The 57,184-nt window shown below is 71.4% G+C and carries 46 protein-coding genes and 1 pseudogene (1 of these 47 running past the window's edge); 17 read left to right on the forward strand and 30 right to left on the reverse strand.

Features of this window, described 5'->3' with window-relative positions:
* Positions 1 to 130: 130 nt before the first annotated feature.
* The 3 genes from ACGFZK_RS20935 to ACGFZK_RS20945 are packed head-to-tail and all read left to right on the forward strand — an operon-like array spanning position 131 to position 2,081.
* Positions 131 to 604 carry an SRPBCC family protein gene (locus ACGFZK_RS20935; RefSeq protein WP_393850378.1) on the forward strand — a complete coding sequence of 158 codons (474 nt, stop codon included), beginning with the start codon at positions 131 to 133 and terminating at the stop codon, positions 602 to 604.
* The gene (locus ACGFZK_RS20940; RefSeq protein ID WP_393850379.1) at positions 601 to 1,437 is read left to right on the forward strand and encodes an alpha/beta fold hydrolase; all 837 of its coding nucleotides are present in this window, start codon (positions 601 to 603) and stop codon (positions 1,435 to 1,437) included. Before ACGFZK_RS20935 ends, ACGFZK_RS20940 begins: the two co-directional genes overlap by 4 nt.
* Complete coding sequence (locus ACGFZK_RS20945) at positions 1,434 to 2,081, forward strand: 4'-phosphopantetheinyl transferase (RefSeq protein ID WP_393850380.1); 648 nt, start codon at positions 1,434 to 1,436, stop codon at positions 2,079 to 2,081. The genes ACGFZK_RS20940 and ACGFZK_RS20945 overlap by 4 nt, the downstream gene beginning before the upstream one ends.
* Here the strand turns inward: ACGFZK_RS20945 and ACGFZK_RS20950 are convergent.
* The 4 genes from ACGFZK_RS20950 to ACGFZK_RS20965 all read right to left on the reverse strand — a co-directional run bounded on the left by ACGFZK_RS20950 (position 2,078) and on the right by ACGFZK_RS20965 (position 5,252).
* Positions 2,078 to 3,091, reverse strand: coding sequence for an AraC family transcriptional regulator (locus tag ACGFZK_RS20950; protein ID WP_393850381.1), 1,014 nt, complete (start codon positions 3,089 to 3,091; stop codon positions 2,078 to 2,080). The two genes, ACGFZK_RS20945 and ACGFZK_RS20950, sit on opposite strands and share 4 nt — an antisense overlap.
* 99 nt (positions 3,092 to 3,190) lie before the next feature.
* Positions 3,191 to 3,685, reverse strand: coding sequence for a DUF1772 domain-containing protein (locus tag ACGFZK_RS20955; protein WP_393850382.1), 495 nt, complete (start codon positions 3,683 to 3,685; stop codon positions 3,191 to 3,193).
* Entirely contained in the window at positions 3,682 to 4,317 is a 636-nt protein-coding gene (locus ACGFZK_RS20960; RefSeq protein ID WP_393850383.1) for a hemerythrin domain-containing protein, read from the reverse strand. The genes ACGFZK_RS20955 and ACGFZK_RS20960 overlap by 4 nt, the downstream gene beginning before the upstream one ends.
* A 107-nt stretch (positions 4,318 to 4,424) precedes the next feature.
* Positions 4,425 to 5,252, reverse strand: a complete 828-nt coding sequence (locus ACGFZK_RS20965) for an NmrA family NAD(P)-binding protein (RefSeq protein ID WP_393850384.1) — start codon at positions 5,250 to 5,252, stop codon at positions 4,425 to 4,427.
* A gap of 310 nt (positions 5,253 to 5,562) precedes the next feature.
* Here ACGFZK_RS20965 and ACGFZK_RS20970 point away from each other — a divergent pair, with 310 nt between their 5' ends.
* Positions 5,563 to 6,555, forward strand: coding sequence for an AMP-binding protein (locus tag ACGFZK_RS20970; RefSeq protein WP_393850385.1), 993 nt, complete (start codon positions 5,563 to 5,565; stop codon positions 6,553 to 6,555).
* A 142-nt stretch (positions 6,556 to 6,697) separates the two neighbouring features.
* Here the strand turns inward: ACGFZK_RS20970 and ACGFZK_RS20975 are convergent, their stop codons facing one another.
* The 4 genes from ACGFZK_RS20975 to ACGFZK_RS20990 all read right to left on the reverse strand — a co-directional run bounded on the left by ACGFZK_RS20975 (position 6,698) and on the right by ACGFZK_RS20990 (position 10,708).
* Positions 6,698 to 7,504 (reverse strand): SDR family NAD(P)-dependent oxidoreductase, encoded by an 807-nt coding sequence (locus ACGFZK_RS20975; RefSeq protein ID WP_393850386.1) that lies wholly within the window; start codon positions 7,502 to 7,504, stop codon positions 6,698 to 6,700.
* A 96-nt stretch (positions 7,505 to 7,600) separates the two neighbouring features.
* Complete coding sequence (locus tag ACGFZK_RS20980; protein ID WP_393850387.1) at positions 7,601 to 7,819, reverse strand: acyl-CoA carboxylase epsilon subunit; 219 nt, start codon at positions 7,817 to 7,819, stop codon at positions 7,601 to 7,603.
* Complete coding sequence (locus ACGFZK_RS20985; RefSeq protein ID WP_393850388.1) at positions 7,816 to 9,390, reverse strand: acyl-CoA carboxylase subunit beta; 1,575 nt, start codon at positions 9,388 to 9,390, stop codon at positions 7,816 to 7,818. The genes ACGFZK_RS20980 and ACGFZK_RS20985 overlap by 4 nt, the downstream gene beginning before the upstream one ends.
* Positions 9,391 to 9,421: 31 nt before the next feature.
* Positions 9,422 to 10,708, reverse strand: a complete 1,287-nt coding sequence (locus ACGFZK_RS20990; protein WP_393850389.1) for an aminotransferase class V-fold PLP-dependent enzyme — start codon at positions 10,706 to 10,708, stop codon at positions 9,422 to 9,424.
* Between the two features lie 352 nt (positions 10,709 to 11,060).
* On the opposite strand from ACGFZK_RS20990, the gene ACGFZK_RS20995 reads away from it, so the two are divergent.
* Both ACGFZK_RS20995 and ACGFZK_RS21000 read left to right on the forward strand, forming a co-directional pair.
* Complete coding sequence (locus tag ACGFZK_RS20995) at positions 11,061 to 11,255, forward strand: hypothetical protein (RefSeq protein WP_393850390.1); 195 nt, start codon at positions 11,061 to 11,063, stop codon at positions 11,253 to 11,255.
* 141 nt (positions 11,256 to 11,396) lie between these two features.
* Complete coding sequence (locus ACGFZK_RS21000) at positions 11,397 to 12,218, forward strand: BTAD domain-containing putative transcriptional regulator (protein WP_393850391.1); 822 nt, start codon at positions 11,397 to 11,399, stop codon at positions 12,216 to 12,218.
* Between the two features lie 436 nt (positions 12,219 to 12,654).
* On the opposite strand, the gene ACGFZK_RS21005 is transcribed toward ACGFZK_RS21000, so the two are convergent.
* The 9 genes from ACGFZK_RS21005 to ACGFZK_RS21045 form a co-directional block, all read right to left on the reverse strand.
* Entirely contained in the window at positions 12,655 to 13,413 is a 759-nt protein-coding gene (locus ACGFZK_RS21005) for a 4'-phosphopantetheinyl transferase family protein (protein WP_393850392.1), read from the reverse strand.
* 20 nt (positions 13,414 to 13,433) lie between these two features.
* On the reverse strand, positions 13,434 to 14,402 hold the full coding sequence (locus ACGFZK_RS21010) for an SRPBCC family protein (protein WP_393850393.1): 969 nt from the start codon (positions 14,400 to 14,402) through the stop codon (positions 13,434 to 13,436).
* 36 nt (positions 14,403 to 14,438) lie between these two features.
* Positions 14,439 to 15,716, reverse strand: coding sequence for a helix-turn-helix domain-containing protein (locus ACGFZK_RS21015; RefSeq protein WP_393850394.1), 1,278 nt, complete (start codon positions 15,714 to 15,716; stop codon positions 14,439 to 14,441).
* Positions 15,717 to 16,697: 981 nt separating this feature from the next.
* Positions 16,698 to 17,519: a BTAD domain-containing putative transcriptional regulator gene (locus ACGFZK_RS21020; protein ID WP_393850395.1), complete on the reverse strand. Its 822-nt coding sequence runs from the start codon at positions 17,517 to 17,519 to the stop codon at positions 16,698 to 16,700.
* A gap of 52 nt (positions 17,520 to 17,571) precedes the next feature.
* The gene (locus ACGFZK_RS21025; RefSeq protein ID WP_393850396.1) at positions 17,572 to 18,246 is read right to left on the reverse strand and encodes a ScbR family autoregulator-binding transcription factor; all 675 of its coding nucleotides are present in this window, start codon (positions 18,244 to 18,246) and stop codon (positions 17,572 to 17,574) included.
* Positions 18,247 to 18,362: 116 nt separating this feature from the next.
* Positions 18,363 to 19,208 carry a BTAD domain-containing putative transcriptional regulator gene (locus ACGFZK_RS21030; protein ID WP_393850397.1) on the reverse strand — a complete coding sequence of 282 codons (846 nt, stop codon included), beginning with the start codon at positions 19,206 to 19,208 and terminating at the stop codon, positions 18,363 to 18,365.
* A gap of 239 nt (positions 19,209 to 19,447) precedes the next feature.
* Positions 19,448 to 20,125, reverse strand: coding sequence for a ScbR family autoregulator-binding transcription factor (locus tag ACGFZK_RS21035; protein ID WP_393850398.1), 678 nt, complete (start codon positions 20,123 to 20,125; stop codon positions 19,448 to 19,450).
* A 211-nt stretch (positions 20,126 to 20,336) separates the two neighbouring features.
* Positions 20,337 to 21,023 (reverse strand): ScbR family autoregulator-binding transcription factor, encoded by a 687-nt coding sequence (locus ACGFZK_RS21040; RefSeq protein WP_393850399.1) that lies wholly within the window; start codon positions 21,021 to 21,023, stop codon positions 20,337 to 20,339.
* Between the two features lie 133 nt (positions 21,024 to 21,156).
* On the reverse strand, positions 21,157 to 22,458 hold the full coding sequence (locus ACGFZK_RS21045; RefSeq protein ID WP_393850400.1) for a cytochrome P450: 1,302 nt from the start codon (positions 22,456 to 22,458) through the stop codon (positions 21,157 to 21,159).
* A gap of 489 nt (positions 22,459 to 22,947) precedes the next feature.
* On the opposite strand from ACGFZK_RS21045, the gene ACGFZK_RS21050 reads away from it, so the two are divergent.
* Positions 22,948 to 23,904 carry a ScbA/BarX family gamma-butyrolactone biosynthesis protein gene (locus ACGFZK_RS21050; RefSeq protein ID WP_393850401.1) on the forward strand — a complete coding sequence of 319 codons (957 nt, stop codon included), beginning with the start codon at positions 22,948 to 22,950 and terminating at the stop codon, positions 23,902 to 23,904.
* Between the two features lie 2,573 nt (positions 23,905 to 26,477).
* Here the strand turns inward: ACGFZK_RS21050 and ACGFZK_RS21055 are convergent.
* Positions 26,478 to 27,413, reverse strand: coding sequence for an NAD-dependent epimerase/dehydratase family protein (locus tag ACGFZK_RS21055; protein ID WP_393850513.1), 936 nt, complete (start codon positions 27,411 to 27,413; stop codon positions 26,478 to 26,480).
* Between the two features lie 34 nt (positions 27,414 to 27,447).
* Here ACGFZK_RS21055 and ACGFZK_RS21060 point away from each other — a divergent pair, with 34 nt between their 5' ends.
* A complete protein-coding gene (locus ACGFZK_RS21060) occupies positions 27,448 to 28,224 on the forward strand; it encodes an SDR family NAD(P)-dependent oxidoreductase (RefSeq protein ID WP_393850402.1) in 777 nt (258 codons plus the stop codon).
* Positions 28,225 to 28,296: 72 nt separating this feature from the next.
* Entirely contained in the window at positions 28,297 to 28,536 is a 240-nt protein-coding gene (locus tag ACGFZK_RS21065) for a hypothetical protein (RefSeq protein WP_393850403.1), read from the forward strand.
* A 53-nt stretch (positions 28,537 to 28,589) separates the two neighbouring features.
* On the opposite strand, the gene ACGFZK_RS21070 is transcribed toward ACGFZK_RS21065, so the two are convergent.
* Entirely contained in the window at positions 28,590 to 28,961 is a 372-nt protein-coding gene (locus ACGFZK_RS21070; protein WP_393850514.1) for a winged helix-turn-helix transcriptional regulator, read from the reverse strand.
* Positions 28,962 to 29,044: 83 nt separating this feature from the next.
* On the opposite strand from ACGFZK_RS21070, the gene ACGFZK_RS21075 reads away from it, so the two are divergent.
* Entirely contained in the window at positions 29,045 to 29,953 is a 909-nt protein-coding gene (locus tag ACGFZK_RS21075; RefSeq protein WP_393850404.1) for an NAD(P)-dependent oxidoreductase, read from the forward strand.
* Between the two features lie 1,154 nt (positions 29,954 to 31,107).
* Here the strand turns inward: ACGFZK_RS21075 and ACGFZK_RS21080 are convergent.
* The 3 genes from ACGFZK_RS21080 to ACGFZK_RS21090 form a co-directional block, all read right to left on the reverse strand.
* The gene (locus ACGFZK_RS21080; RefSeq protein WP_393850405.1) at positions 31,108 to 33,441 is read right to left on the reverse strand and encodes an Orn/Lys/Arg decarboxylase N-terminal domain-containing protein; all 2,334 of its coding nucleotides are present in this window, start codon (positions 33,439 to 33,441) and stop codon (positions 31,108 to 31,110) included.
* A gap of 229 nt (positions 33,442 to 33,670) precedes the next feature.
* Positions 33,671 to 35,134: an MFS transporter gene (locus ACGFZK_RS21085; RefSeq protein ID WP_393850406.1), complete on the reverse strand. Its 1,464-nt coding sequence runs from the start codon at positions 35,132 to 35,134 to the stop codon at positions 33,671 to 33,673.
* A gap of 414 nt (positions 35,135 to 35,548) precedes the next feature.
* Positions 35,549 to 36,655 (reverse strand): heparin lyase I family protein, encoded by a 1,107-nt coding sequence (locus ACGFZK_RS21090; protein WP_393850407.1) that lies wholly within the window; start codon positions 36,653 to 36,655, stop codon positions 35,549 to 35,551.
* 1,719 nt (positions 36,656 to 38,374) lie between these two features.
* On the opposite strand from ACGFZK_RS21090, the gene ACGFZK_RS21095 reads away from it, so the two are divergent.
* Positions 38,375 to 39,490 (forward strand): PucR family transcriptional regulator, encoded by a 1,116-nt coding sequence (locus ACGFZK_RS21095; RefSeq protein WP_393850408.1) that lies wholly within the window; start codon positions 38,375 to 38,377, stop codon positions 39,488 to 39,490.
* 157 nt (positions 39,491 to 39,647) lie between these two features.
* On the opposite strand, the gene ACGFZK_RS21100 is transcribed toward ACGFZK_RS21095, so the two are convergent.
* The 4 genes and pseudogenes from ACGFZK_RS21100 to ACGFZK_RS21115 all read right to left on the reverse strand — a co-directional run bounded on the left by ACGFZK_RS21100 (position 39,648) and on the right by ACGFZK_RS21115 (position 43,557).
* Entirely contained in the window at positions 39,648 to 40,484 is an 837-nt protein-coding gene (locus tag ACGFZK_RS21100; RefSeq protein WP_393850409.1) for a ketose-bisphosphate aldolase, read from the reverse strand.
* Positions 40,485 to 40,594: 110 nt separating this feature from the next.
* Positions 40,595 to 41,542: an SIS domain-containing protein gene (locus ACGFZK_RS21105; RefSeq protein WP_393850410.1), complete on the reverse strand. Its 948-nt coding sequence runs from the start codon at positions 41,540 to 41,542 to the stop codon at positions 40,595 to 40,597.
* A gap of 166 nt (positions 41,543 to 41,708) precedes the next feature.
* Positions 41,709 to 42,700: pseudogene (locus ACGFZK_RS21110) on the reverse strand (1-phosphofructokinase family hexose kinase).
* On the reverse strand, positions 42,637 to 43,557 hold the full coding sequence (locus ACGFZK_RS21115) for an ROK family protein (RefSeq protein ID WP_393850411.1): 921 nt from the start codon (positions 43,555 to 43,557) through the stop codon (positions 42,637 to 42,639). The pseudogene ACGFZK_RS21110 and the gene ACGFZK_RS21115 overlap by 64 nt, the downstream one beginning before the upstream one ends.
* Positions 43,558 to 44,022: 465 nt before the next feature.
* On the opposite strand from ACGFZK_RS21115, the gene ACGFZK_RS21120 reads away from it, so the two are divergent.
* The 6 genes from ACGFZK_RS21120 (at position 44,023) to ACGFZK_RS21145 (ending at position 52,193) form a co-directional block, all read left to right on the forward strand.
* Positions 44,023 to 44,823 (forward strand): DeoR/GlpR family DNA-binding transcription regulator, encoded by an 801-nt coding sequence (locus tag ACGFZK_RS21120; protein ID WP_393850412.1) that lies wholly within the window; start codon positions 44,023 to 44,025, stop codon positions 44,821 to 44,823.
* A 574-nt stretch (positions 44,824 to 45,397) separates the two neighbouring features.
* The gene (locus tag ACGFZK_RS21125) at positions 45,398 to 46,663 is read left to right on the forward strand and encodes an extracellular solute-binding protein (protein ID WP_393850413.1); all 1,266 of its coding nucleotides are present in this window, start codon (positions 45,398 to 45,400) and stop codon (positions 46,661 to 46,663) included.
* A 35-nt stretch (positions 46,664 to 46,698) separates the two neighbouring features.
* The gene (locus tag ACGFZK_RS21130) at positions 46,699 to 47,613 is read left to right on the forward strand and encodes a carbohydrate ABC transporter permease (protein WP_393850414.1); all 915 of its coding nucleotides are present in this window, start codon (positions 46,699 to 46,701) and stop codon (positions 47,611 to 47,613) included.
* On the forward strand, positions 47,613 to 48,530 hold the full coding sequence (locus ACGFZK_RS21135; protein ID WP_393850415.1) for a carbohydrate ABC transporter permease: 918 nt from the start codon (positions 47,613 to 47,615) through the stop codon (positions 48,528 to 48,530). The genes ACGFZK_RS21130 and ACGFZK_RS21135 overlap by 1 nt, the downstream gene beginning before the upstream one ends.
* A gap of 188 nt (positions 48,531 to 48,718) precedes the next feature.
* Complete coding sequence (locus ACGFZK_RS21140; protein ID WP_393850416.1) at positions 48,719 to 49,618, forward strand: ROK family protein; 900 nt, start codon at positions 48,719 to 48,721, stop codon at positions 49,616 to 49,618.
* 448 nt (positions 49,619 to 50,066) lie between these two features.
* A complete protein-coding gene (locus ACGFZK_RS21145; RefSeq protein ID WP_393850417.1) occupies positions 50,067 to 52,193 on the forward strand; it encodes a family 20 glycosylhydrolase in 2,127 nt (708 codons plus the stop codon).
* A gap of 856 nt (positions 52,194 to 53,049) precedes the next feature.
* On the opposite strand, the gene ACGFZK_RS21150 is transcribed toward ACGFZK_RS21145, so the two are convergent.
* From ACGFZK_RS21150 to ACGFZK_RS21165, 4 genes are all read right to left on the reverse strand, one after another.
* Positions 53,050 to 53,370: a peptidase inhibitor family I36 protein gene (locus ACGFZK_RS21150; RefSeq protein ID WP_393850418.1), complete on the reverse strand. Its 321-nt coding sequence runs from the start codon at positions 53,368 to 53,370 to the stop codon at positions 53,050 to 53,052.
* A gap of 412 nt (positions 53,371 to 53,782) precedes the next feature.
* Positions 53,783 to 54,253, reverse strand: coding sequence for a hypothetical protein (locus ACGFZK_RS21155; protein ID WP_393850419.1), 471 nt, complete (start codon positions 54,251 to 54,253; stop codon positions 53,783 to 53,785).
* 811 nt (positions 54,254 to 55,064) lie between these two features.
* Entirely contained in the window at positions 55,065 to 56,282 is a 1,218-nt protein-coding gene (locus ACGFZK_RS21160; protein WP_393850420.1) for a hypothetical protein, read from the reverse strand.
* A gap of 608 nt (positions 56,283 to 56,890) precedes the next feature.
* Positions 56,891 to 57,184: the 3' portion of a hypothetical protein gene (locus ACGFZK_RS21165; protein ID WP_393850421.1), read on the reverse strand. It continues 288 nt past the right edge of the window; only the last 294 of its 582 coding nucleotides appear in the window; its start codon lies beyond the right edge, outside the window; the stop codon is at positions 56,891 to 56,893.

The following is a 57,184-nucleotide window of genomic DNA, read 5'->3' on the forward strand; positions in this document are numbered from 1 at the left end:
CCCGGGCGTGCGTTCGGCCCCGCGCGCCCCCCCGCGGGGGGGGGGGGGCCGCGCGGGGGGGGGGGGGGGCCCCCCCCCCCCCCCCCCCCCCGCTTCCCCTTTTTTTCCGTGAGGTACTGGAGGCTTGGGCATGACGACGTACGACCTGATCGACGAGGCGGTGATCGACGCCCCGGCGGATGCCGTGTGGGACGCGCTCGTCGCGGAGTTCCGCGGGGCCCGCAAGTGGTGGGTGCCGGCCAACACGTTCACCGCGGTCTCCGGCGCCCCCGACGAGGTCGGCGGCATGGTGGGCGTGACGGTGCACACCAAGGGATCCGACAAGGGCGGGCTGAAGCTGCGCTTCACCTCGCGCACGGTGGCGGTGGAGCCGGGCCGCCGCCTGGACATCGAGTACGTGGACGGTGTCTTCCGGGGTCCGAGCACCTTCCGTCTGGAACCGCTGGCGGACGGCCGCACCCGTATCTCCATGCATTTCACCGGCAGCCCGCACGGCTGGCTGAAGGTGCTGTCCAAGGTCGCGGACCTGGGTGCGGAGCACTCCAAGGGGACCCTGGCCGCGTTCGAAGCCCTGGACCGGCAGCTGTCGGCGGTGTCGCGGTGACGAGGGCGGCGGACACCAGCCGTGAGCTGACGGTCCGCACGGACGACGGCGCCGCGCTGGAGGTCACCGTGCTGGCCCCGCTGGCGGGCACGCCGTCGGCGGGTGATGTGGTGCTGGTGCACGGCTGGGCGCACACCCGCCGGGTGTGGGGCACGGTCGCGGACCGGCTGATCCGGGCCGGCCACCGGGTGGTGTCGTACGACCAGCGCGGTCACGGCGCGTCCACGCTGGGCCGCACCCCGGTGTCGGTGGAGCGGCTGGGCGCGGACCTGGCGGCGGTCCTGGGGGAGACGGACGCGCGTGAGGCGGTGATCGTCGGCCACTCGGGCGGCGGGTTCGCTGCCCTGTCCTACGCCACGTCGTCCCCGTCGGCGGGCCGGCTGCGCGGGCTGGTGCTGCTGGGCACGGCGGCGCACGGCCAGGACACCCCGGACAGTGAGGTGAAGATGATGGGCAGTGCCGTCTTCTCCAGGGCGCTGCGCCGTCCGTGGCTGGGCCGCAGGCTGCTCGGCTCCACGATGGGCAAGCAGGTGGATCCCGTGGTGCGGGACGTGAACCGGCAGCTGTTCGCGGCGGCGCTGCCGCGGGTGCGGGCGGAGTTCTTCCGCTGTACCCGCGGCTGGGACGTCCGTGAGGCGCTGAAGGCGGTCACGGTCCCGGCGGTGGTCCTGCACGGCGAGGCCGACAAGGTGATCGACATCGCGCTGGCGCGCACCCTCGCGGAGGTCATCCCCGGTGCCCGTTTCGAACGTGTCCCGGACGCGGGGCACATGCTGCCGCTGGAGCGGCCGCTGCTGACGGTCTCCGCGGCGATGGAGCTCGCCTCGCGATGATCGAGGAACTGCTGCCTGCGGGCGTCACGTCATCGGAAGCCTTCGACGACGCGGCGCCCGCTCCTCTTTTCCCCGCGGAGGCGGCCCTGATGGAGGGCCGGCGGGAGCGGCGGCGCCGCCAGTTCGCGACCGCGCGTGCCTGTGCCCGCCGGTGCCTGGCCGAGCTCGGGCGCCCGCCGGTGGCGCTGTTGCCGGGTCCGGGCGGGGCGCCGCGGTGGCCGTCGGGGGTGGTCGGCAGCATCACCCACTGCCAGGGGTACCGGGCGGCGGTGGCCGCGCCGGCGTCGGCGGTGGCGGCGCTGGGCATCGATGCGGAGCCGGCCGGGCCGCTCCCGCGGGGGGTGCTCGATCTGATCACCTGTGCCGAGGAGCGCGTCCACCTGGCCCGCCTCGCCGCGGCCGATGACCGTGTGCCGTGGGAGCGGGTCTTCTTCTCGGCGAAGGAGGCGGCGTACAAGGCCTGGTATCCGGCCACCGGTATCTGGCTGGGCTTTCGGGACGCCACCCTTGCCCTGTCCCCCGCGGGCACCTTCACGGCGACCCTGCGCCCGCCGGTCCCGGCGCCGGTGGACCCGGTGTACGAGGGCCGGTGGCTGGCGGGCGGGGGCCTGGTGCTGACGGCGGTGGCGCGCGCGGGCGTTTAGGGCCGGTCGGGCCCGGGGGGTGACAGGACGACGGTGCGGGGCGGCTCGGCGGATGGGGGTGCGGTGGCTTGGGTTGCGCCGGCGCGGAACTCCTGGGGGCTGATGCCCCGTACCCGTTTGAAGGCCGTCGACAGGGCGAAGGCGGAGCTGTAGCCGACGCGGCGGGCGACGGTGGTGACGGTGGCGTCGGGTTCGCGCAGCAGGTCGGCGGCGAGTGCCAGGCGCCAGCCGGTGAGGTAGGCCACCGGGGGTTCGCCGACGACGTCGGTGAACCGGCGGGCCAGGCAGGCACGGGAGACGCCGACCTTCAGGGCGAGTTCCTCCACGGTCCAGCCGTGGAAGGGGTTTTCGTGCAGGAGGCGCAGGGCGGGGCCGACCACGGGGTCGCCCTGTGCGCGGTACCAGGAGGGGGCGCCGCTGCCGGGTGCTGCCAGCCAGGTGCGCAGGACGCCGATGAGCAGCAGGTCCAGGAGCCGGTCCAGGACGATCTCCTGGCCGGGTTCGTCCTTGGAGATCTCCGAGGTGAGGAGGGTGACCAGGGTGTTGTCGGCGGCTTCGGCGGGGCGGACCAGGAGGGTGGGCAGTGCGCTCAGCAGCCGGCGGCCGATCTCGCTGGGTGCCTGGTAGGTGCCGCTGAGCATGACCGAGGAGCCGGCGTCCTGGAAGGCGTCGCCCCAGGTGCGTACGCCCAGGGCCATGGTGTCGGTGACGTCCTCGCCTTCCTGGGTGCTGCACCGTTGTTCGGGGCCGACGGTGATCTGGACGGGGGTGTCGGGGGTGTCGGCGACGGTGTAGGGGTCGGGGCCGCGTACGACGGCCACGTCGCCGGGCCGGATCAGGACGGGGGTGGCGTGGTCGGGGAGCAGCCAGGCGTCGCCGTGCACCATGGTGACGACGGAGAGGGGGGCCCGGTCCTCGACGCGCAGCGACCAGGGCGGGTTGAAGACGGATTTGAGGAGGAAGGCTCCGCGGGCTTTGGGACCTTCCAGCAGACCGGTCAGGGTGTCCATGGGTTGATCCTCTCGCGGGCTGCGCGGCGAAGCGCCCGCTCTCCCGCGGGGGACGGAAAGAGAGCGGGCGCCGTTCGCGGGGTGGGGGGTGGTGGCGGGTCAGGCGGTGGAGGCGCGGCCGTGGAGGGTGAGGGCGCGGCCGAGGGCGGCGAGGGCTGCGGTGCAGGCGGCGGTGCGGACGATGTTGCCGCAGGTCCAGCGGCCGCCGAAGCGGGAGCGGGCTGCGGCGGCGTCGGCGCCGGCCTGTGCGAGCTGGTGGTTGAGGGGGATGTTGACGATTGCGGTGACGGCCAGGGACAGGCCGTAGAGGGCGAAGGCGAGCCAGCCCCAGCGTGCCGCGTCGGGGCGGCCGCCGCGCTGCTGTTGTGCGGCGGCGACTCCGGTGGCCAGGAACGCGCCGAGGAACAGGAGGCCGAACAGGCCGTTGTCGATGGCGTCGTTGATGTTGCGCATGGCGGTGACGTAGGTCTGGTCGTCGCTGCGGCCGAGGCCGGGCATCACCGAGATGTCGAAGGCGAAGTAGAGGCCGGCCATGAGGCCGGTGCCCACCGTTGCGGCCACCAGGGTCACGGATTGTGTGGTCGTGCCGGTCACTTCAGGATTCCCTTCAGTGTGCGGGTGTAGCGCCGGTGCAGGAGGGTGGCACCGATCAGCCGGACCGGTGGCGGGATGGTGGCGCTGACGTGGGCGATCGACTGGCGGGGGGCGCCGTCGAACATCCATGGCTGGAGGTGGGTCATGACGCGCATCGGTGCGCTGGAGATGACCTTGCGTTCCTCGGCCAGGTAGGCGTGTTCGCCGAGTCGGTCGAAGACGGGGAAGACGATGGCTTCCTCGTCGCGCAGGTGGTCGCGCAGGACGCCTTCGAAGGTCTGTGCCGCGGCGGGGAGGCCGTCGCCGTGGTGGGCGATGGCCGTGTGGACGGCGGTCATCGCGGCGTCGAGTTCCTCGTGGTCCTCGTGGAGTTCACGGGCCTGGGCGTCGAAGTCGGCGTCGCGGCGGCGCAGTGCGGGCCACAGTACGTCGTCCTCGCTGGTGTGGTGCCATTCGATGACCTCGCGCAGCCGCTGCCACCATGGGGTTCCGGCGCCGTTCCACATCGGGGCGGCGGCGCGCAGGCGGGCTGCGTCGCGTCGCATCGCGATGTGCATGAGGGCGAATCCGTGGAAGTACGGGGGCAGCGTGGAGAGTCCGTGTTCGCTGGAGTACGTCCGGGGCGTGGGCATGGGAACCTCCTGTGCCCCGAGTACCGGGCGGCGGCCGTACCAGAGTCGCCGCCCGGTCAAGGAGCGAAAGGGATGGAGCGGGTGGTGAGGAAGAAGGTGGTGCGGGGTCAGACGTTCCAGACTCCGGTGGCCGCGGCGTCGCGGGCGAAGTCGGCGAAGTCCTTGGGCTTGCGGCCCAGGGCTTCCTCGACGCCGTGCACGAGGTGTGCGTTGCGGCCGTCGAGGATCATGGTGAAGAGGTCGGCGAACTCCTCGGGGAGGCCGTTCTCGCGCAGGACCGCGCGGTACTCCTCGTTGGTGACGGAGATGTACTTGATCTCGCGGCCGGTGGCCTTGGTCAGTTCGGCGGCGACGTCGCTGTAGCTGAGCAGGCGGGGGCCGGACAGTTCGTAGGTCTTGCCGATGTGCTTGTCGTCGGTCAGGGCGGCGACGACGACGTCGGCGATGTCGTCGGCGTCGACGAAGGCCTCGACGGCGTCGCCGGTGGGCAGGGCGATCTCGCCGTGCAGTACGGGCTCCAGGAAGAAGCTCTCGTTGAAGTTCTGGTTGAACCAGCTGGAGCGGACGATCGTCCAGTCGGCGCCGGAGGCCTTGAGGTTGTTCTCGCTGATCTCCGCGGCTTCCTCGCCGCGGCCGGAGAGCAGGACCAGGCGGCGGGCGCCGTGGGCGACGGCGACCTTGGAGAATTCGGCGACCTGTTCGGCGGCGCCGGGGAAGGCGAGGTCGGGGTAGTAGGTGACGTATACCCGGTCGACGCCTTCGAGGGCGGGTACCCAGGTGGAGGTTTCGTTCCAGTCGAAGGCGGGCTGCCCGGTGCGGGAGCCGATGCGGACCTGGCGGCCCTGGGCGGAGAGCTTCTCGGCGACGCGTCGGCCGGTCTTGCCGTGTCCGCCGATGACGAGGGTGATCTGCGTGTTCTGCGCGTTCTGAGTCATGAGTACAGTCAAGTCCAGTCTCGCGAGACGGGCCATAGCCACAAAGCTCAGTTCCATATGCGTGCGTCTACCGGTGGTGGCCCGGAGCGCGGCGGTGAGCGGGTGGCTTCGGCGTGAGCCAGGGAATCGTAGGCATGCCGGCGGGGGGTGGGCCAGGGTGTCTGGAGCGGTCCTCGACCGGTCGTGGAGTCGTCTTCGAGCGGGCGTCGAGCGGGGTGCGAGCGGTGGTGTGCGGTTGAGACTTGAGTGCTTCTCATGTCTGTCGCGGCAGCATCGGCGGTGGAGTTACGACCCGCCGCTGGGAGGCCGCATGAACGCCACTCCGGAGCATCCGGAGCATGACCAGTTGTCCGCCGATCTGGCGGGCCTGCTCGGACGGATCGGGCTTGATCCGTCCGGCGGGCGGCCGGTGCGCCGGGACCGCATCGACATCCGTTTCGCGGCTTCGGCCGCCCGCCATCCGGGCCGGGTCGCCGCCCGGGAGGCGGAGGCAGAGGCGACCTATCTGGAACTGGAGTGGCTGGCGGACGAGATCGCGCGGCGTCTGTCGGGGCGGGCGGGTCCCGGCTCGGCGGTGGCCGTGCGCGCCGAGCGCTCCTGTATGGCGGCCGGCGCCGTGGTCGGTGTGCTGCGGGCGGGGGCGGCGGTGCTGCCGCTGGAGCCGGGGCACAGTGCGGGGCTGCAGGAGTTCCTGATGCGTGATGCGGGCGCCGGGGTGGTCGTCTCGGATGCGGGGCTGCTGCACGGTGAGAGTCCGGTGGTCAAGGTGGGCCGGTTCGTGATCGCGGTCCGCCGGCGGCCGGCGGTGCGCCGTGAGGTGCCGCCGGGGACGGCGTTCCTGGCGCTGCCTTCGGGCGGTGAGCCGGGGCGGGCGCTGGCGGTGCGGCCGGTGGCGCACCTGGACGTGCTGTCGTGGGTGGACGGTTGTGTGCCGATGCTGGGGGCGGGGCTGGACGACGTGTGGACGTACTTCCACTCCCTGAGCGTGGATCTGGGGATGCGGGAGTTGTGGGGTCCGCTGCTGTCGGGCGGGCTGGCCGTCGTGGTGGACCGGGACACGGCGGGTGACGCGCGGGCGTTCGCCCGGCTGTTGGCGCGGGCGGAGGTGACGGTGGTGACGCAGTTGCCGTCGGCGTTCGCGCGGCTGGGTGCGGCGGTGCGCGGGAGCGGCCTGCCGTCGCTGCGGCACGTGCTGCTGTCGGACGAGCCGGTGGACGCTGCGGTGCTGGCCGGCTGGCGCTCGGCGGGGATCGCCCCGCAGGCCCTGGTCTGGGACGTGTCGGGGTCGCCGTCGGTGCTGTGAGCCGCAGGGTGCGGACAGCCGGAGGGGCCCTGGACGGTGTGAGCCGTCCGGGGCCCCTTTTATTTCGGTGGTGCGTCCGCGGCCGGGGGCGGCCGGCCCGCCTTGGGCGGCGGGCGGCGGGCGGCGGGCGGCGGGCGGCGGGTCAGTAGTTGCCCAGTCCGCCGCACACGTTGAGGGCCTGGGCGGTGATGGAGGCGGCGAGGTCGGTGGTCAGGTAGCCGACGAGGCCGGCGACCTCCTGGGGGGTGGAGTAGCGGCCGAGCGGGATCTTGGATTCGAGCTGTTCCTGGACGTAGTCCTCGGTGGTGTCCCACACCTGCGCGTAGCCGCTGCGTACGCGTGCGGCCATGGGTGTCTCCACGTAGCCGGGGCAGACCGCGTTGACGGTGGTGCCGGTGGGGGCGAGTTCCTTGCCGAGGGCTTTGGTGAAGCCGACGACGGCGTGTTTGGAGGCCGAGTAGGGGGCGCCGAGGAGGACTCCCTGTTTGCCCGCGGTGGAGGCGATGTTGATGATGCGGCCCCAGGGTTCGGCGGCCAGGCCGCCGCTGTTGAGGACCTCGCGGGTCAGCAGGAAGACGCTGTTGAGGTTGGTGTCGATGACGTCGTGCCACAGTTCGTCGGTGATGCCGGCGGTGGCGCCGCCGCCGCTGCGGCCCGCGTTGTTGACCAGGATGCTGACGGGGGCGCCGTAGGCGGCGACGGCGGCGGCGACCAGGTTTTCCACGGCGGTCCGGTCGCGTACGTCGGCGGCGGCGCCCTGGACGGTGAGTCCTTCGGCCTGGAGGTCGGCGACGGTCTCCTTGACCTTGGCCTCGGTGCGGGCGCAGAGGAACACCCGGTGTCCGCGGGCGCCCAGGTCGCGGGCGACGGCCAGTCCGATGCCGCTGGTGGCCCCGGTGACCAGGGCCACGGGCCGCTCGGGGGCCTTGTCCATCGCCTTCACCGTCATCCTGGTCCCTCCGTCGCTCGCCTGTGCTGTGTGCAGCGTGTCGCAGACAACTCGTGGCGCGGCGGAAGGGGGATGGAGGCGGCCCCCGCGGTGCGTTCAGTGCCGGCGCCAGCTGCCGGGGCGCAGGGTCCGGCCGGCCGGGGGGCGGTCCCAGCCGGCGGCCGTGGTGCGGGGCGGTGGCGGCGGTGGGGTGGTGGCCCGGTTCAGGAGCAGGGCGGTCAGGACCGCGAGGACGGCGGCCGTCTCGTCCGTGTCGGGCCGGCCGCGGACGATCCGCCAGGTGTGCGGCGTCTGGGCCGCTTCGGGGGCGGTCATACCGGCGGGTTGCCGTGCTTGCGCGAGGGCAGGTCGGCGTACTTGGGGCGGAGCATGGCCAGGGCTTTGGCGAGGACCGTGCGGGTCTCGCCGGGATCGATGACGTCGTCGACGAGTCCGCGTTCGGCGGCGTAGTAGGGGTGCATGAGTTCGGTGGTGTACTCCTTGATCTTGTGTGCGCGCATCGCGTCGGGGTCGGCCGCGGCGGCGATCTCCCGGCGGAAGATGACGTTGGCCGCGCCTTCGGCTCCCATGACGGCGATCTCGTTGGTCGGCCAGGCCAGTGCGAGGTCGGCGCCGATGGAGCGGGAGTCCATGACGATGTAGGCGCCGCCGTAGGCCTTGCGCAGGACCAGTGAGATCCGCGGGACGGTGGCGTTGCAGTAGGCGTACAGCAGTTTGGCGCCGTGGCGGATGATGCCGCCGTGTTCCTGGTCGACGCCGGGCAGGAAGCCGGGGACGTCGACGAGGGTGACGAGCGCAATGTTGAAGGCGTCGCAGAACTGGACGAAGCGGGCGGCTTTTTCGCTGGCGTGGATGTCGAGGACTCCGGCGAGGCTGGCGGGCTGGTTGGCGACGAAGCCGGTGACGTGGCCGTCCATGCGGGCGAGCGCGCACACGATGTTGGTGGCCCAGGCCGGCTGGATCTCGAAGTACTCGCCGTCGTCGACGACTTCCTCGATGACGGTGCGGATGTCGTAGGCCTGCTGGGGGTTGGCGGGGACCAGGCGCAGGAGGCGGTCGGTGCGGCGTGCGGTGGGGTCGCCGGTGTCCTGGCGCGGTGGTGTCTCGCGGTTGTTGGAGGGCAGCAGCGACAGCAGGTGCCGTACGTCCTCCAGGCAGGTGGGTTCGTCCTCGTAGGCGAAGGCGGCGACGCCGGAGACGGCGGCGTGCACGTCGGCGCCGCCGAGGCCGTTTTGGGTGATCTCCTCGCCGGTGACCGCGCGGACCACGTCCGGGCCGGTGATGAACATCTGCGAGGTGTCGCGGACCATGAACACGAAGTCGGTCAGGGCCGGGGAGTAGGCGGCGCCGCCCGCGCAGGGGCCCAGCATCACGCTGATCTGCGGGATGACGCCGGAGGCGCGGGTGTTGCGCTGGAAGATGCCGCCGTAGCCGGCCAGCGCCGAGACGCCTTCCTGGATGCGGGCGCCCGCGCCGTCGTTGAGGGAGACCAGGGGTGCGCCGGCGGCGAGGGCCAGGTCCATCACCTTGTGGATCTTCTCGGCGTGGGCTTCGCCGAGTGCGCCGCCGAAGATGCGGAAGTCGTGGGCGAACACGAAGACGGTGCGGCCGTCCACGGTTCCCCAGCCGGTGACCACGCCGTCGGTGTAGGGCTTCTTGCCTTCCAGGCCGAATCCGGTGGCGCGGTGCCTTCTGAGGGCTTCGATCTCGTGGAACGATCCCTCGTCGAGCAGCAGGCCGATGCGTTCGCGGGCGGTGAGTTTGCCCTTGGCGTGCTGGCGTTCGGTGGCGCGTTCGTCCGGGCCGGCCACTGCGCAGGCCTTGATGGCGGCCAGTTCCGCGGTGCGGTCGGGCGCCGGTGCGGGTGGCGCGTCGATGATGGTCATGTGGCTCCTCCAGGTCTGAAGATGGCGGGTCTCAGGTCGCCCGGTGCAGCGTGAGGTGGCCGCGCCGCCTGACGGGGCGCGCGTGGTACGGGGACGGCCGGCCGGGCTCGGCTCCCGCGCCGGCCGCCGCAGCTGCGGGAGCTGCTGTGGCGGCGGGGGCGAGGACTCCTGCGGCGGTCCCTGCGGCGGTTGCTGCGGCGGTTCCTGCGGCGGTTCCTGCGGCGGCGAGGGCGGGGATGGCGGGCCGTTCCTCGAGCAGGACCTCCGCGAGGGCCTGCTGGAGGCGGTCGATGTCGCGGGCGGTGTTGTGGTGGTGGACGCTGGCGCGCAGCGCGGGCTCCCCGTCCCGGCCGGCGGGGTGCAGCGGGTGCTGGTGCGCGACGGTCTTGCCCAGGACGACCCCGCGCCGGGCCAGGCCCCGGCGGATGGCCGCGGCGGGGATCTCGGCGTGCCGGAAGGCGAGGACGGCCGCCTGTTCGGTTCCGGCCGCGAGCAGGTGCATGCCGGGCGTGCGGGCGACCGCGTCGCGCAGCCGGGGCAGGAGGTCCTCGTGCGGGAGGCGGGCGGCGTTGTGGTGGTGGGCGAGGGCGGCGTCCAGGGCGGCGGCTGTGGCCGGGGCGGGGGGCTGCGGGGGGCTGCCGTGCGGCCGGCCGGGGGCGAGGTAGGCGAAGCCGATGTCCTGCGGGCCGCGCAGGAACCTCCAGCCGTCCGCGGTGAGCAGGTCGCAGCCGATGCGCGGGGCGTCGAGGGGGAGCAGGCCGGCGGAGTGGGAGGCGTCGAGGGTGTAGCGGGCCCGGTGGGCGGCGAGGAGGCGGCCGATCTCCACGACCGGGTTGACGGTTCCGCAGGCCGGGGAGAGGTGGACGGCGGAGACCAGGGCGACGTCCTCGTCGAGGTGGGTGCGCATCCAGTCCAGGTCGAGGTCCCCGTCCGGGCGCAGCGGGACGACCTCCAGCCGGCAGCGGGTGCGCCCGCGCAGGGCGTGCAGGGCGCTCAGGTGGGCCACGCCCTCGTGGGGGGTGGTCCAGATCCGGTCGCGCGGGCCGAGGTCCATGCCCTGGAGGTAGGCCTCGAAGGCCTGGGCCGCGCCGGTCGCCAGGGCCGTGTCGGCGGCGGGGACGCCCAGGAGGGCGCCGAGGCGTTCGCGGACGCGGGTGTGCAGGGCGTCACCGGGGCCGGCCCCCGGTGCGGCCGGCCCGAAGCGGTCGTCGAGGGCCGTGCAGTGGGCGAGCACGGCGCGGACGGCGTCGGGCATCCGGCCGGCGGCGGCGGTGTCCAGGTGGGCCGTTCGTTCCCCGTGGTACGTCGGCGCGTTCATTTCAGGGGCCTCCCCCCGCTGTCGGGGCCGCAGGAGGTACGCGGCCCTCATGTACCAGGCATTGCCAATGGACTTGGCAATACATTGCCCAGCGGCTGGCAGTTTTGGCAATGCCGGAATGTGTCCGCTCCGGCGAGGCTCTAGTTCCCGGCCCGTTGGCAACCCTTGGCAATGGCGGGTCCTCCCGATTCCGGGTCCTGTCGTATCAATTTGTGTGCAGGTCAGAGGAGTTGCGGTGGGTTTCTCCAGCCCGTCTCAAGTGTGTTCCGAGCGAATCCCGAGCGGGTGTTGCCAGTCTTTTTGGCAGAAGACTTGCCAGGAAGAATCAAAGAGTTGCCATGGAGGAGTCACCATGAGGAACATCGCCCGCGTCGCCGCCACCGCCGCTCTGGTCTGCGCCGCCGTCCTCACCGCGGGCGGCGCCGCCCAGGCCGCCGGCCCCATCGACTGGCCCGTCGCCCCGGCTTCGGCCGCCGGCCCCATCGACTGGCCCGTCGCCCCGGGCTCGGCTCCCGCCGCGGCCACCGCGCTGATCGACTGGCCGTAACCGAAGACGGCTCGAAGTTGGGTGGAGGAAAGAGAGGGAGAACATCCACCGCGGCTAGCGTGCGCGACACGGGGGCAGTTCCTCCGCCACCGGTGGCAGAAAAGTGCCGGGGGGAGCTCGAAGAGTTACGGAGGGGAGACCGTGAGGATTCAGGTTCTGGGTCCGTTGAGCGCCGAGGTCAACGGGGGATCCATCGTTCCGTCCGCGGGAAAGCCGAGACAGGTCCTGTCGCTTCTCTCGCTGTATCCCGGACGCGTGATACCGGTGCCCACCCTCATGGAGGAGATCTGGGGGACCCAGCCGCCGCAGAGCGCGCTGACCACCCTGCAGACGTACATCCTCCAGCTGCGCCGGCGTCTGGGCACGGCGATGGGCCCCGACGCGCCGGGCGGCGCCAAGGACGTACTGTCCACCCGGCACGGCGGCTACCTGCTGCAGGTGCCCGAGGAGAGCGTCGACGTCCACGACTACGAACGTCTCGCCCGCGAGGGCCAGAGCGCCTTCGAGTCGGGTGAGGACCGGGTCTGCGCCGACCGGCTGCGGGCCGCGCTGGACCTGTGGCGGGGCCCTGCCCTGGTCGACGTACGGGTCGGGCCGATCCTCGACATCGAGGTGCTGCGCCTGGAGGAGAGCCGCCTGGTCACCGTGGAGCGGCGCATCGACGCCGATCTGAGGCTCGGCCGGCACTCCGAACTGATCGCCGAACTCACCGACCTGACTGCCCGTCATCCCCAGCACGAGGGGCTCCACTCGCAGGTCATGGTCGCGCTGTACCGGTCGGGCCGGCAGGCCACCGCCCTGGACGTCTACCGCAGGCTGCGGGGCCGCCTGATCGAGGACCTCGGGGTGGAGCCGTCACCCCAGCTGCAGCGCCTGCACCAGGCCATGCTGGCCGTCGACCCGCAGCTCGACGTGCCCGCCGGCCCGCGGCACACCTCGACGTTCGACCTCTTCGCCGCCTGAGCCCTGTCCGGGCGGTCTTCGCGGGCCCGCTCTGCCCGGCACCGTGCCTGGCCGCGTGGTCGTATCCGCGCGAGTACGGCCACGTACGAGCGGCGATCCTCCGCGGTGCGATGCACCGCGCCCGACAATGCGGGCCGACCCACGAAGACCGCCCGGGCAACAGGCCGTCCGGGGGCCCTGCCGGGCGGTGTCGGGCCGGTCGGGCCGGATCAGGGAGCGCCGGGCGGTGCGATGACAGGGGGCGCGCGTGCGGTCTGGTCGCCGCGCCGCCCTGCGAGGGCTGTCCCGTCTTCCCGGGTGGATCAGCGCGCGGCGTCGGATGCGGTGCATCGCACGGCGCAGGCACGTCCTCATACTGGGCGCATCAGGGTGCTGCCGACAGCGGCGAGGTGCCGTAGCCGGTGTCGCGCGCCCGCCCGGGACTGCGGGACAGCCCTCAGGGCGTGCGGTGGGCTTCGCCGATCAGGTAGCGGCCTTGGACGAGGTGGGTGGCCAGAGTCCACTCCCCCGCCGGTGCTCGTGTGCGCCCGGTCCCGGTCAGGGTGGTCCGGCCCTGGTCGTCCCGGCCGAGGCCGTAGGTGGAGCGGGCGGGCCGCCCGGCGTCCTGGAGGATCCCGGCGCAGGCCTCTTTCAGGGTCCACAGCCGCAGCAGGTGCGCCCGGTGTTCGCCCTCGGGGAGCGCGTCGAGGGCGGCGGCCTCCTGCGGGGTGCACACCTGCTCGCGCAGCGGCCCGACGCGCAGGTCGCGGTCGGCGGGCTCCGCGTGCACGCCGACCGGCCCGGTGCGGCTGACGCCGACCACGATCAGCTCGCCGCAGTGCGCCAGGGCGACCTCCGCCGCGGCGCCGGGCCCCCGTAGTACGGGGCGTCCGTGCGGCCCGTGGCCCGCCTCCAGGGCGTGCACGGGCACGTCCAGGGCGGTGGCGGCGGCGTACTTCATGACGAAGTGCGACACGGCGAACCGGATCCGCCCGGCGGCGGCCGGCGTCTGGCGAAAGCGCGGCCAGTGGTTGCCGAGCAGCGGGCGCAGCGCCGGGTCGAGGAGCACGGCGGTCAGCCACTGGCCCCAGGTGGTGCACAGGACTGCGTGGCCCTGCTCCTCGAGCCGGTCGCCGGTCTCCTCCCAGGGGCCGTCGGGGCCCTGGAGGAACAGCGGTGCTCCGGGGGCTCCCCCGGCCGGCCGGGTGGGTGCCATCGTCGCTCTCCTTGCGGTGGTCATCGCAGCCGGCGCACGGCGGTCTGTGCCCGCCAGCCGGCCAGGCGCAGCGTCTCGGTGGTCGCCTGTGCCAGCCAGCTGCGGACGTGGCGGCGGGTGTCGGCGAGGCCGGGCCCGCTGCCGGGGAGGTGGTGGGCGGCGGGCTCGCGCAGCATCACCTGCTGGGCGCAGACGGCCCGTACGCCGTGCCCGTCCGGGGTCAGGGACCATTCGCCGGTGTGTGCGGCGATCGGGTCGGGTGGGGCGAGTTCCTTGAAGACGATGCGGGCGGCGGCGGGGAAGCACAGGCGCGCGGCCCGGGTGTGGCGGGTGCGGCCGTCGGGGGTGGCGCAGGTGTCCAGGGTGGCGAGCTGTACGCCGGGGGTGTCTTCGATGACGTCGGCGGCCTCCACGTGCGGGAGCCGTTGGGGCCAGTCCTGGATGCGGTGGAGGAAGTCGTAGACCAGTTCGGCGGGGCCGTCGAGGTGGATGCTGTCCTCGAAGGACAGCAGCAGTTCGTCCAGGCGTTCCCAGCGTTCGGCGATCTCGGTGAGGTGGGTGAGGTGGGCGGCCGGTTCGGCCTCCTGTTCCCGGCGGGTGCGTGGGGTGCCGGCGGCGGGCAGGGCCTCTGCGGTGTGGTCCTGGCGCAGCGTCACGCGGCTGTGGGTGTCGCCGTGTGCCTGGACCGTCCAGGTGCCGGTGGTGGGTGCGCCGGGGCGGGCGGTGTCCTCCTGCTCGAATGCGATGGTCCTGGAGTGCGGGTGGAGTTCGCGGCGCAGGTGCAAGGAGCGGACCCGCTCGCCTGCGTCGGGGAGGTCCCACAGGCGCAGGCGTTCGCTGACGCCGTCGAAGTCGATGCGTTCGACGTGGACGGGGGTGGGCAGCAGGAGGGGCCAGCGCACGGCGTCGGCGAGCAGTCCGTAGACCACACCGGGCGGGGCGGCGATGTGTGCCGTGTGCTCGCTCGTGTGGACGCGCTGCGAGGGCATGAGTGGCACCTCCCCTGGTCGTGTGTGCGGGTGGGGTCAGCCTGCACCAGGGGACTTGAGGCTTCCTCGACCCCCGGTGGCCGGGGCCGCGGCGGTGAGGGGGTCACCGGGGTGGGTCTGGGTCAGTGCGTCGGCCAGGACCCGCCAGATTTCGGCGGCGAGGTCGATGTTGGCGTCCTGCTGGGCCTGTTGGGCCAGAGCGCGCAGGCCCTGGGCGCCGGCGGGGTCCCCGTCGAGGATCAGGAGCTGGTGGCGCAGGATTTCCTGGCGGACCTGGCCGCGGTAGGTCATCCTGGGCGGGTCGGCGGCCAGTTCGCCCAGCAGGGTGCGTGCGTCGTCGTAGCGGCCGGTGGCGAAGGCGAGGTCGGCTTTCAGGGCGGTGAGGTCCTGGCGCAGGGCGGGTGTGCCGACCAGGGCGAGGGCGGCTTCGGCCTCTTCGGCGCGGTGCTGTGCCCGGGCGGGGTCGGCGGGCATCTTCTGCAGGTGCAGGCGTCCGGCGGCCAGGCGCAGCCGGATCCACAGGATCAGGTCCTCCTGGCTGCTGAAGCGCTCCAGGGCCTGGTCCAGGCAGGTCTGGGCGCCGGGGTAGTCGCCCTGGCGCATGCGGACGGCTGCGGCGGTCCACATGGCCTCGGCCCACAGGGCGTCGGAGCGGCCCTGGACGAGGGCGGTGAGTTCGTCGGCGTGCGCGCGGGCCTCGCCGGTGCGGCCGGCTTCGGCCTGTACGGAGACGAGGGCGAGCAGGGCGGTGGCGCGGTCCTGGACGCCGAGTCCTTCGCCGAGTGCGATGCGGTGGGCTTGGACGGCTGCGTCCAGGGCGGGGGTGATCTCGCCGATGGAGCGCAGGCAGCGGGCCAGGCGGGTCAGGCCGCGCACGCGCAGTTCGCTGACGCCGACGTCCTCGCCGAGTGCGACCAGCCGGGTGAGGCAGTCGCGTTCGGCGGTGTGGTCGCCCTGGACGCGGGCGGCCTGGGCCAGGAGCCACAGGGCCTGCCAGCGCAGTACGGGGCTTTCGTGGCCTTCGGCGGCCAGGGCCTGGCGCAGGGCCACGATGGCGTCGGGGGCGCCGGTGGACGCGGCGAGGGTCAGGGCGTGGGCCAGGGAGCCGGTGGCCGGCTCCTCGAAGTCGGCTGCCTGCAGGCCCAGTCGGCCGGCGAGGTAGCCGACGGCGCGGTCGGTGGGCTGGCGTGCCCCGGACTCCAGGCGGGAGAGGTAGCCGGTGGACATGCCCTCGCCGGCCAGTGCCGTCTGCGACAGGCCCTGGGCCAGCCGGAGTTTGCGCAGGCGGTGTCCGAACGCGGGCTGTCGCAGCATGGGCATCCTTGGGGTCGCGGGCAAGGAATCTGTCGGGAACCGGCACCGAGCGTAGGGTCCGCGGCAACAGCCCGGCAAACCTTTGCCACCGGTTGCCCGCCGCTCTCGTGCCGGCGTGGTGCGCCTCTCATGCGTTCCTCGAGTGGTCCTCGACCCGGCCGAGGCAGACTCTCCAGAATCCGGCCGTCGTACCGGCCGGCGCCCTGCTCCTTTCGTATTGAGCGCCCTGGAGTCGACGATGAGGCCATCGGTGTGCGCATCCCGCGCGTCCTGGACGCCCGCAGCACACACCACGGCTTTGGCGGCCGGCCGGAACCGGGACGAGCAGCCGGACGACGACATCGGCTGGCCGAAGAGGTGACCGGGGCAGCCGGCGGGAAGCGACCGCGGGCCGGCGCCCCGACGAACGGACACGCCTGCATGCGGGCGTGCGTGCGTGCGGGCGGGCGTGCGGGCGTGCGGGCGTGCGCGGAAGTTCCGGGGGCGGTGAGGCCGGACCGTCGCCCCGTCGGCGCGGGCACGGCGCCGGGCGGGCACGGGCACGCCACCGGCCGGGCACGGGCACGGGCACGCCACCGACCGGGCACGGGCACGCCACCGGCCGGGCGGGCGGGCCACCGGGCGGGCGGGCCACCGGGCGGGCGGGCCCCCGGTCCCTGTCCGGGCGGGCACCGGGTACCGGGCAGCGCTTCGCCCGCCTCGGCCGGAGGCCGGGACGGGCGTCGGTGGATGCGCGTCGGCGGGGACGGGATCGGCCGTCGGCGGGACGGGGGCGCGATGCCCGGGGGCGTCCGCGGACCCGGGGCCGCTGTGGCGAAGGGCCGGGCGGGCCGTGGGGGTTCGCGGGCGGCGTGTGCCCTCGTTGCGGGCGGCTCGCGGTGTCAGGGCCGAGGCGGCCGGCAGGTTCCTCCCGGCCGCGGCGGTGGTGTCCGTGGCGGTGGTGTCCGGCGGCCGGTCACGGCCGGCGGGAGGGTGTGCGGGTCAGACGGCGTACCGGTCGAAGGTCGATCCGCGTTTGGGTCCCGCCTGTACGTCCAGCGCCGGGTCCACGGTCAGCATGGCCTGGTGCAGGCGCTGCAGTGGGGGTGACGGCTCCACCCCGAGGTCCTCGATCAGGCGGCCCCGCAGTCTGCGGTAGACGTCCAGGGCGGTGGCCTGCCGGCCCGACCGGTACAGGGCGACCATGGCCTGTGAGTGGAGGCCTTCGTGCTGGGGGTGACGGGCGGTCAGGTGGGTGAGTTCGGCGATCAGTTCGGTGTGTCTTCCCAGGCGCAGGTCCACGTCGATGCGCCGCTCCACGGTGAGCAGGCGGCTCTCTTCCAGGCGCAGCACCTCGATCTCGAGGATCGGTCCGGCCCGTACGTCGACGAGTGCGGGTCCCTGCCACAGGGCGAGCGCGGCCCGCAGGAGGGTGGCTGCGCTCTGGTCGTCGCCGCTTTCGTAGTCGCTGTGGCCCCGGGCGAGCAGGCTCTCGTACTGGTGCACGTCCACGGACGCGGGCGGTATCTGCAGCAGGTAGCCGCCGTGGCGGGTGACGAGGACGTCCTTCGCTGCGTCGGGTGCGCCCGGTCCCATGGCGGTGCCGAGCCGGCGGCGCAGCTGGAGGATGTAGGTCTGCAGTGTCGTCAGTGCGCTCTGCGGCAGGGCGGTTCCCCAGATCTCCTCCATGAGGGTGGGCACCGGTATCACCCGCCCGGGATACAGGGCCAGCAGTGCCAGGATCTGTCGGGGCTTGCGGGCGGTGGGGACGATGGATCCCCCGTTGACGTCGGCACTCAGCGGACCCAGAACCTGGATCTTCACGGTCTCCTGCTCCCCCTGTCGTCGGGGGCGGGGGCACGGTGGCCCTCGCCCCTCACCACCCGATCCGCAGGGCCTGCGCCCCGGAGTGCTCCGCTTCGGTCTGGTACTCGCGCTCGCGGCCGGAGGCCACGAGGCTGGGCAGCAGCAGCGCCCACAACGCCCCTACCTTTCCCTGGAGTTCCGCATACGACATGCCGGTGGCGGACATGGCCTCGATCCCGCAGGCGGCGGCTGCGACCAGTGCCTGTGCGCTCTCCCACCGGCGGCCGGAAACCGGGAGTTCGCCGGCGTCGCGGGCCAGGCGGAGCAGGGTGCACACCGCCGACATCCAGGCGCCGTGGAAGTCCATGACCGGTGGCCGCGCCCCGGCGGGTCCCCGCGGGGCCGGGCCGCCGCATTCCTTGGTGATCCTGAAACTCGCCGGGATCGCCGGTTCCTCGTGCAGGGTCCACGCCAGCCAGTGGGTGATGTCGATCAGGGCCTGCAGTGGCGAGACCCCGTCCTCGCGCAGGGCCCGTACCGCACCGTGCAGCAGGGCGCAGCCCCGCTGCTGTACGGCTTCGGCGAGTTCGTCCTTGGAGGTGAAGTGGAAGTACAGGGCTCCCTTCGTCACTCCGGCGGCGGCCGCGATCTCGCCCAGTGTCGCGTTGGCGTAGCCATTGCGGTGGAACAACTCGGCCCCGGCGTAGACCAGCCGCCTGCGGGTCCGCTCCGACCTCTCCTGCACCGAGCCGTCTCCTCTCGCCCCGACAGCGGCCCCGGGTGGCGGGTGCCCACCAGCGGCGACCCGTGTCGCGGGGCCCCCAGCGGCAACCCGTGTTCCGGGGGCCGGACTTCGCACTGTCAGACCCGTACGAGCCGCTCTGTGCCCGGCTCCGCGTGGGCCTCGGCCAGGCTTTCCGGGCCGGCCATCAGGATCGAGCGCTGCAGGCGCCGCAGGGCCACGGACGGCTCCAGTCCCAGCTCTCGCACGAGGGTGGCGCGCAGCCGCTGGTAGACGTCCAGGGCCTCGCCGCGCCGGCCCGAGCGGTGCAGGGCGAGCATGAACTGTCCGTGGAGGTTTTCGTGGGTGCGGTAGCGGGTGACCAGGACGGTCAGTTCGGCCAGCAGTTCCCGGTGGCGGCCCAGGCGCAGGTCGGCTTCGATCCGCTGGTCCAGGGCGCACAGCCGGGTCTCCTCCAGCCGCCGGGTCTCCATGTCGAGCTGGACGCCGCCCTGTACGTCGGCGAAGGCCGGTCCGGACCACAGGGCCAGTGCCTCGCGCAGCAGGCGTGCGGCGCCGGGGAAGTCCCCGGCGTCCATGGCGCGGTAGCCGGTGCCGGCGAGGCGGTCGAACTCGCGGACGTCGAGGGTTCCGCCGCCGCTGCTGAGGAGGTATCCGCCGGGGAGGGTGACCAGGATGTCCTTGGCGGTGCGCACCGGCGCCGGATGCTGTTCGCCGTGGGCCGCGCCCTGTTCGAGGGCGGCCGCGATGAGGGCTCTGAGCTGCAGGACGTAGGTCTGCAGGGTGGTGCGTGCGCTGCGCGGCGGTTCACCCGCCCACAGCTCCTCTATGAGGGCCGATACCGGTACCACCTGATCGGCATGGAGGGCCAGGAGGGCCAGGACCTGCCGGGGCTTGGGGGCGGTCGGCGTGATGGAGATTCCGTTCTCCCGCACCGCTAACGCGCCCAGTACATCGATGTCCACGCCGTACTCCCCTGTCCTTGGATGAGTCGCACCGCCAGTAGAAAACAGGACCGACGGTTTGTCAATATCAAACCGGTCGTGCTGTTTTGTGGAACGGGACAGTCTGACTGACCCTCAAGAGTGCGGTGTGAGCTGGGAGTTCGCGAACGCGGTGGTGGTGCGGAACGGCTGCAGGGGGCCTCGATCGTCCCTCGATGAGGGGCACAGGAGGGTGCTCTGCCCCACCAGAAAGAGACCAGTCAGTCTGATTTGGTGGGCTCGTGTGCCGGGGAGCCCTGCGGCAACAGGGTGTCCAGGACGGCCTGTGCCGCGAGCCGGGGCAGCATCAGCGTCCAGAAGCGCGTCAGGGTGTGCGGGGCGACCCATTCCCGGTCGTAGGCGCCCAGGACCTCCAGCCCCACCGTCGCGGCCACCACGCCGCGTGCCGCGTCCTGCGGGACGAGCCCGGGGGCGAGATGGCCCTCGCGCGCCGCGGCCGCCACGACCTCCTCGACCCACAGCCGCCACTGCCGGCGCAGGTCCACCCCGCCGCTCCAGGAGGAGTCCGCGCACAGAGCGAAACCGGCCCGCACCACCACGTCCCGTGCCAGCAGGGCCATCAGCGCGTGCGTGGAGTCGACCAGCACCTGCAGAAGACTCCCGCCCGGCCCCGCACCGGGCCCCGCACCGGGCGGGGCGGCGGGCGGGGCGGTGCGGCCGGCGGTGATCCGGCGCAGCGCCTGCGACGCCCTGTCCTCGACGGCCTGCGCGAGCGCGCCCTTGCCGGCGAAGTGGAAGTGCAGCCCCCCGGCGCTCACCCCGGCCCGGCGGCTGATCACCGCGATCGACGCGTTGACGAACCCCTCCTCGGCGAACACCTCCGCGGCCGCACGAACGAGAGCTTCCCGGGTACGAGCGGCGCGTTCCTGCTTGACCATGGAGTCTCCACAAACCGCCAACGCGGTTTGCCCAAGGGGGAGTAAAGATCGTTGCGGTCACAGTCCGCGGCGCCGCCGGAGCCCCGCTCGCGTCCCGCTCGAGCCCACCGGCCCCACCGGCCCCCGCCGCACCAACTGCGGCCGGCCGGTGCGGCCGGTGGAGCCGGTGCGGCCGGTGCGGCCGGTGCGGCCGGTGCGGCCGGTGCGGTCTTCAGGGCAACGCCGGTTCCGGTTCCTGCGCCGCCCCCGGGCCGGGGCCGGGGCCTAGGCGCATCTCCGCGCTCACCCGCTCCCCCCGGTCGGGGGCCATGTCCAGCCGGCCGAGCATCGCGGGTGTCGCGATGCTGGGGCAGATGTGCTGGTAGAGGGCGGCCACCCGCTGCTCGATGTCCTCGCGGTCGTTGAGGGTCTGGGAGTAGATCTGCGCGCCCGTCCAGCAGGCCGACAGGATCCAGGCCGTCTCGGCCGGGTCCACGTGCGGCAGCAGCTCGCCCTGCTGCTTCGCCCGCACCAGCAGGGTCCGGGTGAACTCGATCCAGCCCGGCACCGAGCCCCCGCCGAAGATGTCGCGCATGCCCGGCCCCAGCGAGAGCCGGGCACCCGCGCTGAGCATGGGCTCGCGCTTCATCCGGTACGCCATCACCATGGCGACGTCGACCAGTTCCTGCAGCTTGCTCTCCCGGTGGGGCACCCCGCCCTCGGCGAACTGCTCGTCCAGGACGCCCTGGGCCAGCTCCTGCTTGGAGGAGAAGTGGAAGTACAGGGCGCCCTTGGTGACCCCCGCCCGGGAGAGGATGTCCGCGATGGTGGCCGCGTCGTAGCCGCGCTCGTCGAAGACCGCCGCCGCCGCCTCCAAGATCGCGCGACGCGTACGTACCGCCCGCTCCTGCCGTGCCACGGGTGCCTCCGGTTGTCCATGGATCCGTTGCGGCGGGATCCGCGGCATGCGGATCCCACCACCCCATTAAAACCAACCAGAAGGTCCGATTCTTTTCAAGCAGGCCAGACGCAGCCCCTGCGTGATCAGTGCGTCACCGCGCCTGGGGCCCCAGCACGCTTGGCAACTCCCGCAGCCCGTTGGAGATGAACGACTCCACCCGTGGCAACTGCCGTGCCTGCGCGGGCGCCAGGGCGGCCGCCGGGAACCGCTCGAAGAAACGGCGCACCGCGACCGCACACTCCAGACGGGCCAGCGTCGCGCCCAGGCAGTGGTGGGTGCCGAACCCGAAGGACAGATGCTGGCCGCGGGTGGAACGGGTGACGTCGAAGCGGTCCGCGTCCGGCCCGTGGACGGCCGGGTCGCGTCCGGCCGAACCGAAGGACACCATGATCGGATCACCCTTCGGGATCACCACCCCCTCCCCCATGTCGATGTCCTCCACCGCGAACCGCAGCAGCCCGTAGGAGGCGGGCGGCTCGATGCGCAGCGCCTCCTCGACCACGTCCTCCCAGGAGGCCAGGCCCTGGGTGAGCAGCGCCAGCTGGCCGGGATTGCGCAGCAGTTCGTGCAGTGCGGTGCAGATGAGGTTGACGGAGGTCTCATAGCCGGCGGTGAAGAGCAGGATCAGGGTGTCGGCCAGCTCCTTCTCACTGAGCCGCGCCCCCACCCCCGCCCCCGCCCCGTCGCCTGCGCTGTCGCTGTCGCCTGCCCCGTCGCCTGCGCTGTCGCTGTCGCGGGCGGCGATGAGTGCGCTGGTCATGTCGTCGCCGGGGTGCTCGCGCTTGTGGGCGATCAGGTCGGCCATGGTGACGTGGAGGTCGGCCGCGTTGCGCTGTGCCTCCTCGGTGGTGATGGCGGTGTCGAAGAACGCGTTGATGATTTTGTGCAGGGGTGCCCACGAACGCTCGGGGATCCCGAACAGCTCGAAGACGATCCGGGTGGGCAGTTCGTGCGCGAACTGACTGCGCAGGTCCACGACCTGACCGGCAGGTAGGTCCGCCAGGCGGTCCAGGAGCTCGCTGACGACCTCCTCGATCCTCGGCCGCATACCGGCCGCCCGGCGGGCGGTGAACGCGGTCGCGGCGGGCCTGCGCAGCCTGGTGTGCTCGGCCCCGTAAGCGGTGATCATGTTCTGCACGGACACCCAGATCGCCAGCGGCCACTGGGCACCGACCTCGCCGCTGATCCACGCCGGCCAGTGACGGTAGGCGTCCTTGGACACCCGCGGGTCCACCAGCAGTCTTCGTATGCCGGCCTGCCGGCCCACCGCCCAGGCGGTGACGCCGCCCGGCAGCAGTACGGCAGTCGCGGGCGCCTGTTCGCGGATGCGTGCGGCCTCGGCGTGCGCATCCGCACCAAAGACGTCGATCGCAATCGGGCACTGACGGTTCATCTGGGGCTCTCCAGGATGGACGGCGGCTGTCGGCAACAGGGTGGAGCGGAGTATCCACACCCTGTATTTCAAAACCGCCCATCCGGTTTTTGTTTCACCGGCGGCGGCCCCGAGTCTGGCACGGCCCGCCCCGCATGCCAATGGTTTTCGGGGCATGGCCGGCGCCCGGCCGGCCGTCCGAGAACAGCCTGGCGGACGCCGGCTGAACGGGCGGCGCCCGCACCCTGTCCGACCGGCGCATATGAGCGGAAGACCGGTTCCCACTTGGGGTGGGGGCCCTCATGTCCCGCCCGGCACGGCCCTGTCGGATATCCGCTGGTCGGCGTGATGACGACCCCCCGCCCCACCCGCCGCCCGGCCCACCCCGGCGGCGGGCGGGCCGCATCCTGCCCGGCTGAGAACCTTGCAAACAAAACCGGAGAGTACGTATCTTGCGTCTCGCGAGCGGAACCCGTCCCATCCGTCGAACGGCTCTGCGGGAGAAATTCCATGACCATGCTCACGATCGGAAAGACCGCCCCCCTCCTGCCCCCGCCGGGGACAGGACAGCCATGGATGCGCTGCAACGACGCCCGCCAGCTGACCACCACGGTGCCCAGGGAGTACGTCCACCGCAGCTCCCTCGCCGAGGTCTTCCTCACCGGCTGCGACCGCACCGGCGAGGACACCTTCTCGCTCACCGGCCAGTGGCCCCGCGCCCACACCTTCTTCACCAGCGCCGACGGCACCAGCCACGACCCCGTCCAGGCCGGCGAGACGATCCGCCAGGTCGGCCTCTACCTCTGCCACGCCCTCTACGGCGTCCCCCTCGGCCACAACGTCCTGCTGTGGAACCTGGACTTCACCACCCGCCCCGAGCACCTGCGCATCGGACGCGGCCCCAGCGACCTCGAGATGACCGCCCTGTGCACCGGCTTCGGCTGGAAAGGCAACCGCTTCTCCGGCCACCTCCAGGTCGACATCCACCGCAACGGCGAACTCGCCGCCTCCGGCACCGCCCGCTTCTCCTGCGTCGCCCCCGCCACCTACCGGCGACTGCGCGGCGACCGCGGCCTGATGGCATTAACCCGGCCCCTGCCCCGCCGCACACCCATCCCCGCCACCTCCGCCGGCCGGCTGCTGAGCTTCGACGTCGTCCTCGCCCCCACCACACAGACCGGACGCTGGCAACTCAGCCCCGACCTCGACCACCCCATCCTCTTCGAACACACCAACGACCACCACCCCGGCATGGTCCTGATCGAAGCCGCCCGCCAAGCCGCCAGCGCACTCCACACCCCCACCGGATTCACCCCCACAGCCATCACCACCGCATTCCACCACTACGCCGAACTCGACGCCCCCTGCTGGATCGACGCCACCCAAACCACCCCCGGCCACGTCACCATCACCGGCCACCAAGAAGGCCGCACCATCTTCCACTCCACCGTAACCGGCACCACCTGAACCCACCCCACACACCAAACACAACAGTGAACAGCAGCCACCAGGCCGCGCACGAAACCCCGACCACGACCGCAGGCCACAGCCACAAGCCCCAACGGCGACGCCGGGGCCGAGGCGGCGGGACCGCGACGGCAGGACCGGGGCCACGGAGCCGGAGCCACGGCGGCCGGGGCCACGGAGCCGGGACCGGGGCCACGGAGCCACGGCGGCCGGGGCCGCGGAGCCGGCGCCGGGGCCACGGAGCAGGGCCGGGGGCCGCGCAGCAGGGGCCGCGACGGGCAGGGCCGCGGAGCCGGGGGCCGCGCAGCAGGGGCCGCGACGGGCAGGGCCGCGGAGCCGGGGGCCGCGCAGCAGGGGCCGCGACGGGCAGGGCCGCGGAGCCGGGGCCGGGGAGCCGGGGCAGCAACGGGCAGGGCAGGGGCGGCGGGCGGGGCCGGGGCAGCAGGGCAGGGGCGGCGGGCTACGGGGGCAGGCCGCAGGGAGCGTCGGCTGCGAGGACGGGCTGCGGACGTAGGCTGCGAGGGCGCGAGCTGCGGACGTGGACTACGAGCGCGGGCTGCAGGGGGCGGCTGGGGGTGGGTGCCGGGCAGGGCCGCGGAGCCGGGGCCGCAACGGGCAGGGCCGCGGAGCCGGGGCCGCAACGGGCAGGGCAGGGGCGGCGGGCTACGGGGGCAGGCCGCAGGGAGCGTCGGCTGCGAGGACGGGCTGCGGACATAGGCTGCGAGGGCGCGAGCTGCGGACATGAACTACGAGCGCGGGCTGCAGGGGGCGGGCTGGGGGTGGGTGCCGGGCCGGGCCGGTGAGCCGGGCAACGCACATACGGGAACCCGCCGTTGAGGCACCGCCGCGGGACCCCTGCCTCCTCACGCCACCACCACGACCCGGCACCAGTCCACGCAGCAGGCGAACCCGGTGCCGGACTGCGCAGGGGTGCCGGACCGGGGGCGGGCTGCGAAGAGGTGCCAGCGCCGCGGCGATCGGCGAAGCAACCTCCATACGGGCAGCCACTGTTGACACACCACCGCCGGACCCGCGCCTCCTCACGCCACCACCGCGACCCGGCACCAGTCCACGCAGCAGGCGAACCCGCTGCCGGGCTACGCAGGGGTGCCGGGCTGCCGATGGGCCGGGCAGCCCGTACAGGCACCCGCGGTTGCCACACCATCGCCAGCCCCTGCCTCCTCACGCCACCACCGCGGCCCGGCACCGGTCCACGCAGCAGACGAACCCAAATGGTGGGCTGCGCACGGGTGCCGGACCGGGACCGATGAACCCGGGCAACGCCCGTACGAGCACCCGCGGTCGACACACCACCGAGCGCCCCTGCCACCACGCCACCACCGCGGCCCCCGACGGCAGGGCCGAAGCCACAGGGCCGGGGCCGCGACGCCGGAGCCGGAGCCGGGGCCGCGGGGCCGGGGCTACGGCTACGGCTACGGCTACGGGCTACGGGCTACGGGCTACGGGCTACGGGCTACGGGCTACGGGCTACGGGCTACGGGCTACGGGGGCAGGCTGCAGGGCGTCGGCTGCGGACGTCGGCTGCGGACGTGGGCTGCAGGGGGCTGGCTGCCGGGGGCGGGCTGGCGTGGATGCCGGACCGGAGCCATACACCGGGCAACGCCCATACGAGCACCCACGGTTGCCACACCACCGCGGTGACCCCGCCTCCTCACGCCCACCACCGCGACCCGGCACCAGCCCACGCAGGCGAACCCGAAGCCGGGCTGCACGGGGGTACCGGACCGGGGGCGGGCTGCGGGGGGGCAAGGGGGCGATAGCCGGGGCAACCTCCGTACAGACGGCCGCTGTCGACACACCGCCGACAGGCCCTGCGTCCTCACGTCACCGCCGTGGCCCGGCACCAGCCCGCGCAGCAGGCGAACCCGTTGATGGGACTGCGGGGGGGGGCAGCCCGGGGCGGCGAGCAGGACAACGTGCGTGCAGACGCCCGTGGTTAACACACCACCACGGGACCCCCGCGTCCTCAAGCCAGCGCCGCGGCCCGGCACCAGCCCGCGCAGCAGACGAACCCGGTAGTGGACTGCCCCGGGGGAAGGAGGGGCCGGTGGGCAGGACAACGTGCGTGCAGACGCCCGCGGTTGACACACCACCACGCGACCCCCGCGTCCTCAAGCCAGCGCCGCGGCCCGGCACCAGCCCGCGCAGCAGGCGAACCCGGTAGTGGACTGCGCGTGGGGGGAGGAGGGGCCGGTGGGCAGGACAACGTGCGTGCAGACGCCCGCGGTTGACACACCACGACGGGACCCCTGCGTCCTCACGCCAGCGCCGTGGCCCGGCACCAGTCCGCGCAGCAGACGAACCCGGTAGTGGACTGCGCGTGGGGGGAGGAGGGGGGGTCGGTGTGCAGGACAACGCACTTGCAGACGCCCACGGTTGACACACCACCACAGGACCCCTGCATCCTCACGCCACCGCCGCGGCCCGGCACCAGCCCGCGCAGCAGACGAACCCGGTAGTGGACTGCCCCGGGGGCAGGAGGGGCCGGTGGGCAGGGCAACGTGCGTGCAGACGGCCGCGGTTGACACACCACGACGGGACCCCCTGCGTCCTCACGTCACTGCCGTGGCCCGGTACCAGTCCGCGCAGCGGGCGAACCCCTCGGTGAACCGCGGCCCGGGAGAGGCCTCCAGCTGGCCCCACAGCCGCCCGCTGTCATACCAGTGATCCACCGCAAGCAGCCCAACCCGCCGCCGTGTCACCGCATCCGGCTCCCCCGCGCCGCCCAGCAGCGCCAGCGCCCCGGGAAGGTCGATATCCCCGGCCGGCAGCGGCAACCCCAGCTCCCGCGTAACGGTCTCCACCAACTCCCGCGCGCACACCGGTTCGGGGTGACCGGCATGCAGCACGCCACCCACCACCCGGTGGCCCACGGCCAGCTCCGCCAGCGCACCCGCCAATGCCTCCACCGACGTCAACGACGTGCGGGCCCGCCCCCCGTCCACCCAGTACGGCAACCGCGCGAGGAGCTCCACCAAAGCCGGCACCACCCACCGATCCCCCCGCCCGTACACCAGATGCGGACGCAACACCGTCCCCCCCGCCGCCAGCACCAAACGCTCCCCCGCAAGACGGGTCACACTCGTCACCGACCCCGGTACCTCGGCAAGTTCACCCTCCACCACACCCCGATGTACGCCGTCCCCATACACGGCCGCAGTACCCAACTGCACAATCCGCCGCACCCCCGCCCGCTCCGCCTCCACCAACAAGGCCCGGGTCCCCTCCACATTGACCGCCCGGCACTCCTGCAGCGTCCCCCCCACCCGCGCACCCAAATGCAGCACGCTGGTGACCCCCTCGCACAATCCCCGCAGCGATACAGGCCGCGCCAGATCCCCCGGAACCGCCTCCACCCCAGGCGCCACCCCCACCCGGTGAACCAGCGCCCGAACCTGCACACCCTGCCGGACAAGCCGCTCCACCACAGCAGAACCCACGAACCCGGCCGCCCCCGTCACCAAAACAACCCCGTTCTCCACCTTCATCACACCACCCATTCCACCGTGTTACGGTCACGCGATGACGGAGGCAACAGAAAGATCCCTACTCGCAGGCAAATCAGCACTGATAACAGGCGCAAGCTCCGGCATCGGAGCCGCCGCCGCCCGCGTCTTCTGCCGCGAAGGCGCAGCCGTCACCCTCGTAGCCCGCCGCGAACCCCAACTCGCCGCCCTCACACACGAACTCCGCGCCGCCGGCCACAGAGCCCAATACGTAGTCGCCGACGTCTCACACACCCAAGACGTAGCCCGCGCAGTCGAAACAGCCCTCACCACCTACGGACACCTCGACGCAGCATTCAACAACGCAGGCATCGGCGCCACCCCCGCACCCCTGCACCTCCTCGACGAACACACCTACGACACCATCATGGACACCAACGTCCGTGGCGTCTGGAACTCCATGCGCCACGAAATCCGCGCCATGCTCACCGACCGCGGCGGCGCCATCGTCAACAACAGCAGCACCGCCGGCCTCGTAGCCACCCCCGTCACCGCCGCATACATCGCCTCCAAACACGCCGTACTCGGCCTCACCAAAGCCGCCGCCAACGAATACGCAGCCCAAAACATCCGCGTCAACGCCATCGCACCCGGCACCACCCGCAGCGAAATGATCGACACCTGGCTCCGCGAAAACCCAGCCATCGAAAAAACCCTCCTCACCTCAGCACCCCTCCCCCGCATCGCCCACCCCACCGAAATCGCCGAAGCCGCCGCCTGGCTCTGCAGCGACCGCGCCTCATACATCATCGGCACCACCCTCACCGTCGACGGCGGCTGGACCACCCGCTAACACCCACCCACCACCACACCAACAGACCGACCACCCAAAGCCGTTTCCTTCGGATCGCATGTCACGGACCAGATGCCGGGTGGCCGTCTCGGCCCGGTCGAACCGGTCGAACCGGTCGAACCGGTCGAACCGGTCGAGCGGCTCCCGCCCTCCGCGGACCTGTGCCGGCACGGCGCGGAGTGGACGGCGACGCAGCCGCGCTGCGGCTTTGCCGCCGACGAGGCCGAACGGGACCGCCTCTACGACATCCCGGCGCGCGCGGTGCGCCACAACCCCGTCGGCGCGGTGGGCGCGTTCACCGACTGGGCTTGAACGACGCCGGCCGTACCTCATCCCATCGGCCTTCGGCGTACGGGCCGGGATGCTTAGCCGTGTGAGGTCTCGGCTACCTCGACCGCTTCGGAGCCTGCGCGACGCATCCGCTCAACCCCCCAGGCGCCGAGCGGCCCGAGCGCTTGATTGAGCGTGCGCCCCTGCTCAGTCAGGGAGTACTCCACCCGCGGCGGCACCTCGGCATAGACCTCCCGGTGCACGAGACCGTCCTCCTCCATCTCACGCAGGTGCTGGGTCAGCATCTTCTCGCTCACTCCCGGCAGACCGCGACGGAGCTGAGCGAAGCGGCGTACGCGATGGGCGTCAAGTTCCCAGAGGATCAACCCCTTCCACTTGCCGCTCACCACGTCGAGCGCAGCGTCGATGCCGCAGATGTAAGGCCCGCTCCTCGGCGCCTTGGCCATCACCATCCCCCTTACGAAAAGGTAAGTACCGCAGAAAATAGTAGGTACTTCCGAGAGTAGTGGCGCTCTCCGAGCATGGAGGGGTGAACGAACAACAGAACCACACCACCAGGCAAGACAGCGCTGTCACCGTCATCGGGCTTGGCCCGATGGGCCAGGCGATAACCCGCACCCTCCTCACCGCCGGCCACCCAGTCACCGTCTGGAACCGCACCGCCAGTCGGGCCGACGGCGTCGTCACAGACGGAGCAACGCTCGCGGCAACACCTGGCGAGGCGGTCGAAGCCAGTGACCTCGTGATCCTCAGCCTCACCGACTACCAGGCGATGTACGACATCCTTGACAGCGCCACCGCATCACTCGCCGGCCGGACGCTGGTCAACCTGAGCTCGGACACTCCCGACCGCACACGCAAGGCAGCAACCTGGGCCGCGGGCCACGACGCCGCTTTCCTCACCGGTGGTGTCATGGTCCCGGCACCCATGGTCGGCACGGAGGCAGCCCATGTCTACTACAGCGGCTCCGACGAGGTGATGAACAACCACCAGGCGGCGTTGGCACCGCTCGGCACGCCAACGCACCTGGGCGAGGATCCAGGCCTCGCCCAGATGATGTATCAAGCCCAGCTCACGGTGTTCCTCACCACCCTGTCCGCACTGATGCACGCCACCGCGATGCTGGGCACCGCAGGAATGAAAGCCCGGGAAGCGCTGCCGGAGCTGCTCTCCTGCGCCGACTCGATCGGCGCCATCCTGAGGGCCGGCGAAAAGACCCCCGGCGCCGCACTAGATGCCGGCAAGCATCCCGGCGACCTCAGCACGGTCACCATGATGGGTGCGACGTGCGACCACATCGTCGAGACCAGCACATCACTCGGCCTCGACCTCGCTCTCCCCCTGGCCGTGCAGGCCCACTACCGGCGCGCGATCGAAAACGGACACGGCAGCGACAACTGGACCCGCATCATCGACAGCATCCGAGTACTGCGCTGACCACATACCGGACCGAACGTCTGCGACCAGGACCTGGCCCGCCTCCCCCCGTTCGCCCGCCACCACATCAACCCGCTCGACAGGCATTCCTTCCAACCCCCCGACCCGCCCCGGGACCTGCTCCGTTGCGTGAGCCGGACGCTACCGACGAGGAATGACGCCCGGGGCCAGCGCAGGGCTTTCGTCTCTCACCCCAGCCGCACAGTAACGGTCGAGCTCGTTGTCAGCCGACGGCCTGGTAGAGCGTAATCCAGAAGTCGTTCACGGCACGCGGACAATCCCGGGTGGACAGTCCGACCTGGATGAGCAGGACTCCGGTGAGCTGGTTGGTCCTGTCTGCGTAGGCAGTGATGCCAGTACCGCCGAACCAGCCGAATGGGCCGAAGGGGCATGTAGTCGCCGCAACAGGCGCGTACCGCCATCGCGAAGCCCCAGCCGCCGTTCGACCCCCGGCCGCACGACAGACGGGCGACGGTGCTGAACATAGCGTCCCGGACAGCCAGCTGCCCGATCGAGAGACGGTTGGCGGTCATCAGCTCCACGACGGCCCGGAACAAGATCCGTTCACTCCCGTGCATCCCGTGGTTCAGCAGCATCTCGAAGTAGGCGTGGCAGCCGTCGGCAGTGGAGACCAACCCGCCACCGACGCCCAGGACCGCGGGAGGCACGCTGGCCCCTCCCCCTGCCGCCGCCTCCCACCGGTCAACCACCACCGGGAGGACCAGTCACCGTCCATCACCCGATGGAACACGTGGGTCGAGACGCACCTGCGCGCAGCCGGCATCGCCGTTCCGAGTCAGTGACGGCCGCCGTACCGGCCCGCCGCCTCAACCCGGCGTGAGCACGCAGGAGACATCGCCGATCGCTACCGGAGAAGGGTGGAAGTACTTCTGTACGTACTCCGCCTTCTAGTGCCGGGACTTCGCCATCACCCTGAGCACACTCGCCCCGCCCTCACCAAAATGGGTCAGCCCAGGACTGCCGCCACTCCTGGGGGCTGCTGCGGCCCGACCAGGGCAGGTCACAGAGGCATGCACCCCGCCCCCGCCCCCGCCCCCGCCGCTGTACCGCACGGCTCTCACGACCCCCCCGGCCCGGTGCGGGTCAGCCGGCCAGGTGAGACCCGCACAGGTGAGAACGTGGGAGGTGGGCGCTTACGAGGCGTGCCTGTCCTCGCGTACGCATTCGATGAGGTAGTCGCCGGTGTGGGGATCGATGGTGACACCGTGTGCTTCGCTGTGGAAACCGGGGAAGGCGCGGTCGAATGCCTCCAGTGCTCCCAGGTAGCGCAGCACCGGCCCATCGGGGGCTCCGAGTGCTTCCCCGGGCATCAGCACGGGAATCCCCGGCGGGGTCACGGTGACCATGGCCGCGGCCACCCTGCCCGCGGCCGCGGCGAGGGGCAGGCGTTCGGTCCCCCCGCGGATCAGCTGCTGATAGCAGGCCTGGGGCGGCACGACAGGTTCGGGCAGGTCCTGGAAGGCGGTGTCCAGCGCGTCGATCAGCTCGGCCCGGGTCAGGTGTTCGTGCATCTCCTGGCACAGCGTGCGCAGGGTGGCGCCGCTGTAGCGCTGAGGATGGCGCTCGACCAAGCGGGGCAGGACCTGCCGCAGGGGGGTGTCGGCGTCGTGGAGGGCTTTGAAATCCATGAGGGCGTCCATCAAGGTGCCCCATTTGCCCTTGGTGATGCCCATGGAGAACAGGACGAGGGTGGTGTAGGTGTCGGTCTTCTCCACGACGATGCCCCGGTGTGCGAGGTAGGCGGTGAGGATCCGGGCTGGAATGCCCCACGGGTCCGACTCGCCGCGGGCATTGACGCCGGGGCAGGTCAACGTCACCTTGATGGGGTCCAGCAGGCACTGCCCCTTGCTCAGCCCGGGGAAGCCGTGCCAGTCCGCGTCGGGGTCGAGCTCCCAGCAGCGGGGGTCGGTGGCCAGGAGCGCCGGGGAGGCGTCTGCGAAGGGGGTGACGGTCCCGTCGGCGGGACCTGTGACGGTGTCGGGCTGCCAGACTCCGAAGAACCACGGCAGCCGGTCTCCGGCCTCCGCGATCCGGCGCCCGGTGCGCACGATGGCCTGCCGGAACCGGATCGCTTCGGTGACCGCCTCGTTGACCAGCCACTCTCCCTGCGGGCCGTCCATCATGGCCGCAGCCACATCCAGCGAGGCGATCACCGGGTACAGAGCCGAGGTGGTGCCGTGCATCATGAACGCCTCGTTGAACCGGTGGTGCTCGACCGGCGCCCGGGGCGAGGACTTCACGTGCACCATGGCGCTCTGCGACAGAGCGGCCAACAGCTTGTGCGTGGACTGGGTGGCGAAGACAGTGGGGCGTTCCTCGCCCTCGAACGTATCCGGGCCCACGGCCATGCCGTACCGGCCGGCGTAGAGCGGGTGGAAGCGGGCGTAGGCGAACCAGGCTTCGTCGAAGTGCAGACGAGGAGTGCTGGGGGCCAGAGCCCGCGCGGTGTGCACGGTGTCGTAACACAAACCGTCGTAGGTGGAGTTGGTGATCACCGCGTACTGAGCCTGGGAGGACACCGCCCCCGGCGTCAGCGGGTGGGCAGCGATCCTTGCGGCCACCGCGGCGGGCAGGATCTCACCGGCGGGCAGAGGACCGGCGAGGCCATACCCATTGCGAGTCGGAACGAGGTAGACCGGGCGGGCACCGGAGATCACCAGCCCATGCAACACCGACTTGTGGCAGTTGCGGTCCACCAGAGCGATCTCGTCGGCAGTGACGCAATAGTGACCGACCATACGATCGGCGGTGGAGTCACCGTGCAGCACGAAGTACGTCCGGTCGGCACCGAAGACACGTGCCGCGTTGCGCTCGGCATCCCCGATGGGGCCGCTGTGCTCGAAGAGGGAACCCAGCTCCTCCACCGAGATCGACAGGTCGGTCCGAAAGAGCCGCTCCCCGTAGTAGTCGAAGAACGCCCGGCCGACGGGGGACTTCAGGAACGCCACCCCTCCGGAGTGCGCCGGGGTGTGCCAGGAGTACTCGTGGGCGTCATCGAACCGTCGCAGCGCCTTGAAGAACGGCGGCAGAACGGAGTCGCCATAGGCGCGTGCGGCATTGACGACACGACCGGCGATGAAGGACGGCGTGTCCTCGAGGGGCCAGATGTAACCGACGGCGGCCTCGGCCACCCACAGGGGCAGCCGGTCCAGGCCCTGGTCCGACTCCTCGCTCATGACGACGAAGACAGGCAGGGCCGTGAACCGGCTGGTGACCTGTCGCAGGACTGCCCCTCCGCCGCCCCCAGCGTCTTCGCCCCTCTCGGACGGCAGGTCCCAAGCGACCACCGCGGCCGTCAGGCCCGCCTCGGTACGCAGGGCGGCGCAGGCCCCCTCGACCGTCCGCGCCCATCGCACCTCCAGTCCGCGGTTCTCCAGTTCCTTGCCGATCCGACGCAACTGGTCACCGCCGACGCCCCCGCCCATGGGGTCCTCACGCAAAGCCAACAAGACAGTACCGATCGACATGACGCTCCCCAAGCTGCGGCGGCTCCGGCTGATGCGCCAAGTGTCGAGCGCGACTACCACGGGCCAGACCGGAAACTGGCGATATCACCCATTCGAGGAGTCATCACACCTGGCAGGCCACGAACCGGAATGCCCGGCTTGCCGGCCGCGACAGCCACGCCCCTCCTTCACGGAAACATGGACCAACCAATCCGGCAAAGAGACACACGCCGGCTGGCAGCGGGAACGCCTATCCCACGCCCGAGCCCGCTCGGGCCCCCTCCAGCGGCGACCTCTCGAACTGCTCTGCCCAGGCAAGCGTGGCCTGCTCCTCGGCAAGACGCTCTTCCTTCGCGGCGCCTGACGCGCACGCCGGAGATCCATTCCACACCCTCAGAGGACCGGGCCTACCCGCTACGGTCATGCGGGTATCTCCCTCGTACAGAGGGGGGTTGGCGTGGTGCTTCTGGGGGTGCCGGGGACGCCGGTGACGCCGGTGACGGCCGAGGCGACGGCCTGGGCCGAGCTTGCCGCGGGCGAGGGTGAGGATCGTGAGCGCGGTGGCGGCACCGGCGGTGGGGAGGGCGGCGAGCACGTCGGGGCGTGCGGCGAGGGCTGCGGCGAGGGCGGTTCCGGCGGCCTGGCCGGTGCCGACCGACAGGATCAGCCAGGCGTACGCCTCGGTGGTGCGAGACGGGGGAGCAAGAGTATCCACGGTGTGGAAGCCGTTGGTGACGATCAAGGTGAAGAACAGCCCCGGGATCGCCGTGAGGAAGATGGCTGTGCGGGGGCCGTGCTGGGCCAGCAGGGGCACCCAGCCGAGGAGGAACAGGGCGCTGGTCGTGATGAGCTGGATGGTGGTCGTGCCAGGCCATGCCCGGCGGGCGTAGATCAGGCTGCCCACGAAGCTGCCGGTGGAGAACGCGGCGGGAAGCACTCCGCAGAGCATGGCCAGCCCATGGGTGCTGGCCATGCCCGCGGCCCACACGTTCATCGCTCCGAACGCGAACCCCGTTCCCGCCAGCGCGATGAACAGCAGGACCAGGCCGGCACTCATCAGCCGTCCTCCTCCGGTCACCCCGGCGGTGGGACACCAGGTCTGCGACGGTGCGGCGCTCAGGACAACCGCGGTCCCCACAAGTCCGAGGGCCGCGGTCGCGGCCAAGGTGGTGTCGGGCCCGTGCGTGGTCGCCAGCCACGAGGCGAGCAGGGGGCCGGCAATGTAGAGGAGTCCCTGCGAGCCGGTGTCTAGGGCTTGGACGACTCGGCGCCGCCCGAGGTCGGGCAGGACTGTCGGCCATAGTGCCCGTAGTCCTGCCTCCAGCGGAGGTGTGACCAGACCCGCGCACCCCACTACCGCGGTCACCGCAGCTGGGTGCGCGCCCGCCCCGATCCAGGAGAGCGCGGCCAGGCAGCCGGCGTTGAGCAACACCGCCGGCCCCGACACGCGCGTCTGGCCGTGGCGGTCCATCAGCCTGCCCTTGATCGGCTGGGACAGCCCGGATGCCAGCCCGTACAGCGCGGCGAGCAGTCCGGCGAAGGCCAACGACCCCCCGCCGCCGGTGATCCACAGGACGAGCCCCACGGGAACCATGCTGTTGGGCAGGCGCCCGATCAGGGTGCCCCCGAGCAGGCGGACAACGTGTCGGCTGCCCAGTACGGCGCCGTATGTGGCGGGCGGCGGGGCGGTGGTCGGGTGATCGGCTCTGGTCAAAAGGGCAGGGCTTTCCATCAGAGGGCGTGCGAGGCGGGGGTAGAACTGGGTGGGGTACTCGTCGTCGCGGGGGGCGCGGTGGTGGCCGAAGGTGCTGCGGCGACGGGCGTGGTGCCAACGGCCGGCGGGCGGCGGGCGGCGCGTGCAGGTGGCGGGGCGCAAGAGTGTGGTTCGGGGGTGTGGTTCGGGGGTGTGCGGGGGGGGTGCGGCGGCAGCGCCGCGGCGGCCGCCTCCCCTTGCCCGCCGATCCGTGCGAGGTCTTGGACCTGGTGGCTGCTTTGTGCGGAGCGCGTCCGCAGGCGGACGGCGATCTCACGGCGGGCCGCCGAGACCGACCGCCCGCCGCGGACGTGCGATCTTCCGAGAAAGCCGCGGGAACGGCCGCAGTTGCGGCGAGTGCGGCAGGCAGGAACCTTACGGGCGGGGCCGGTGGCGGTCTGGCCGTGTGGCGTTGCGTCGCCGGAGGAAGTATGCGCCGGCAGCCAGTGCCGCGACGCTGGCGGCGGCGGTGGCGATCACACCGGTCACGCCGGCGCTCGGGAGCGAGGTCCCGTCGGCGTTCGTCTTATGCGGAGTTGCTCCCGCAGTGGTGTCGTCGGTGGACGCGGACGTACTGCCGGTGGGTGCGGCACTGGCTTGCGTGGAGGCGGAGGGTGAGCCGGTGGAGGTGGGGCTGGGCGTCGGGGTCGGAGAGCCCGAAGGGGCATCGGTGCCGGGGGTGGTCGGGCGCGGGTCCGGTCGGGTGCCGGGGGCTGTGCTGGTGATGGCGATGTCGTCGATGAAGAGGACTGCCTCGGATGCTCCGACCCGTTGTGCGGGACCCTTTTCGGGGCGCCAGCCGGGGCGGTAAGCGCCGATCCTGAAGTGTGGTGGTTCGCCGCGGTGGTAGTTGTTGGCGCCTCGGTGTGTACCGACGGTGACGCCGTCCCGTGTCACGGTGATCGAACCAGGTGTGCCGGCGGAGGACCATGTGATGTCGAAGGTCCACCGGTTCCAATGGCCCAGTTGTGCCGCACCGAGCGGGATGACGGTCTCCTGTATCTCGCCGTTGGTCATCCAGTGGACCTTCAGCTGCCAGTTGCCGCCGTGGATCGAGAGGGCGACGACGGGTTTGATGCCCTCGCCGTCTCCCTGCGTGCTGAACCACTGGGCGACGATGGTGTCGAGGTCCCGCTTCTGCCAGTCACCAGGGAGATAGTTGGCGAAGCTGAAGCGATGGCTGCCCGCGTCGAGGCCCTTGATGACCAATTCGGACTTGAACGAGCGTCCGTCGTTGGGGAGGTTGGCACGCGCGGCCTGACCCGATTTCCCGCCGGGTGCGGGCCCCACCAGAACGCGGCCGAAGCCGTTGATCGCCATGAACGGCAGTTTCTGGGAGGGGGATTCGAAGTCGTACGAGACCGAGTCGGCTGCGGCAGCGGGGGAGGCGCCGCCCAGAGCAACGACCAGCAGGGTGGCGGTGCACGCGGTGAGCAGGGAGGCGGGGTGACGGGTGAAGGGCGGCGGCGGTGCGGTAGGCATGGGCGTTTCCTCGTGTGAAGCGGGGACTTCAGCTGGCGGTGGGTGGGAGAGCGGGTGGCGACGTGGGGCGCCCGCTCGGCCGTGCGGGCCGGGGGCGGAAGGTTTCGGTGGCGAGGCTCGATACGGCAGGACAAACGCCGGCCCCTCCGTGCGCGGTCGGGCATGGGACCCAACTTTCGGGGCGGGTCCTGCAGCTGCTCGTCCGGTGATCAAGTTGCGCAGACCCTACTGTGCAGCAATGACGGAGAACCAGTGGAGACTGTCAGCTCTTCCATAACGAATCGCTAACTACGGTGGCAGTATGGCGAATTGACAGTGTGTCGGATAGCGAAGCCCCTAGGCGGTCAGGTCGAGACACCCCGACACACAGGCACTTCTTGGCCGTTCGGTGGTTCGGGAGCGTTGACCTGCAGGTTCAAGACCCAGCGTGACAACAGGTCGCAGCACCACAGCGTCGAATGCCCGGAGCCCCCTCGGGAATCGCGACGTGGTGGGACGTGGCGCGCACGGCAAGGGCTTCTGCGGTCGGCGCGATTCAGGTCCGCCGGGTGACCGCCCGGGCCCTGAACCCGGAGCCCCGGCGAGCTCGTCACGCGCTCACACCACCTCCCTTCGTGCCGCGTCCAGTTGAGCAGGTGTGTTGAATTCTGTTCGAACATACACCGTCCCTCGGACTTCAGACGGGGCACCGGGCGTCGCGAACCAGCCACACGGACAGTCATCGACGCCGCCGCGCGTGGCGCTCCGACAGAAGGTAACAGGCTGATATCAGCCAACCCGGCGGAGTTGACGATCTTTCACTAGCAGAGGTCTCATGAGGCGCACCCGTTGAAACCTGTTGGTTCTGGCTGATCTAACGACCGGTCGACGAGGAGTTCGATCCGCTACTCAGCCGACGGTCGGCAACGCCCGTCCTGGGAACGCGCCGTCGAATCCCCCTGACCGGCAGGGTTTCTGCCGGCCCGGTCCGGCGGCCGGCCTCATGCCGGCGGTCACCGGACAAACGCTCCGCCGCGGCGGAGCTGAAGCAGAGAGACTCCGTCGCCGCGAGGATGGTTCATGCTCCACCGCTACACGCGTCGGCGTACAGCCGGCGTGGTCCTGGCCCCAGTGATGGCGATGGGGGCCGCGTCCTCCGCGACCGCCGTCGCGAAGCCGCCCATGCCCATGCCGTTCGCGGACGGCTTCGTGGCCTTGAATCAGGATCCACGCCACGTCGATCCGGCTTGGGCCAGAGTAGTTGCTGCTGGTTGGAAGTCGTTCTCCAGACCTTCGCGATCGGAACCGCACATCCCTGGGAAGGCTGTTCCATCCACCACGCCGCCTACCGGCTGGAGTGGCAATTCCCCTGTCCCGCGCGGTTCGACACGACCGGCGCCTGCTGCCGGGACGCCAGCCATGCCGACGACAAGACCGTCGCCAGCCGCCGCTGCAACGGCTGGACGGCGGAGAACGCAACGGCACCGTACGGCCGGATCCGCCCCCGAGGCAGGCCGGCCGTCTCCTCCGACCGCCACGCACTCATCGACTCGAACATCCCCGTAAGGCCCCTCCCGACGGTGCGCCGAGGTTCACCGCTTGTCCGCCGCCGCACCTCCCCGAGGGCAAAGATCAGGCAATGTCGCGGGTCTGTATGTGAGGGGCGTTCTCTTGGAGGGAGTACGAGGCGCTCAACTCCCCATGCCGGGACAGGGCCCGCCCCTTGGGAGCGAGGTAACTATGTCTGAACTTCTGAACCGCAACTGGTCCCGCCCACGCGGCGAATGGACCCAATTCCTGCGCACGGAACTGCCCGCGCTGGCCGCGGGGATCGTGGAGGAGCTGCGGGACGGCATCCCCGGTTTGTCCCCTCACGTCGAGGACATCGACGACGAAGTCGTCCGACAGCACGTGGAATCGGCCCTTCTCACCGCCCTCGGTTACCACCAACCCCCGGCGACCGGACAGGACGAGGGAAGTCCTCGACAACGGGACGCGCACGACAGCGGCCCGTTGCCTCCCCTCAGGGCGGTCCTCTCCCAGGGGTTCAGCGCAGGGCGCGAACGCGCTCGCCGCGAGCTCTTCGCCGCTCTCACATCTGACACGCCCCTGTCCGAAACCGCCTTGGCCGAATTGGCCGGGGCGGCCCGCTGGCCCCTGCTCGACTCCGTCCGGGCCATCGCCCTGACCTCACCCGGTGAGACCCGGCAACTGGCGGCCGTCCTGGACGACGCCCTGGCCGGCATGGTCTGCGGGCAGCCCTGCCTGCTGGTCCCCACCCCCGACCCGGAGGCCCGCACCACACTGGAGAGCACGCTGCGCGGTCGGTTCGCCGCCGTCGGGCACCCCGTCCCACCCCGGGACTCCGCCTCCTCCCAGCGCTGGGCCGTGCGGCTGCTCAACCTCATCCCCACTCCGTCCGCCCCGGACGCGCGCGCCGTGTTCGTCGACGACCACCTCTCGGCCCTGATGCTGCTCCAGGACGAGCACCTGGCCCACGCACTGGCCGCACGCCGGCTGCGACCCCTGGCGCACCTCACGCCTCGTCAGAGCGAGCGACTCGAAGACACCCTGCTCGCCTGGTTGGAAGGCGGAGGCGCACCCGAGGCCGCGAAGGCCCTGAGCGTGCATCCCCAGACCGTCCGATACCGCATGCGGCAGCTGGAGAAGCTCTTCGGCCCCGATCTGCGCGACCCGCGGACCCGCTTCGAGTTGGAGATGGCCCTGCACAGCAGGCGCCTTATGGCCCAGGTCCAGCGCCAGAACTCCCGGGTGAGCCGCCGGACCCGCGCGGTGACGGCGGAGTTCCACCCGCCGCAGGACGCGGCACGGATGGCCCGGGTCAACGGCCTGTAGACCCCGGGTAACAACTCCCCCGACGAAAGGAACCGGCCCTCCCCCGAGGCTGCCCTATCGAGTCACGCCGCTTGGGGAAGATCCTCGGACTTCCCGGTCTCGTTTGAGTGACGCGAAGGCCGGCAGCCGCTCCCTCGGTCGGGGGCCGGTCTCGTGGTCAGCGGGCGGCGAGGAGTCCCAGCAGACGGGCCACCTCGGCCGCCACCGTGTCCCGGGCGGGCCCCAGGTAGGTGCGCGGGTCGGCGACGTCGGGAGCCGTTCGCAGACGGTCCCGCACGGTACGGGTGAAGAGCTGGTTGAGGTGGGTGGAGATGTTGACCTTCGTCATTCCGGCCACGACGGCTTTGACGAGGTCGCCGTCGCCGACACCTGAGGAGCCGTGCAGGACGAGTGGCACGTCGAGCGCGTCGCGAAGGCGGGCTATGAGTTCGATGTCGAGGTCGGCGTCGCGGGTGAGCATGGCGTGTGAGCTGCCCACGGCAACGGCCAGGGCGTCGACGGCAGTGGCGGCGGCGAAAGCGCGTGCTTCAACCGGGTCGGTGCGGACGCCGGGGGCGTGTGCGCCGTCCTTGCCGCCTACCTGGCCCAATTCGGCCTCGACCCATACATCGGCCCGGTGACAGTAGTCGGTTATGTCCCGGGTGGCGGCGACATTGGCTTCGTAAGGGAGTGCGGAGGCGTCGAACATGATTGACGTGAAGCCGAGTTCGACGGCCTCGTGGACGAGGTCGGCGGACTCGGCGTGGTCCAGGTGGACCGCCACCGGTACGGAGGCATGTCGGGCGAGGGTGAGGGAGGCCAGTCCGATCGGGGCGAGTGAGCCGTGGTATCGGGCGGTGTTCTCGCTGATCTGGAGGATGACCGGCAGGGCCGCCCGCTCGGCTCCGGCGACGATGGCCTCGGCGTGTTCGATCTGCACGACGTTGAACGCCCCGACGCCGTAGGCGCCGGCGTGCGCGGGCCCGACGATGCCGTCGGTTGATGTCAGGGGCATGAGGGTTTCTCCACGCAAACTGTTGATTACGCGCCGAAGGAGGGACGTCGGCGCCGGTGTCGCGGCCGGGTGGGGTGGGGCCCGGCCCGCGGATGGCAGGGCCCCGTGTCTCAGGCGGCCTGGCCGAGGATCACGGAGCGGGTGAGGTTGCGGGGGCGATCGGGGTCGTAGCCGCGGGCCTCGGCAAGGAGCACGGCCAAGCGCTGGGCGACGATCAGGTCTGCGAGCGGGTCGAGGGCGTCGGACGCCTCGGTCGAGGCGGAGGTGAAGAGCCCGCCGACCCGCGCGACGTCCTCGGCGAGGCCCTGGGGGGCGGGGCCGAACAGCCAGGTGACGCGGCCGGGGCCGGTGATGCTGATGGGCCCGTGGCGGTACTCCATTGCGGGGTAGGCCTCGGTCCAGGCCCCGGCGGCCTCGCGCATCTTCAGGCCCGCCTCAAGGGCGAGGCCGTAGGTCCACCCCGTTCCAAGGAACGTGAACTGCTCGGCAGCGCTCACCTCGGGATTCAGCGGGAGGTCCAGGGCGCGCCGGGCGTCCTGGACGGCCCGCGCGAGCGGGCGTACCCCGGCCGGCAGGGCGCCTTCGGCCTCCAGGTGTGCGCGCAGCAAGACGAGTGCGGTGGTGGCGAAGCGGGTCTGGACGACCGATTCCTCGTCGGCGAAGTCGAGTACGGCGACGTGGTCGGCAGCCGTCATGACGGGCGTGTCCGGGTCGGCGGTGATGGCCGTGGTCGCGATGCTGCCCTTGACTTTCGTCAGCAGGTCGAGGACCTCGGTGGTGGTGCCGGATCGGGTGAGGGCCACGATCCGGTCGTAGGCGCGGCCGCCGGGGAACTCGGAGGCGGCAAACGCGTCGGTCTCGCCGTGGCCACCGCTCTCCCGCAATTGCGCGTAGGCGTGGGCCATGAACCAGGAGGTGCCGCAGCCGACCACGGCGACGCGTTCTCCGCGCCGGGGCAGGACGTCGGTGTGGGAGCGGGCGAACTGGGCGGCCCGCTCCCATGTCTCGGGCTGCGAGGCGATCTCGACCGAGGTGCGGGAGGTTTCGAAGGTGGTCACACGAGAGTCCTTGCGCTTGAAGGTGGCTAAGGGGGGGTCCGGTGGCTCAGCATGCTGGCTCACAGCGCACTGTATGTCAATTGATGCTCGAAACTTTCATCTATCGAGCATAATCATGCATCAAGCGTGTCGTTGACGGTCAGGCCGAGCTACATGGTTCAGCGGGTCAGTGAGGGCTGTGGGGCGGCGCCTCCTCGACGGAGACCTCCGTGAGGAATCGGCGGTAGAGGGCGACGTCCACGTCCCCGGCGACCGGGCAGGGGACCGCGGCGGCCGAAAGGGCCACCGCCTCGCGCATGATGTCCGGCCAGGCGAGGTCGGCCTCCAGACCGGCGGCGATGGCCGCCACACAGGCGTCGCCGGCGCCGGTCGGGTTGCCCAGGAGCCGCTCGGGGGGCGCCGCCCGCCACGCGCCCTTGGGCGTGATGGCGTGCAGGCCGGCCGGGCCGGCCGACGCGACGACTGCGCGGGCCCCCGCGCGCGCAGCTCGGCGGCGGCCCGCGCGAGGTCCTCGCGACCCGTCGCGTCCACGATCTCGGCCGCGTTGGGTTTGACCACGTCGGGGCGGGCCGCCAGGGCATGGAGGAGGGAGGGGCCGCTCGTGTCGAGCACGGTGAGCGCGTCGGCCGCCGCGGCCGTGGCGATCAGTTGGGCGTAGGCGTCCACCGGCAGGCCGGGCGGGGCGCTGCCGCTCAGGACGACCACCCGCGCCCGAGTGACCAGGGTGGCGTAGTGCCGGGAGAAGAGGTGCCATTCTGCGGGGGTCACGTACGGTCCTCGCCCGTTGAAGACCGTGGCGTCGCCGTCATCCGCCGAGACGACGGCGAGGGTCCTGCGCGATTCGCCGGCCACTTCGAGGAACGCGTCCCGGATACGGGCGGTGCCCAGTCCGTCGCGGATCAGGCGGCCGGTGGCCCCGCCCGCGAGTCCGGTCGCCACAGGCGTGTGTCCGAGGGCGCTGAGGACGCGGGCCACGTTGATCCCCTTGCCTCCCGCCCGTTCGTACGTGGTCTCGACGCGATGGGAGCGGCGGGGCTCAAGGGTGTCGACGCCCCAGGTGACGTCGAGGGCGGCGTTGAGGGTGACGGTGAGGATCATCGGACGGGCGCCCCCGTCCGGTGGGCCGCCTGCCAGGCGGCGAGACCCGCGCCCAGGCATCCGGCCCGGTCCCCCAGTTCGGCTCGGACGAGGAGGGGACGGCGGTGGAAGGTGAGACGCGCCTCCAATGCGTCGCGCACGGGGTCGAGCAAGAGCTGGCCGGCCTCGGCGAGACCGCCGCCGAGGACGACCAGTTCGGGTGCGAGCAGGGCGACGGTGGTCGCGAGCGCGTCCGCCAGTCCGGTCACAGCGCGTTTCCACACCACTCGCGCCACGGGGTCGCCCTGCGTGGTCAGGGCCGCAACATCGGCGGCGCCGGCCACGGACCGGCCGGTGCGCGCGGTGTAGGCCGCGGCGACGGCGGCTGCGGACGCGACCGTCTCCAGGCAGCCGGAGCCGCCGCACGCGCACGCCTCTCCCCCGGATTCGACAACGACGTGGCCGAGTTCGCCGGCGTACCCGCCGGCCCGAACCGGTTCACCGTCGCAGACGAGAGCCGCGGCGATGCCGGTGCCGATCGCCACGAAGAGCACGTTCCGCGCCCCGCGGGCGGCCCCGAGCGCGCACTCGGCCGCCCCACCTGCGCGAACGTCGTGGCCCAGCGTGACAGGCAGGCCGGACCGTTCCTCGAGAAGTACGGCGAGGGGAAGGTCGCGCCACCCGATGTTCGCCGACCAGACGGCTCGTTGGGCCTCTTCGTCGACGATGCCAGGGACCACCACGCCGGCGTGGCGCACCCGCAGCCCGCGTCCGACCGCCATCCGGTTCAAGGCGAGCAGGGTGTCGACCACGGCGTCCAGCACCGCGTGCGATCCGTCTGCGCGCGGGGTAGGCCGGTGCGTGGTGTGCAGCGGACGCATGCCGTGGTCGAGAAGCGCCCCCTTCATGCCGGTGCCCCCCACGTCCAGGGCGATCACGCATCCCTCCTCACGGCCGACATCGGACCTGGGCGGTCCCGGGGTGCGGAGGCGGATGTCCCTCGTCCGGCTCAGCGGGTCCGGAATCTCGGCCCTGCTCGACCGGCGCCCGGCGGCTTCGCCCCGAACGCCGAGTGCGGGAAGGTTTCCGGCCAAGGCCGGGTGGCTACTTCCATCCATCGACATCTCACCATCCTGATGACTGGATCTGCGCAATAACCGTCATAAGCAAGCGTATTCGCGCATGTTGAGTGAGCGAAGTATCCACATTCAGGCTGCTCGCGTCCAGGGGGCCGACGCCCAGACCTTGCCTGGCGTGCACAAATCGCACATGCCCTGCGATGCGCGGAGCCGTGGCGTTACGATCAACTTCGCGCATGCCCCTCGGGGCGGCGAGCGGCCGCCCGGCGGTCCGCCCTCCGGCGCGCGGTATCGGTTGTCCAGAGCACGGAGGGGAAGCGGCGCATGTCCAAGCAGGAACGGTGGAGCAAGCTGCTGGAGCTGCTCGCGGTCGACGGCAAGCTGGAAGTGGAAGAAGCGGCCGCCTCGGTCGCGGTGTCACCGGCGACCATCCGACGCGACCTCGACGAGCTGGCCGAGCAGAAGCTGCTCGTCCGCACGCGGGGCGGGGCGATCGCGCACGGCGTCTCCTACGAGCTCCCGCTGCGCTACAAGTCCTCACGACGGGTCTCCGAGAAGCAGCGCATCGCAGGCGCCGTGGCAGACCTCCTGGGCGAGGGGGACGTCGTCGGCCTCAACGGCGGCACCACCACCACCGAAGTGGCCCGCGCGCTGGTGCTCCGGGCGCGCGCGGGAACCCCCGAGCGGGGGGAGGGGCCGTCCGGACCGAGGTACACGATCGTCACCAACGCCCTGAACATCGCCGGCGAACTGGCGGTCCGCCCGCAGTTCAAGATCGTGGTGACCGGCGGTGTGGCACGTCCCCAGACCTATGAGCTGGTCGGCCCATTGACGGAAGGCGTACTGCACCAGGTGGTGCTCGACGTCGCGGTGCTCGGCGTCGATGGAGTGGACCCGCAGCTGGGCGTCATGACGCACCACGAGGACGAGGCCGGCATCAGCAGGCTCTTCGCCGAGCGCGCCCGGAAGGTGATCCTCGCGACGGACTCGTCCAAGATGGGCAAGCGCGCCTTTGCCAGGATCTGCGGCCTGGAGGGAATCGACGTACTCGTCACCGACTCCGGCTTGGACCCCGACATGGCGGCGCGGTTCACCGAGGCCGGCATCGAGGTCGTCATCGTCTGACGCCCCCGCGCACCGGGACGACCGGCCGAAGCCCCTGGCCGGCCCGTGCGGCAGCGCACCCGACGGGCACGAGGGGCGACTCCGCGAACCCGCGTAACCATCGCCTGCAGGTGCGCACGGAGCTCACCCCGCCCTCGCCGTCTACCACGAGCCCGCCCTCCACCGGCACGACGGCCGCGCGCCGCTTCGCACCGCTCTCCGCGCGACGACGGCGACGGCGTCGACGAGTTGCGGCAACCGCCGCGCTCCCATGCCACCTTGGCCCATCACGCCCCGCCGACCAGAGCCACCACATCACTGCCCGACCTGCCGTTGACGCCGGACAGGGCTGCGACCTGTCCGCGTGCAGAGTCCGCCAAGGGTCAACGCGTGGCTGGTTAGCATCTTTTACGTAACAGGTCTGGTTCCGAGCCCACTCCCTCCTGTTTACTTTGCCCACAGCAGATGCTCGTTCATGAGCGAAAAGCCGATTGATCCTTCATTCCCGCGCAGTACGCTCCGAATTCTGCTGCAGATCCCAGACCCCACTGGGCCGCGTCATCGCGAGCGGCCAGGAGACAAGGCGGTACTGACGATGAACAAGCGGTTGCTCGTGGCGACGGCCTGCGCCGGCACGATCGGGGTGCTCGCCCTCACGGCCTGCGGCAGCGGTGACGGTGCGTCGGACGGCAGCGACGTGACACTGAAGCTGGTGGCAGCCGACTATGGCGACAAGGCCTCGAACAGCTCCACGGCCTACTGGAAGGACGTCGCCCAGCGGTTCACCGCCTCCAACCCGGGGATCAAGGTCGATGTCCAGGTGGTCAACTGGAACGACATCGACTCCCAGGTCAAGACGATGATCCAGAGCGGCAACGTCCCGGACGTCCTGCAGACCGGCGGCTACGCGGACAAGGTCGCGGACGACCTGCTCTACAAGGCGGACGAGGTGCTGTCGGAGAGCACCCGCGCCAACCTGATCGACAGCTTCGCCAAGGCCGGTGAGGTCGACGGCACCCAGTACGGCATACCGTTCGTCTCCTCGGCTCGGGCCTTCTTCTACAACAAGACGGTCTTCGCCCGGGCCGGCATCACCGAGGCCCCGAAGAGTTGGGACGACGTCAAGGCCGCCGCCGAGAAGATCAAGGCGAACGTGCCAGGTGTGACCCCGTACGCGCTGCCGCTCGGTCCCGAGGAGGCCCAGGGCGAGTCGCTGATCTGGGAGCTCGGCAACGGCGGGGGCCTCACGGATGCCAAGGGCGCGTACACGCTGAACAGCCGGCCCAACATCGAGTCGTTCACCTGGCTCAAGACGAACCTCGTCGAGCCCGGCCTGACCTACGCCAACCCCGCCACGACCGACCGCAAGACCGCGTTCGCGGACTTCGCCGCCGGCAAGGCCGCGATGCTCAACGGCCACCCCTCCCTGATCCAGATGTCCAAGGACGGCAAGGTCGACTACGGCGTCGCGCCGATCCCCGGGAAGACGGGCGCGCTGACCTCCACCCTGGGCGTCGCCGACTGGATGATGGCGTTCAAGGACAACGGCCACAAGGAAGAGGTCCGCAAGTTCCTCGACTTCGCGTACTCCAAGGAGAACACGCTGAAGTTCGACGAGTTGTACAACCTGATGCCCGTCACCGAGGACACCCTCAAGGAGATGACCGGCAGCGGCAAGCACAAGGACCTCGAGCCCTTCTTCGCTCTGCTGCCGAATGCGGTCTTCTACCCGCTGGGCGACACCGCCTGGGACGCCGTCTCGGCCGAGATCAAGAAGAGCGGCGGAACTGCCGTGAACGACCCGGCCAAGGTGCTGGGCGAACTGCAGAAGAAGGCCGAGGCCACGGTCTCCGACCAGTAGGCCCTGCGAACCGCACTGTCACGGAAGGCATCCTCGTGTCCACCACTTCATCCACCGCCCGCCCCGGCCGCAAGGGCCGGGGCGGCCTGGCCCGGCTGGGGCCGCTGCCCTGGATCGGGCCGGCCGTCCTGCTCATCGTCCTGGTCGTGCTCTGGCCGGTCTACGAGATGGTCCGCACCTCCTTCCTCAGGATCAGCAGCAGCGGGTTCGTCCGGGGCCCGGCGGGATTCGACAAGTACAAGCAGCTGTTCGAGGAGCCCTCGTTGCCCTCGGTCGTCCTGTCGACCGTCCTGTGGACCCTGGTGGTGGTCACCGCCACCATGCTGCTCAGCCTGGCGCTGGCCCAACTCTTCAACCAGCGCTTCCCCGGCCGGCGCGTCACCCGCTGGGCCCTCATCGCCCCCTGGGCCGCCTCGGTCGTGATGACCGCCATCGGCTTCAAGTGGATGCTCAATCAGACCGCGGGCGTCCTGAACACGCTGATGGCCGACCTCGGCATCATCGACGGTCCCAAGGACTGGCTCGGTGACCCCTCGACGGCCTGGCCCTGGATGATGTTCGTCGCCGTCTTCGTCTCGCTGCCGTTCACCACCTACACCCTGCTCGCGGGACTGCAGACCATCCCCGGCGAGATCTACGAGGCCGCCAAGGTCGACGGCACCAGCACATGGCAGACGTACCTGCGCATCACCCTCCCGCTCTTGCGACCGGCTTTCCTCGTCGGAGTCGTCATCAACCTCATCAACGTCTTCAACTCCTTCCCCATCATCTGGAGCATGACCCGCGGCGGCCCGGACAGCGCCACCGCCACCACCACGGTCTTCATGTACCAGCTCAAGAATTCCGACATCGGCCAGTCCGCAGCCATGTCCGTCGTGAACTTCGCCCTCGTCGTGATCATGGTCGTCGTCTTCCTCAAGGCCAGCCGCTGGAACCAGGAGGAGAGCTGATGACCCAGACCGCCCTCACCCCCGAGAAGACCGCCCCGCCCTCCTCGTCAGTCCGACCCCCTGCGGGCGGCACACGCAGCGGCGCCTCACGAGCCTCCCGCACGACGCGCCCGCGCACCCTGCTGGTCGCCGCCGTCGCCTGGCTGCTGGCGGCCGTCTTCCTGCTGCCGTACGCGGAAATGGTGATCACCGCGTTGCGGCCGGCGCACGAACTGCGCGACGCCACCTACCTGCCGGCCGAGTTCGAGTGGGCGAACTTCGTCAACGTGTGGCGCGAGTCCCACCTCGGGGACAACCTCCGCGTCACGCTGCTGGTCGCGGCGGGATCGACCCTGCTCGTCCTGCTGGTCGCCGTGCCCGCCGCGTACTACACCGCGCGTATGAGATTCCGCGGCCGCAAGCTGTTCCTCCTGCTGGTGCTCATCACCCAGATGTTCCAGCCCACCTCCCTGCTGGTCGGTCTCTACCGCGAGTTCTACCAACTGGGCATGCTCAACTCCGTGTGGACCCTGATCCTGTGCAACGCCGCCTTTAACCTCGCCTTCGCGATCTGGATCCTCACCGCCTACTTCGCCTCCATCCCCGAGGCCCTTGAGGAGTCCGCCATGATCGACGGGCTGAGCAGGGGAGGCGCGCTGCTGCGGATCACCCTGCCGCTCGCGATGCCGGGCGTCGTCACCGCGATGATCTTCACCTTCATCGCCGCCTGGAACGAGTTCGTCATGGGCCTGACGCTCTCCACCATTCCGGAGAGCCAACCGCTGACGGTCGGTATCAACGGCTTCATCGGCAACTACAGCGTCCAGTGGAACTACCTGTTCGCCGGATCGGTCATCGCGATCGTGCCCGTCGTCATCCTCTTCGCGCTCATTGAGCGGAAGGTCGTCTCCGGCCTCACGGCCGGATCCGTCAAATAGCCCCACAGCCGCCCGCCCCCTGCGCCCACACCCCCGGCCAGTAGGGGGCGGGCCCTTCCCTGCCCCCACCGGGTCACCTGAGGCGAGGAATGAGGAACACAGCTGCACGCGGTGAGCCCAGCACGCGGACCGCACCGACCCGGCGCGGGAAACACACGGCACGACGCGGACGCGCGGCCCACGGGACCGTGATCGCGCTGGAGGCGGGCGCCACCGACATCAAGGGGTGCGTCCTGGGCCCGGACGGCGTCCCACGGAACGGGGAACGCTGGTTCACCCGACCCGAACGGGGGCCGGACGCCGTCCTCGAGACGGTCCTCACCTGTGCGGCCACGCTTGCCGAGCGCTGTCGCCCCACCGCCGCGGGCGTCATCCTCCCCGGGACCGTCGACGAGACTTCCGGCCGGGCTGTACACGCCCCTGCGCTGGGCTGGCGGGACCTCCCCGTCCGGGACTGGATGGCCGAGCACCTGGACCTCCCCGTGGCCGTCGGGCATGACGGGCGCACGGCCGGGCTCGCCGAGGCACGCGCGGGGGCCGGCCAGGACTGTGAGGACTTCCTGTTCGTCTCGGTGGGCGACGGCATCGGCTCGGCCGTCGTCCTCACCGGCCGGGTACCCACCACCCGGTACGGGGCGGAAGAGCTCGGCCACACCGAGGTCCGGCCGGGAGGCGACCCGTGCCACTGCGGCGGGCGGGGATGCCTGGAGACCGTGGCCTCGTCCGCCGCCGTCACGCGCCGCTACGCGCGGGCGACCGGCTGGCGCGGCATCGGCGCCCGCGAGGTGTACCACCGTGCCGACGCCGGGGACCCGGCCGCCCTCGCCATCTGCGAGGAGGCCATGGTGGCCCTGGCCGACGTACTGGCGGCGGCGATCGGCCGGTACGCGCCGGAGCGGCTGGTCGTCGGTGGCGAGCTGGCCGAGGCCGGTGCCTCGCTCCTCGCACCCCTGCGGGAGGCCCTCGTCAGCCGGCTCGGCTCACCGGCCGTGCCCGGACTCCGGCTCGCGCGGTTCGGCGAAACGGCGGGCCGCGTGGGGGCGGCGCTCCTCGCCCGGGACCTTCAAGACGTACGCACGGGCCGGTAGCCACCGCACCGAACGGTCCGCCAGGGCGCGTCGACGCGTGCGGGATGCGGTGCCGGGCGACGGGAACACGCCCTGGGACCCCGTCCCTTGTCCCGGGGCCCCCGAATGAGGGAAAGCTACGTCGGCGTAGGGCTTGACGCTCCCCCCGCCCCCTGACACCTTTTGGCTGAAGTTGCTCGCAAGTTGCCAATTCGGAGCAACTGCAAGCAAGATCTGCGCTCTGTCGCGCTTCGCGCGTCGTATGTTCCCCTGCCGCACCACGAGCGGCTCGCAGCATGAGGATGTCGGCGGGGGTGCGCGTTGCCCGTGACGCGCCGGGACGAGCCCCCAGGGGCCGCTCCCGGTGTACGAGCCGTGCGCGTTGGCGTCGCCCTCACCGGCGCGCGTCGCGCCCCTGGCCGCCCACCCGGCGTGCCGCCCCTGCCCTTCCCGTCCGAAGGAGTCAACAATGCGCTGGTTGCGCCGACGAGGCGGCCACCTCGCCGTCCTCGCCACAACCCTCCTCACCCTCCCGCTGCCGGCCACTGTCTCGCAGGCGGCGACCGCTTCCTCCACTCCCCATCCCGCCCCCTACGCCCTCGTTCCCCAACCGGTCTCGCAGCAGGCAGTGGACGGCCCGGGGTTCACCCTCACCCCCAAGACCCCTATCGCGGTCCTGTCGAAGAACCCCGCGGCGTTGGCCGTCGGCACCTACGTGTCGAAGGTGCTCGCCCCCGCGACCGGCTACACCCTCCCGGTCGTCAAGGACGCACGGGCACGGAAGGACGCCGTCGTCCTGGACCCCAACGGCCCCAAGAGCCTTGGGGCGGAGGGGTACACCCTGTCGTCCGGAAAGCACGGTGTCGTCGTGAGGGCGCACGGGGCGGAGGGCCTGTTCCGCGGCGTGCAGACGCTGCGCCAGCTGCTCCCGGCCGAGGTGGAGTCCCACAGCAGACAGTCCCGTCGGTGGACCGTCTCCCCCGTGCAGATATCCGACTCCCCCCGGTACGGGTACCGCGGCGTGATGCTGGACGTTGCCCGCCGCTTCTACCCGGTGGACCAGGTCAAGCGCTACATCGACCAGGCCGCCGCGTACAAGATCAATACGCTGCACCTGCACCTGACCGACGACCAGGGCTGGCGCATCGCCATCGACGCCATACCGAACCTGACCAAGGTGGGTGCCAGCACCCAGAGCGGCTTCACCGGCGGCACCGACTGGTACTACTCGGCGGCGGACTACAAGGAGATCGTCGCCTACGCCACGTCCCGCTTCATGACCGTGGTGCCCGAGATCGACGGCCCCGGCCACACCCAGGCCGCCCTGGCATCGGTGCCCGAACTGAACTGTGACGACAGGGCGAAGCCCCCCTACTCCGGGTTCGACGTCGGCATCAGCCTCTACTGTCTGGAGGACAAACAGCACACGGCCAACACGAGCAGGTTCCTGCGGACCGTCATCAGGGCGGTGGCCAGGATCACCCCCGGCCCCTACGTCCACCTCGGCGGCGACGAGACCCCACAGGCCACCCCCGAGCAGTACGCCGCCTACGTCAAGGCGGCCACCGAGGCAACCACCGGACGCGGCAAGACGGTGATGGGCTGGCACCAGCTCGGCCAGGCCAAGATCCCCTCCGGCAGCATCATGCAGTTCTGGGGCGAGGCCGATGACCGGGAGAGTATCGGCACCCCACAGGAGACCGAGAGCATCCGCTACGTGCGCAACGGCGTCGCCCAGGGCGCCAAGTTCGTCATGTCCCCGTCCGACCACGCCTACCTGGACATGAAGTACGACGTCTCCACCCCCTACGGTTTGAGCTGGTCCGGATACGTGCCGGTGCAGAAGTCCTACGCATGGGACCCGGCGACGAGCACAGCCAAACTCGACGGCACCGGCTCCATCGTCCCGGCCAAGCAGATCGCCGGCGTCGAAGCCGCCCTCTGGGCCGACCGCGCCTACGAGGGAACTGACGCCCTGCCGACCCCGAACACCCGCTGGCCCGAGCCCCACGCGTACGCCGACTACATGAGCTTCCCCCGCCTCCCCGCCCTCGCCGAGGTCGGATGGACACCCCAGTCCGCACGTGACTGGAAGGACTTCCGCCAGCGCTTGGCCCAGCACGGACCGCGGTGGGCCGCAGCAGGAATCGGTTACCACGCCGCGCCCGGCATCCCCTGGCCCGGCACCGTGAAGGTGGTGGAGGGCGCGCACAGCGTCGAGACCGGCGGCAGGGCACTGGACAACCCGGGCGGCTCCACGTCCGATGGCACCGGACTGGTCCTCTGGTCGCCGAACCGTGGCAACAACCAGACGTGGACGTTCACCCCGCAGTCCGATGGCTCCTACACCATGACCAACAAGACGTCCGGGAAGTGCGCGGAGGTGACGGGCGGCCCCGGCGCCGTCGTCGTACAACGGGCTTGCGGTGACAAGGCCGAGCAGCGCTGGAGAGTCACCTCGCTCGACGACGGAGAACACACCATCACCTCCGCCGGGAGCGGTCTCCTGCTCACCGCCGCCGCGGCCTCCGACGGTGCCGTGGTGACCCAGCAGAAGAGCAGCGGCTCAGCGCTGCAGCGCTGGACGATCGACTGACCCTCCCTCACCGCCCGCCACCCCTCCCCCGCTCCGGACGCGCCCCGGGCAGGCCGTTCCAAAGCGGGTCCAGGCCTCGCCCGCAGCGCACCGCCGGCCAGCGGCGACCGGACGGCCCCAGCCGGATCCCATAGGCAGGCGGCGTGCGGGATGTCCGGCAGCAGTCACCACGGCGCGGCAGGGACGGCTGGTCAACCAGCCGTCCCTGCCTGTTCGTCGCCGTTCCGCGGGGGCTCCGAGGCGGGAACAGCGGCCAGGAGCAGGGCCGCGACAGCAAGCGTCGAGGAAGCAAGGATCTTCATGCCCGGCCCGACGCCGAATCCGGCATCCGGATGCAGGCAGCCGACCACCGCAGACGGCCCCTGGCCGAACCGCGGAACGTCCTCGGCTGTGACGTCCAGGCGCGGCCGCTTGAACCGGACCGGATGCCTGAAGACTCCGCCCCGGCCGATGGCCCGGTCGGCGCTGGGGCCGGGCGGACGAGAGGCCTTCGACCGCGCCACCGGCGGCGAAAGGCGTCGCGGCAGGCACGGTCGACGACGGCCCCTGCCGCCGGGCGCGGCGGCAGGGGCCCTCACACGAATCCGGCCCATGGGGGTGGAATGCCGGGAGGACGTGGCGCGAAGTGTCCTACAGGCCATTACCGGTCCGAAAGCGCCGCCTTACCCCGGCCCCCGGGGCAGGCACGACCGGCACAGCGCCCGCAGCCAGGGCGCGGTGATCCAGGTGAACGGCGCGAAGCAGTGGCCGGCGAGCAGCTACGGCCGGACACCCACTGAGGTGCCCGGGTCAGGTCACGGACAGGCGCTCGCCGGCCTCCGCCCCGGCTCCGGGCACACGAGCCGGGGTCGCTGGGCTACTTCTCCCAGGTGACCCTGACCACGGTGTCGTTGAAGTCCGACGGCTCTTCGAGCTTGTCGCCGGCCTTCAGGACGCGCTCGGTCCGGCCGATCAGGATCGCGTTGCTGTCCGTCCGGTTCCACCACGCCGAGACGTTCTTGGCCATGCTGCCGCCACCGGGAAGCGGCAGCTGCGCCAGGTCGACGTCGTAGCCGGCACCGATCCCGTAGCCGGGGCCCTTCTGGTTGTAGTCCCGGTACAGGCCGAGCGTCTTGGGCGGACACTCCGCACCGTCAGGAGTGATTGCGACGACGCCGGCGGGCAGCTGAGTGCTCATGGCTCTCTCCGTTCCTCAAGCCAGCCGGTGTCTCCGGCAAGGCAGGTGACGACAACGTTCCACAGCCCGAGAGCGCAGGCAGCATCCATCCGGGGCCTGATCGTTCCTGCAATGAACATGACCACCCGCACAGCCCAGTAGTCAGCCCGACACGCCCGAGATGCCCACAACGTACCGACAGAGGCGGCGACTTGACGGAACCTTTCAGCAGCACACCGCCCTCATGCGAAGCCGGCAAGGCTCCCGCGGGGCGGGCTGCCCGCAGCGGGCAAAGAGTCAGGTGACGGTGACGGGCAGCACGTACGGCTGGCTTGGTTCACGTTGAGGGTTCTGGCTCACCTTCTGGACTCTGTCGCCACTTCGGGGGCAGCGCCTCCTTGACCGAAGTCGGCGCGGGCGTACATCTGTCTCTTCAGCAGCTTGATCCTGGTGACGTTGCCTTCGACTGATCCGGACGTGTAGGTCGTGGTGAGGGCGGCCGGGATGGCTGCGCGGTCGCGTCGCATGCCGTGGGCCAGAGCCCGGAGTTCGCGTTGGCCATCGAAGCGGACGTCGCGATCCAGACATCGAGGACCAGGTGTGCACTGCGACGGTCGCGAATCATGAGTGCCAGACGGCGGGCGTACTCAACGGTCGTCGCCAGCGCGGGGCTCCGCTCGCCCAGTGCGTCGCGACCCTTTCGCTCACCATCTGTGCGGCGCTCGGGCCGGCGCATGATCCAGTCGGTGACCTTGCGGACGGTCAGGTGAGGCAAAGGGGAGGTGGCCGGGATCGTACCGCTGCGGTGGGGCTTCAGGTGCCGGCGGACGGTGTTGACGTCGCCGCGGTAGCCCAGCCGCCGGATCTCCCGGGTGAGCGCGGAAGCGTTGGTGCAGCCCTCCATCCCGCGATGGTGCAGGTAGAGGCAGGCGGTGGGCGTCGTTTCAGGGTGGGCCGATGGATGGCCGCGATGAGAAGTTCATCGGCGTCTGCGGCGCGTGCGAAGCGGTTGACCGCGCCGCGGCTCAGCTGGAGGTCGCGTGCGATGGCACGAAGGCTGTCGCCGCGTTCGATGCGTTCGCGGATCTGTTGGTGGCCTTCGTGGGTGCGGGCCACCAAGGCCGCGGCCGTCCGTGGATGTCCGGCTCTCCGCGGTCCGGGCCTTCGTGGGGCGGGCCGTCTTCGGCGTCGTAGGAGGTGAGGGGTTCTGGCAGGTCGGCGCGATGCCGCCCGATGACCGTGCGACTGCTTGCGCGAGGCTGTTCAGGAGGTGCCAGGCATCGACTGCCTGCCTGGCCTGCGGAGCGTCGGCTTGGGCCCCGTCGCGGAAGGAACCGGCACGGCCTCGGCAGATGATCCGGACCTCAGGTGGTCCCGCAGCCAGGACGCAAAGGTGGCTGCGGCCCGGTCAGCCGGGACGTCGATCGGACGATGGGTTGCCATGTCGATGAGGATCGTCGCGTAGGTCCGTCCCCTTCGAACGATCCGCCAGAGTCCGCTAGTCGTAGCAGTGCACCCTCGAAGATCTCTGCCCGCATCCGGAACAGGCCGCCGATGCGGCCCGTGATCGCACGGCGACCCGGGCTTCCGTATCCGTCAGCACCAGCTGGTCGACCTTCACCCCGACACCAGGCAGGAGAAGGTCCGCAACCTGAACCCCACCCATCACGCCTGACAGGGGCCCAACTACCACCGTCAGGGAGACTCAGGGCCGGTCACGGGGCCAACCGCGCTCCGGCAGCGGCCCGTACCTCTGGTGTTTCCATCGGGTCATCGCGGAGTGCGGCGATGCGGTGCAGGGTCTGCGGGTGGTGGGGTGCCGAGGCGATGGCCAGCAGCCGTGCCCGCTCCTCGCAGTCCCAAAGCGACTCGGTGTATGCGTCGTCCAAGCCGGACGGGTCGATCGCGGCGAGCGCTTTCAGGTAGTCAGCGCGCTCGTACGAGTGCGGGGTGTCCCGCCAGTAGCGCCAGAGGACGGGCACGGCGTCGGCGGCTTCGGGTCCGAAGCGGGCCAGTCTCTTCGCCGTGGTGTCGGGACCGCACCAGGCGCGGGCCTTCCACTGTTCGGTGAGTTCGGCCACGAGTCCCGGCAGTGCCTCGGGCCCGGGGTGGTCGGCCAGGACGTCGGCCCCCATCCGGGCCAGCCACTTCCGCCCGTCCACGGCCCACCCACGTGCCGCCGGCACGGCGAGGGCTCCGAGGCGGTCGACCGCCCGCCGGAGCAGGGGCAGGGGCCGGCGGCCGTCCGGGGTTCCGAGCGAGGGCACGAGCGGGATCAACCCCTCGGCCGGCTCCCGCCCGGCCAGCGCACGCAGCGCATCGATCTTCATGGTGAACTCCGTGCCGCCGGCGGCCAGCAGGGCGAGCAGTTTCTCGTCGCTCAGCCCGCCGAGGGACGGCCGCGGAGGGATTCGGCGGCCCGGCACCCCGATCCCGAACCGGCTCCACGGCTCGAAAGACCACGGAGGATCCGACTCCCCACCGATCCGGGCGCGCGCGACATCGCCCAGGTCCTCCCACCACTCGGCCGGCCAGTAATCCGCCACCGACTCCAGTACCGAGACCCAGTGCTTGCCGACCCGGATGTAGGTCCGAAGCCCCTCCCGGGCCTCGTCCGAACCGGCGCGGGCGAGCAGCTCCAGCACATCGGCGGCCCGCGAGCACTCCTCCTCGTCCCCCGCCAACTGGTCAACGACCGGTGTCGGCGGCAGCTTCAGGTCCCGGATCAGCCGTGCCTGGTAGAGGGAGCGTGTGTCGGTCTGGTAGTCCCACTTCCAGTCCCGGCGGATCCCGTCGTACACGAACGGCGCGGCGGCGCTCGGGTCATGCCGTGCGCGCTCCGCGCCCAGCCCCCGGCCGCGCTGCAGCAGCCCCTCCAGCGTGTCGTGGCGGGCGTAGGACAGGGTGCGGGACGTCTCATCCTGATGGCTCATCACGCCAACCATGCCCGGCTGGGGGCGCGGTTGCCATGCGATATCGGCCCGAGCCACGGGACGCGGTCGTCTCCGCGGTTCGGCCGCGGCCGGTGATGATCGGCAAGGGCCGCCCAGCGCCAGCGAGCCGAACAAGGGACGGGAGGACGGGAGGACGGGACCCTGTCAGCCCCACGGCCTCGTGCGGTCGAAACCCGTGAACAAACGGTGTCCGGGCTCGGGGTGGTGTCCGCGCGTGCCTCGGCGACGAGGTTCGGCTGGGGGTGTGGCGCAGCAACATGCGCAGCCGGCAGGGACCACTCCCACTCGAACAGCGGCAGCAGCCGGCAGATCTCGGTCTGTTCGACTGAGAGCGCCGTGCGGGCGGGCTGACGCTCTTCTGCTGACTGATGTCGACAGGGCCGGCCCCCGCCCGCCAGGTGGGCCCCTGATGGACGGCTGTCATACCCAGAGAGGCCTCAGGCAGCCGCGGCGTCGAAAGCAGCGACGTGGCCATGCCGGGCGCGGCTCCAGGGGGGACAAGTGCTCCCGCACAGGGCCGGCCGACTCGGCCGGGCCCAGGGCGCCTGGATGCCCCGGGAAGTCGGTGTGGGCTTCTCTGTGAGGGGTCAGCCGATGCGGACGGTGATCTCGGGGAGGGGTATGTCGGCAAGGTTCAGCTGGAGCCCGGTCAGGGTCAGGTAGGTCTGCGAATCGGTCAAGGCGGAGGTGGTGGACGGCGCCTGGGTCTTCCCACGCGTGCTCACCAGCAGGTACCAGCCCCCGCGCTTGTAGCTGCGGGAGGCGTCGGGGCGGTCGCCGTTCGGGTTCAGCGTCCAGCCCTGGCGCTCCAGGTCGGCGCAGATCGCGTTCATCTCCGACTGTGCGGCGGTCTTCTCGCGGACGGCCATCCAGCCCGTCCT

It is taken from the genome of Streptomyces sp. NPDC048257 (assembly GCF_043201855.1).
In the GTDB taxonomy this organism is placed as follows: Bacteria; Actinomycetota; Actinomycetes; order Streptomycetales; family Streptomycetaceae; genus Streptomyces.

Bases quoted from the DNA above. Each gene is read 5' to 3' on its own strand.
- ACGFZK_RS20935 (WP_393850378.1), top strand. From the start codon at position 131: ATGACGACGTACGACCTGATCGACGAGGCGGTGATCGACGCCCCGGCG.
- ACGFZK_RS20945 (WP_393850380.1), top strand. From the start codon at position 1,434: ATGATCGAGGAACTGCTGCCTGCGGGCGTCACGTCATCGGAAGCCTTC.
- ACGFZK_RS20950 (WP_393850381.1), bottom strand. From the start codon at position 3,091: ATGGACACCCTGACCGGTCTGCTGGAAGGTCCCAAAGCCCGCGGAGCC.
- ACGFZK_RS20960 (WP_393850383.1), bottom strand. From the start codon at position 4,317: ATGCCCACGCCCCGGACGTACTCCAGCGAACACGGACTCTCCACGCTG.
- ACGFZK_RS20965 (WP_393850384.1), bottom strand. From the start codon at position 5,252: ATGACTCAGAACGCGCAGAACACGCAGATCACCCTCGTCATCGGCGGA.
- ACGFZK_RS20970 (WP_393850385.1), top strand. From the start codon at position 5,563: ATGAACGCCACTCCGGAGCATCCGGAGCATGACCAGTTGTCCGCCGAT.
- ACGFZK_RS20975 (WP_393850386.1), bottom strand. From the start codon at position 7,504: ATGACGGTGAAGGCGATGGACAAGGCCCCCGAGCGGCCCGTGGCCCTG.
- ACGFZK_RS20980 (WP_393850387.1), bottom strand. From the start codon at position 7,819: ATGACCGCCCCCGAAGCGGCCCAGACGCCGCACACCTGGCGGATCGTC.
- ACGFZK_RS20985 (WP_393850388.1), bottom strand. From the start codon at position 9,390: ATGACCATCATCGACGCGCCACCCGCACCGGCGCCCGACCGCACCGCG.
- ACGFZK_RS20990 (WP_393850389.1), bottom strand. From the start codon at position 10,708: ATGAACGCGCCGACGTACCACGGGGAACGAACGGCCCACCTGGACACC.
- ACGFZK_RS20995 (WP_393850390.1), top strand. From the start codon at position 11,061: ATGAGGAACATCGCCCGCGTCGCCGCCACCGCCGCTCTGGTCTGCGCC.
- ACGFZK_RS21005 (WP_393850392.1), bottom strand. From the start codon at position 13,413: ATGGCACCCACCCGGCCGGCCGGGGGAGCCCCCGGAGCACCGCTGTTC.
- ACGFZK_RS21010 (WP_393850393.1), bottom strand. From the start codon at position 14,402: ATGCCCTCGCAGCGCGTCCACACGAGCGAGCACACGGCACACATCGCC.
- ACGFZK_RS21015 (WP_393850394.1), bottom strand. From the start codon at position 15,716: ATGCTGCGACAGCCCGCGTTCGGACACCGCCTGCGCAAACTCCGGCTG.
- ACGFZK_RS21035 (WP_393850398.1), bottom strand. From the start codon at position 20,125: ATGGTCAAGCAGGAACGCGCCGCTCGTACCCGGGAAGCTCTCGTTCGT.
- ACGFZK_RS21045 (WP_393850400.1), bottom strand. From the start codon at position 22,458: ATGAACCGTCAGTGCCCGATTGCGATCGACGTCTTTGGTGCGGATGCG.
- ACGFZK_RS21050 (WP_393850401.1), top strand. From the start codon at position 22,948: ATGACCATGCTCACGATCGGAAAGACCGCCCCCCTCCTGCCCCCGCCG.
- ACGFZK_RS21055 (WP_393850513.1), bottom strand. From the start codon at position 27,413: ATGAAGGTGGAGAACGGGGTTGTTTTGGTGACGGGGGCGGCCGGGTTC.
- ACGFZK_RS21060 (WP_393850402.1), top strand. From the start codon at position 27,448: ATGACGGAGGCAACAGAAAGATCCCTACTCGCAGGCAAATCAGCACTG.
- ACGFZK_RS21065 (WP_393850403.1), top strand. From the start codon at position 28,297: ATGCCGGGTGGCCGTCTCGGCCCGGTCGAACCGGTCGAACCGGTCGAA.
- ACGFZK_RS21070 (WP_393850514.1), bottom strand. From the start codon at position 28,961: ATGGCCAAGGCGCCGAGGAGCGGGCCTTACATCTGCGGCATCGACGCT.
- ACGFZK_RS21080 (WP_393850405.1), bottom strand. From the start codon at position 33,441: ATGTCGATCGGTACTGTCTTGTTGGCTTTGCGTGAGGACCCCATGGGC.
- ACGFZK_RS21090 (WP_393850407.1), bottom strand. From the start codon at position 36,655: ATGCCTACCGCACCGCCGCCGCCCTTCACCCGTCACCCCGCCTCCCTG.
- ACGFZK_RS21095 (WP_393850408.1), top strand. From the start codon at position 38,375: ATGTCTGAACTTCTGAACCGCAACTGGTCCCGCCCACGCGGCGAATGG.
- ACGFZK_RS21100 (WP_393850409.1), bottom strand. From the start codon at position 40,484: ATGCCCCTGACATCAACCGACGGCATCGTCGGGCCCGCGCACGCCGGC.
- ACGFZK_RS21120 (WP_393850412.1), top strand. From the start codon at position 44,023: ATGTCCAAGCAGGAACGGTGGAGCAAGCTGCTGGAGCTGCTCGCGGTC.
- ACGFZK_RS21125 (WP_393850413.1), top strand. From the start codon at position 45,398: ATGAACAAGCGGTTGCTCGTGGCGACGGCCTGCGCCGGCACGATCGGG.
- ACGFZK_RS21135 (WP_393850415.1), top strand. From the start codon at position 47,613: ATGACCCAGACCGCCCTCACCCCCGAGAAGACCGCCCCGCCCTCCTCG.
- ACGFZK_RS21145 (WP_393850417.1), top strand. From the start codon at position 50,067: ATGCGCTGGTTGCGCCGACGAGGCGGCCACCTCGCCGTCCTCGCCACA.
- ACGFZK_RS21150 (WP_393850418.1), bottom strand. From the start codon at position 53,370: ATGAGCACTCAGCTGCCCGCCGGCGTCGTCGCAATCACTCCTGACGGT.
- ACGFZK_RS21155 (WP_393850419.1), bottom strand. From the start codon at position 54,253: ATGGAGGGCTGCACCAACGCTTCCGCGCTCACCCGGGAGATCCGGCGG.
- ACGFZK_RS21160 (WP_393850420.1), bottom strand. From the start codon at position 56,282: ATGAGCCATCAGGATGAGACGTCCCGCACCCTGTCCTACGCCCGCCAC.